Origin of the sequence: Marisediminicola sp. LYQ134 (assembly GCF_046599635.1) — a bacterium.
Taxonomy (GTDB): domain Bacteria; phylum Actinomycetota; class Actinomycetes; order Actinomycetales; family Microbacteriaceae; genus Marisediminicola.
The window spans coordinates 671,103-728,773 of the sequence record NZ_JBKIWP010000002.1 but is presented as its reverse complement, the minus strand read 5'-3'; the positions used below and the strand labels follow the sequence as shown (position 1 = coordinate 728,773).

The following is a 57,671-nucleotide window of genomic DNA, read 5'->3' as shown; positions in this document are numbered from 1 at the left end:
CGCCGACCTCCTCGGCAGGGTCATCGACGAACTGGGCCTCGTCGACCCCGTGATTGTCGGTCACTCGATGGGCACCCAGGTGGTGAGCGACCTCGTGGCGCGACGCGACGACATCACCACGCTCGTGCTCATCGGCCCTGTCGTCGACCCCGGCCACCGGCACATCCCGAGCATGGCCGTCCGCTTTCTCCGGTGCGCCCTCAAAGAGCCGTTCGCGGTCAAATTCCTCGCCGTGAGCGCCTACCTGCTGTGCGGGTTCAAGTGGTTTTCGCGCATCCTGCCGCGCATGATGCGCTACCCGATCGAAGACCGGTTCGCCGACATCCGCGCCCGCACCCTCGTGATCCGCGGCGAACACGACTACGTCTCCCCGCGCGACTGGGTCGAACGCATCGGCGACCTGCTGCCCGACTCGCACCTGTGGGAGATACCGGATGCCGCCCACTCCGTCATGCATGCCCACGCCGAAGAGGTGGCCGTGCTGTGCGTCGAACACGCCCGCGACACCCTCAAAAACCACGACCGGCCGGGCGTGAACGTGTATCCGGAACACGAACTCCTCGACAACGATCTCGAGCCGACCGCCGGCGACATCGTCGAGAGCATCAAGGGCCGGGTGACCGACACGATCGGCACCATCCGAGGCGACGACGAGATGATCGCCGAAGGCAAAACCCGTCACGCCCGCGCGATGGACGCCGCGGCGAAACGGGCGGACGCCGCGAGCGCCGCCGACGCCGAGGCCGCCGCGCAGAAGAGCGACGACGAACGCTGAGCTGCGAGACCCGCTACCCCTTCGACAGCCTGCGGCGGTTTCTGTTCTCCTTCTTCACGCGGTCACGCATGACCCCGTCGACACCGTGCGGCCCCGCGACCGGTTCGTGCACGTTGCCGGATGTCTGGCGCACGCGCACCGGCGACGAGTCGAGGTAGCTCTTCGACACGAGGGCCGTCGACCGCCTCGCCGTTCCGGGCAGCAGCCTCATGAGCACGGCGGCGCCCCGGGCCGGCCCGACGTCGACCGACGGGACAGGCTTGCGGAGGGTGCGCACGATCGCGTCGACGACGCGCCCGGTGTCGTCGGGTCGCGGCATCCGCAGCGTCTTGCCGGTGTAGTTGGCGGCGTTCTCGAAGAACGGGGTGTCGGTGACCCAGGGGTTGACGGTCGACACGGCGATGCCCGTGACCCCGCGCTGCTCGAGCTCTTGCAGAAGTGCTTGGCCGAGGCCCACGACCGCGAACTTGGATGCGGCGTAGGAGGAGAAGAACGGGAACGGCAGTTTGCCGCCCGCCGACCCGACGTTGAGCAGTCGTCCGCCGCCCACCTTCTCGAAGTGGCGCAGGGCGACGTGGCTCCCGTTGAGCACCCCGATCGCCCCCGTCTCGATCACTCGACGATGGACGTCGAGCGGCACGTCGGTGAAGGTGCCTGCCGCGCCCACGCTCGCGCAGTTGATCCACACGTCGAGTGAACCGAACCTGTTGAGCGCCGCCGCGGCGAGGCGACCGACCGCCTCGGGGTCGGTCACGTCGGTCGGCACCGCGATCGCGTTCGGGATGCTCCGCGCGAGTTCGGCGAGCACGTCGTCGCTGCGCGCGGCGAGCACGAGGTTCGCGCCGCGATCGGCGAGCGCGAGGGCCGTGCCGCGGCCGATGCCGCTCGACGCCCCCGTGATGACGACGGTCGCGCCCTTGATCGTCCATGTGCTCATGCCCGCGCTCCTGACGTCGATGTTCCCCCACGGTAGGTCGCGCGGCGACGGAGGGCGACGGGTTGTGTTCCGGGCGACGCGTGGGTAGGCGGGTGGCGTCACGCGTGGGGAGGAGGCGGGTGCTGCGGGGCCGCGCGACTCAGTGACCGCGGCGAGCTCCGCGACTGCAGAACCGAGCGAACCGGCGCGCCAACCCCGCCCTCAGCCCCAGAACTCCCGCACGCGCTGCGCGACCGCCGCCCCCTGCCGCCTGCCCGCCTCGACGGAGGGTGCCGTGGAGCTCGCGAGGAGCGAGTTGGGTCCGAAGGCACGCAGGCTGTCGGCATCCGCTTCGATCACGAGCACGTTGCGACTCGCGCCGAGCGCCTCGGCGACGACCGGCAGGGACGGGCCGAGCGGGCTGTCTGCCCACTCCGGCCCGCACGAGATCACGAGGATGCGCTCGCAATCGGAGGCGACGTCGGCGTTCGTCGACGAGCGCACTCCGCCGTCCATGTGCGGCCTGCCGTGCACATCGACCGTCGGGAACACCCCCGGCACTGCGCAACTCGCGGCGACCGCACGCACGAGCTCGGCATCGCTCGAGCGGTCGAACACCCGGAACGCGCCGTCGAGAGCGTCGACGGCCGTGATCCTCAGCTCGGCCGCGGGCCAGTCGGGCGACGAGAGGAGGGCGCCGAACCTCTCGAGGGCCGCGTCTTTAGCGCCGTCGCCCGCGCGCGACGGAACGGTGCGCGCGAGCTCACCGAGGCGAGCGCGCGACTCCTGCTCCCCGGCCCGGTTCGCGGATGCGGCAGCCATCGCCTCGACGAACGGGGCGATGTCGGGCACCGTGGGTTCGGTCGCGGTCGCCCGCGGGGCGGATGACTCGGGCGAATCGGAGGCAGTAGGCGCGGGTGCAGCAGACGGCGCGGGCGCAGCGGCGGCGGCATGCGAGCCGGCGCGGGCAGGCGCGAGGCGCGAGCGCAACCACCCCTCGAGGTCGCCCGACCGGAGCGCGGCTCCGACGACGGAGCCTGCCGAGGTGCCGACCACGACATCCGCGGAGGAGAGGTCGACTCCGCTGCCCATGATGGTCGTGAGGAGCGAGACTTCCCACGCGATTCCGGCCACTCCTCCCCCGCCGAGAACGATGCCGCGCCGCCCCGGTAGGGGCTCGGCACGGAGGAGGGTGGTGGTGAGGTCGCTGTCGTTCGTGGTCACCGCTCGAGTCTCGCAGGTGCGCCGTAACCGGTTGCTGAACCCGAGGCCTGAACCCGATGCCTGAACCCGATGCCTCGTCGCCGAGCAGGGCGCGCAACCGACCCGGGGGCTCAGTCCGCCGCGAGCACCTCGAGGATGCCCGCGCCGTACTTCTCGAGCTTGGACTCTCCGACGCCCGACATCGTTCCGAGTTGCGCGAGCGTGGTCGGCAGGCCGGTCGCAATCTCGCGCAGGGTCGCGTCGTGGAAGATGACGTAGGCCGGAACACCCTGCTCTTTGGCTTCGGTCGCCCGCCACGCGCGCAGCTTGTCGAACACGGGCAGTGCCGCCGGTGCGAGGTCGGCCCCCGCCTTCACCGCGCGTGACGACCGCCGCGCCTGCCGCTCGGGCTCACGCCGCAGCTTCACCGGGCGCTGGCCTGCGAGCACCGCGGCGCTGTCGTCAGTGATGACGAGGGTGCCGTAGCCGTCGCTGTTGACGGCGAGCAGCCCTTGCGCGAGCAGTTGGCGCACGACGCCGCGCCACTCCTGCTCGCTCAGCTCGGTGCCGATGCCGAACGTGCTGAGTTCGTCGTGCTTGTTCTGCACGACGCGGGGGGTGCTGTTGCCGAGGAGGATGTCGATGAGCTGACCCGCCCCGAACTTCTGGTTGCGTTCGCGCTGCAGTCGCACGATCGTCGAGAGGAGTTTCTGCGCGGGCACCGTGCCGTCGACCGATTCGGGCGGCGAGAGGCACGTGTCGCAGTTGCCGCACGGGGTCGATTTCTCGCCGAAGTAGGCGAGCAGCTGCATCCGCCTGCATTCGACCGTCTCGCACAGGGCGAGCATGGCGTCGAGGTGGGCGGAGAGTTTGCGGCGGTGGGCGTCGTCGCCCTCCGACTCGTTGATCATGCGGCGCTGCTGCATGACGTCTTGGAGTCCGTAGGCGAGCCACGCTGTGGAGGGCAGGCCGTCGCGGCCGGCACGCCCGGTCTCCTGGTAGTAGCCCTCGACGCTCTTCGGCAGGTCGAGGTGGGCGACGAACCTCACGTCGGGCTTGTCGATGCCCATGCCGAACGCGATCGTCGCGACCATCACGACGCCGTCTTCGCGCAGGAAGCGCGACTGATTCATCGCGCGCACGGGCGCCGGCAACCCCGCGTGGTACGGCAGCGCCGGCACCCCGTTGGCCACGAGGAACTCGGCGGTCTTCTCGACGGAGGCGCGCGACAAGCAGTAGACGATGCCCGCGTCGCCGTCGTGCTCGCTGCGGACGAGCTGCAGCAACTGCTGCTGGGGCGAGTTCTTGGGGGCGATGCGGTACTGGATGTTGGGGCGATCGAAGCTCGCCACGAAGTGCTGCGCGTCGCCGAGCTGCAGTCGCGACGCGATCTCTTTGTGGGTCTGCTCGGTGGCCGTCGCGGTGAGCGCGATGCGCGGCACCTCGGGCCAGCGCTCGTGCAGCATCGACAGTTGCAGGTAGTCGGGGCGGAAGTCGTGGCCCCACTGCGACACGCAGTGCGCTTCGTCGATCGCGAAGAGAGCGATGGTGCCGCGGTCGAGCAGGGCGGCCGTCGACTGCACTCGGAGGCGCTCGGGCGCGAGGTAGAGCATGTCGAGTTCGCCCGCGACATACGCCTGCTCCACGGCCGCGCGCGACTCGGGCGATTGCGTCGAGTTGAGAAACGCGGCGCGCACCCCCACGGCCGAGAGCGCGTCGACCTGGTCTTGCATGAGCGCGATGAGCGGCGAGATGACGACGCCGGTGCCCGGCCGCACGAGCGCGGGAATCTGGTAGCACAGCGACTTGCCGCCGCCCGTGGGCATGAGCACGAGGGCGTCGCCACCGGATGACACGTGACTGATGATCTCGGCCTGGTTGCCGCGGAACTCGTCGTAACCGAAGACCCGATGCAGCACCTCGGCGGCGTCGGGGCGCGCCGGACGAGTGTCGTGCAGAACGGTCATGTGCCGAGTGTAGGTGGGGCCGGTGACGTCGGCGGCCGAGGGGCGTCGGGGGCGGCATCCGCTCGCTCGGGTGACGCCTGGGGAGGGGTGGGGCCGTAGGCGGGCTGCGCGACACCGGCGCCCGTCCCCGGTCCGCCCGCATACGCGAACTGCTCGGGCTCCGGCGCAGCCTCGACAGTCCGCACGGTCTGCAGCCCCGTCTTCTTGGCCTGCCACAGCACGAGCGCGGAGTATCCGACCATCGTCACGAGCGTCATCCCGAGCCCGATCGGCGACCCGTCGGCGGCGTTGATGTCGATGAGGTCGAACGATCCGAGCGCGAAGAGCGCCGTGTTGTTGACCACGTGCGCGACGATCGCGGCCTCGAGCCCGCCGGTGCGCCACGTGAGCCAGCCGGCGAAGACGGCGAAGATCGAGACATCCAGAAGGCCCCAGATGTCGTAGTCGTGACCGATCGCGAAGAGCGGCACGGGCAGCAGAATGGCCCAGGCCGGATGCTTGAGCCATCCGCCGATCGTCTGCATGAGGTATCCGCGAAACACGTACTCCTCCGCCGTCGCCTGCAGGGGCACGAGCACGAGGGCGAGCACGAGAAGCAGCAGCCCGACAGACGTGACGCTCGCCGACACGGGAGCACCCCCGAGCAGCGGGTCGATCGCGAACGACGCACCGAAGACGACGCCGTAGACCGCGAGCGCGGGGAGGATGCAGCGCGCGAGCCAACCCCAGCGAAGCCGTCCGGCCACCGACGACACGAGCCCGATCGGTCGCGGCCCCATGATGAGCAGCGCGAAGATGAGGGCCGGGAGCATCACGGCGATCGACCCGATCGCGAACGTGAACGTGACGGGGTCGCTCAAGTCGAGGTCGAGGGTCGTCATCGACGAGGTGAACCCGTCGAAGGCGCTCGGGTTGACGAACGCGACGACAGCGAAACCGATGACGATGGCGAACGTCATGATCACGTAGAACGTGACCCCGATCACACCGGTGACGAGCGACTTCCACCAGCGGTACTTCGGCCAGGAGCGAGCGAGACGGTGATAGGCGTAATCCACGCATCGAGCCTACGGGTGCGGGCTGAGCGGGCGGTGGTGCGGATGTGTGCGGCAGCTGTGGTGGGGAGGCACAGGGTGCGCGCTCGCCCGCCCCCGCGACCGAACCTCAGATGTAGATCGCGGGGTCGACGAAGAAACCGTCGGGTGCGGCATCCGCTCCCGCTCGCGGCACCGCGCGGGCGGGAACCCCGGTGAGCGTAGAGTCGGCGGGGGCGTCCCGCACGACGACGGCACCGGCGCCCACGACCGATCGCGAACCGACCGTGATCGGACCGAGGATGGTCGCGCCCGCCCCCACGACCACGCCGTCGCCGAGGGTCGGGTGGCGTTTGACGTCGCGCATGCTCCGGCCGCCGAGGGTGACCCCGTGGTAGAACATCACGTCGTCACCGATCTCCGCGGTCGCGCCGATGACGACACCCATGCCGTGGTCGATGAAGAACCTCCGGCCGATGACCGCACCCGGGTGGATCTCGACGCCCGTCGCCCAGCGCGCGAGCTGCGACACGACGCGCGCGAGCAAGAACGCGCGCCGCTGCCAGAGCCTGTGTGACAGGCGGTACCACCACACCGCGTGCACACCCGAATAGGTAAGCGCGACCTCGAGGTTGCTGCGCGCCGCCGGATCGTGGATGCGCGCGGCCCGCAGGTCTTCGCGAGCGCGCGCGAACACGCTCACGACAGCCGGCGGCGGGGAGCAGACATCCGCCCCTCCCCCGCGAGGCTGCCGAGACCCGAACTCACGGAGGGGTCAGTCCTGCAGGTTCTCGAACAGCACGCTCGAGAGGTAGCGCTCACCGGTGTCGCAGATGATGGCGACGATCGTCTTGCCCTTGTTCTCGGGGCGCGCCGCGAGCTGCATGGCGGCCCAGATGATGGCGCCCGACGAGATTCCGGTGAGGATGCCCTCCTCGGTGGCGAGGCGGCGGGCGATGTCGAGCGAGTCGTCGAGGCTCACGTCGATGATCTCGTCGTAGGCCTCGCGGTCGAGGATGTCGGGAACGAAGTTCGCCCCGATACCCATGATCTTGTGCGGGCCGGCCTTGCCCTCGGTGAGCAGCGGGGAGTCGAGAGGCTCGACGCCGACGATGTGCACGTCGGGCTTGCGCTCCTTGAGCACCTGGCCGACGCCCGTGACCGTGCCGCCCGTGCCGATGCCGGCGACGAAGATGTCGACGTCGCCGTCGGTGTCGGCCCAGATCTCTTCGGCGGTGGTCTCGCGGTGGATCTGCGGGTTGGCCGCATTGGCGAACTGCTTCGCCCAGATCGAGTTGGGGGTGTTCGCGACGATCTCCTGCGCCTTCTCCACGGCACCGCGCATTCCGTCGCTTCCGGGGGTCAGCACGATCTCGGCACCGTAGGCGCGGAGGATCGTGCGGCGCTCCTTGTTCATCGTCTCGGGCATCGTCATCACGACCTTGTAGCCGCGGGCCGCACCCGCCATGGCGAGCGCGATGCCGGTGTTGCCGCTCGTGCCCTCCACGATGGTGCCGCCGGGCTTGAGCTCGCCCGACTTCTCGGCCGCGTCGATGATGGCCACGCCGATGCGGTCTTTCACGCTCGCGGCGGGGTTGTAGAACTCGAGCTTGCCCAGAATGGTGGCGTCGAGCCCCTCGGTGAGACGGTTGATACGCACGAGCGGAGTGTTTCCGACGAGCTCGGTCACGTTCGAGTAGATCCGTTTTGCCATGGGGTCGACTTCTTTCTGTGCTCTGCGCGAGAAATGTTTGTTCAGTTTAAAGGGCAGCGTTTCGATGTGAACGAATATTCCGAAGCCCAGTCGTTCGCCAGGGTGCGGTGGAGTGGGGTGTGGGGTTGGCGCGGTGGGTGCCGGGCACGCGCGCTGTCGCAGGAGTTTCTGTTGAACCCGCACCCTCTGCAGGACTTTTCAGGCCCCGGATGCCGCGAACTCCTGCATTTTCGCCGCACCCCGAGCACGACGAAGGGGACCCGCCCTCAGGCGAGTCCCCCAGTCGTTCTAGCGGTGCGTGTTACCCTGCTGCGACACCGTTGCGCAGGGCGCGGTGGCGGACGAAGAGCAGCAGGCTGCCCGAGCCGAGCAGGAGCGCGAGGAGAGCCCAGAGGCCGCTCGGCGTGCTCGCTCCGGTGTAGGCGAGGTCGCCGCCATCCGTGCCGGCTCCGGCGGTTCCGCCGTCGTCGTTGCTGTCGCTGCCCGCGCCGACGCCCGAACCGGGCTCACCCGGGGTGGGGTCGACCGGGGTCGTCGGGTCGGTCGGGTCCGTCGGGTCGACCGGGTCGGTCGGGTCGACCGGGTCGGTCGGGTCGACGGCGAGCGCCGCGAAGGTGAACGGGAAGTCGGTCGACGTTCCGTTGCTCTCGACGACTGCGGTGAGCACCTGGTCTCCGCCGACTCCGGCGGGAACCGTGAACTCGACCGTGGCGCGGCCGACCTCGTCGGTGCTGTCGACGATGGTCGCGTCGATCTCCGAGGTGCCGAGGAGCGTGTCACCGAGGAAGAGCTCGACGGTCTGACCGGCTTCGGCCTCCGCCGAGAACAGCAGCGACGACAGCGTGATGCTCGTCTCGTCGCCGATGGCAGGAGCCTCATCGGGTGCGACAACGCCCACCGCACGCTGCTCGAGCGGCGGGGCGACGGGCTCGCCCTCGAAGGAGGCGAAGTAGTTCACCGCGCCCTCGAGGTCGATCTGACCGGTGTCGACGCGGTTGGTCCCCTCGCCGAAGGCAGTGAAGTTGTCTCCACCGGGAGCGAGGAACGAGTTGACCGCGGTGCGGAACGTCTGCTCGGGCGTCACGAGCTCACCATCGACATAGATCGCGGTGATGCGCTCGCCCTGAGCAGCGGTCGGGTCGTAGGTGTAGCTGAGAGCCGAGGAGGTTCCGAGCTTGAGGAACGGACGCGACGCACCGGCCGGCTGCCACTGCTGCTCGAGAACGGCCTTGAGCTGCGCGCCCGTGAGGTCGACAGCGAAGAGGGAGTTCGCGAACGACTGCACGGCTGCGGCTTCGGCGTAGGTGACGACGCCGTCCGCGTCGCCCGTGCGGCCCTCGACGGCCTCGAAGTCGAGGTCGGCGCGAAGGCCACCCGGGTTCATGAGGCCGATGACCGTGGACTCGTTCTGCGTTGCGAACACCTGCGAGTCGGCAACGAAGTTGCCGATCGCCGACTCGCCACCGCGGTTCTCCGACCCGTTGGTCTGGATGGCGCGGTTGAAGTCCTGCGTGATGGTGCCGAGCTCGCGGCTTCCGGGTCCGTCTGCTGCCGCGACGGCTTCGCTGACGATGGAGGCGACCTCCGCGTTCGGGGCGAACGGCGTGAGACCGAGCCTCGTGCGCTCGGGCGTGGCGAGCACCTCACGCGTCGCGGTGATGGAGAGCAGCTCGTTCGTCGCGGAGTTGACGTTGATGTCGAGGGCGGCGAAGCCCTCGCTGTACTCGCCCGACTGCACGACGGGGCGGAGCTTGCCCGACTCCGAGGTGGGGATCAGGTGGTTGTACTCCGCGTGGGTGTGACCCGAGATGATCGCGTCGACGTTGTCGTTCGTGTCGGTCGCGATGACACCGAAGTTGGAGTCGTCGCTCGACGCGGTGATGTCGGCATTCGCTGCACCTTCGTGAACGAGGAGAACGATGACATCCGCTTCGCCGTTGCTGTTGTCGCCGTCGCTGAGCTCGTCGGCCACGCGGTTGACCGCGGGAACGATGGGGCCGAAGTCGAGTCCGGCGATGCCCGTGGGGGCCACGAGGCTGGGCATGTCGGTGGTGAGCGCGCCGATGAATCCGATGTCGACGCCGTCGACGGTGATGACCTCGTACTCCTGGTATGCGGGGGTCTCGGTTCCGGCGTAGTAGATGTTCGCTCCGAGAAGCGGTGCATCGAACCGGGGCTCGAGACGGGTGTCGACGTCTGCACGGCCCCGGTCGAACTCGTGGTTTCCGAGCGCGGAGACGTCGAGGCCGATCTCGTTGAGGACGTCGATGGTCGGCTCGTCATCCTGGATGAACGACACGAACGGGGTCGCGCCGACGTTGTCACCCGCTGAAGCGAAGAGGGTGTTCGGGTTCGCCGCCTCATAGGCGTCGACCATTCCCGCGAGAACAGCGGCACCAGCGGTGGTGCCATTCGCCTCGAGGCGGCCGTGGTAGTCGTTGATCGACACGATGTCGATGTTGGTCACCTCGGGGTCGGGCACCAGGGCGGTTGCGGAGCTGGCGCCGAAACCGGTGAAGGCGACGGCGGCGACGACGGTCGTGGCGACAGCTGTGCGCCCCCGCCTCTTTCGGAATGCTGACTGTTCGGGGGGCAAGCTGGAACGCATAGGTGTGGCCTCTTCATAGGGGTCGACATCGGTGTGCAACCCCAGAGCGGGGGCACCAGCCGACCCTAACCCGGTGCTCGCGCGACACACCAGGCGACGCCGCAACGTTTCACACACCGTTAACCCGGAGCGGTTGGGGGGCTCGAGAGCGGGGCCCGCCGGGCGTGGGCGGGCCGTTGGCCGGCCATTGGTCGGCGCGTTGCTGCGCAGGAATTCTTGTTGAAACCGCACCCGTCACAGGATTCTCGAAGCTACGGATGCCGCGATCTCCTGCAGTTCCGCTGACTCAGTCTTTCCCTCCCCCGTCATGTGTGCACGAGGGATGCCACAGCCCGATGGTGCGACGACGCTCGTCGCACTCATCCGGCGCACACTGTCGTCGTGACAGAGCCTGGCCGCGTGTATCCGATCGCTGACCCTCCAGGTGAAGTGCCCCGCCCGGGCGGGAGTGAGACTGCCGCAACGCGCGCTGCCGCAACGCGGGCTGCCGCAACGCGGGCTGCCGCGCGTGCTGCCGCGCGTGCTGCCCACGCGACACAGATGCGCCGCGAGGCGGAGGGCCATCGTCTCGACCGGGTGATGTTTACGCTCGGTCACCTCGCGCGCCGGGCGCAACTGGCGCAGCTCGGATGCGGTCGCGCCCTCGTCGATCGCGCCCTCCTCGACGGGCGTCTGAAGCGGGTGTCGCCCGGCTGGGTTGCGACGGGTGCGGCGAGCCAACTCGCCGTCATCGCGGTGCTGAACGGTGGACGACTCACGGGCGCCACGGCCTTGCGCACGTGGGGCGTGTGGGCGGGGATGGATCGGGAAATCCACGTGCAGGTGCCACCGAACTCGCGACGCGTCAAGCGTAGACCCGCCACCTCGATCACGTCGTTCGCGCCGACCGGTTTCGTCGTGCAGCGCGTTCAACGGCACTGGACCTGCGCCGCACCGAGTCGTATCGACCAGCCAGGGTGGCGGGTCGAAATCCGCGAGGCGTTGCGGGCGTTCGTGCTAGCTGCGCCTCCGGAGCACGGTGTCGCCGCGTGCGAAAGCGCTGTGCACCTCCGACTGCTGCCGCGCAGTGAGGTGGGCGAATTCGTCGACAGCCTCCCCCGAAGGCTCCGGTCGAGTCGCGCCCTCATGACCTTTCAGGCCGAGTCGGGCCTCGAATCGATCGCGGCGCTGCGGCTTCGCCAACTCGGGTTCACCGTCGCGCAGCAGGTGCAGATCGGCCGCGATCGCGTCGACCTGATGGTGGACGGATGGCTCGTGGTGGAGCTCGACGGCGACGCCCACCACGACCCGGTGGTCGACCGCATCCGCACCAACCGGCTGATCCGTGCGGGGGTCGGGGTGCTGCGGTTCGGCGCGGTCGAGCTGTTCGATCGATGGGACGAAACCCTCGCCACGATCGAGGCTGCGGGCGCGGAACGGATCGCCAGGGGTCAGGTCGGGCGGTAGGGGTGTGGTGGCGGGTGAAGGGGTTCGGGCGGGTTGGGCTTGGGGCAGGGCGGGTTGGTGGGACGGGTTGGTTGGTGGGCGGGTTGCGCTCGTCGCTCTGACCGCGATGCAGGAGATCGCGGCATCCGGAGCCCCGAAAGTCCTGCTGGGGGTGCGGGATCAACAGAAACTCCTGCACAAGCGCAGGGATGGTGGAGCAGCCGCAGCCGCGCACGAGGGGTGGGTGCGGCGGAAGGGGTGGGTGCGGCGGAAGGGGCGGATGCAGACCGCGCGGTGACCGATATGCAGGAGATCGCGGCATCCGGAGCCCCGAAAGTCCTGCTGGGGGTGCGGGATCAACAGAAACTCCTGCACAAGCGCAGGGATGGTGGAGCAGCCGCAGCCGCGCACGAGGGGTGGGTGCGGCGGAAGGGGTGGGTGCGGCGGAAGGGGCGGATGCAGACCGCGCGGTGACCGATATGCAGGAGATCGCGGCATCCGGAGCCCCGAAAGTCCTGCTGGGGGTGCGGGATCAACAGAAACTCCTGCACAAGCGCAGGGATGGTGGAGCAGCCGCAGCCGCGCACGAGGGGTGGGTGCGGCGGAAGGGGTGGGTGTGGTGGAAGGGGCGGATGCAGACCGCGCGGTGACCGATATGCAGGAGATCGCGGCATCCGGAGCCCCGAAAGTCCTGCTGGGGGTGCGGGATCAACAGAAACTCCTGCGATCCGGCCCGCAGCGGGCGCCCGGCACCGCGAACCACGGACCGCCCCCTCCCCCGCAAACGCCGACAGCCGCCCACCCCGAAGGGTGAGCGGCTGCCGAAACACGCCTGAGCGAAAACCGGCTACAGCGCCGCGAGCTCCTCGAGCACGCGGTCGCCGGGGCCGGCGGGCGCGAAGGAGGCGCGGATATCTGCGCGGTCGAGCAGCTCGTCCATGCGACGCTTGCGCGACTTGGAGACGAGGGTGACGACGGTTCCGACCTTGCCCGCGCGGCCGGTGCGACCGGCGCGGTGGAGGTAGGACTTGTACTCGTCGGGGGCGTCGGCCTGGATGACGAGCGAGATGTCGTCGACGTGGATGCCGCGGGCGGCGACATCCGTGGCGACGAGCACGTTGACGCGTCCCGACGTGAGCAGCTGCAGGTTGCGCGTGCGGCGCGACTGGTTGAGGTCACCGTGGAGCGAGGTGGCGGGCACCCCGGCGTCTTCGAGCTGGTCGGCGAGCTCCTCGGCGAACGCACGGGTGCGGGCGAAGATGAGCGTCTTGCCTTCGCCGCGCGCGAGCTCCTCGATGATCTGGCGCTTGTCGCGCTGCTCGATGAGCAGCACGCGGTGGTCGATGGTCGAGGAAGCCTGGTCTTCACCGGCGACCTCGTGAACCGACGGATTGACCAAGAACTGCTTGACGAGCGTCGCAACACCCTTGTCGAGGGTCGCCGAGAAGAGCAGCTTCTGGCCACCCGCCTGGGTCTCCTTCAAAATGCGCTGCACGGGCTCCAAGAACCCGAGGTCGCACATGTGGTCGGCTTCGTCGAGCACGGTGATCTTCACTTCGCTGAGGTCGAGGCGACCCTGCTCCACGAGGTCTTCCACGCGACCGGGCGTCGCGATGACGATGTCGACACCGCGCTGCAGGGTCGAAACCTGCTTGAACTGCGGCACGCCACCGACGATCGTCGTGGTGAAGAGGCCGACCGAACGCGCAATGGGCTCGACGGTGCGGTTGATCTGCATCGCGAGCTCGCGCGTCGGGGCGAGGATGAGCGCGCGCGGCTTGCGTGCCGGCTTGCGTCCCTTGCCACCGTTGTTCTCCATGAGGCGCTCCACGAGGGGCGCACCGAAGGCGATGGTCTTGCCCGAGCCGGTCTTTCCGCGACCCAGAACGTCTTTGCCCGACAGCACGTCGGGAATGGTCGCGGCCTGGATCGGGAACGGCGCCTCGGCACCCATCGACGCGAGCTGACGCTGGATGTTGTCACCCAAACCGAGGTCGGCGAAGGTCTTGCCCTCGGCCGTCTCAGCGGTGATCACTTGCGCTTCGAGGCGCTCGAGCACGACGTCTTCCTGCGGACCCGTGGTGGTGCGGGTCGGGTAGAGGTCGGATGAACGCCGCTGGCGGTCGTCGCCACCGCGGGGTGCGCGGTCGCTGTAGCTGGGGCGCTCGTTCCGTGCGGGGCGGTCGCTGTAGCTCGGGCGCGCACCGCGGTCGGGGCGGTCGCCGTAGGAGGGACGCGAGTCACGCTGCGGGCGGTCGGACGCGCCGTTGCGGTGGTCGCGCTCGCCGTACGAGCCGCGCTCGGGGCGGTCGCCGTAGGTGGCGCGGCCGGCGCGCTCCTGGCGGTCGGGCGACGCCGAGCCGGCACCGCGGTCGTTGCGGTCACCGTATGACGGACGCGAGTCACGCTGCGGGCGGTCGCCGTACGACGGGCGGCCTCCACGATCGTTCGAGCCGCCGCGGTCGTTGCGGTCACCGTACGACGGGCGCGAGTCACGCTGCGGGCGGTCACCATACGACGGGCGCGATGCACCACGGTCGTTCGACGCACCACGATCATTGCGGTCGCCGTATGACGGGCGGTCCGAGCGCTCGATGCGGTCACCGTAGGAGCCGCGGGTGGGGCGGTCGCCGGTCGAGGGGCGCGAGCCGCCACGGTCGTTGCGGTCACCGTATGACGGGCGCGAGTCGCGCTGCGGGCGGTCACCATATGACGGGCGCGACGCACCGCGATCGTTTGAAGCACCACGGTCGGGGCGGTCGCCATACGAGGGACGCCCTCCGCGGTCGTTGCGGTCACCGTAGCTGGGACGCGAGTCGCGCTGCGGGCGGTCGCCGTACGACGGGCGCGACGCGCCACGCTCGTTGCGGTCACCGTATGACGGGCGGTCGCCACCGCGGTCGGGGCGACCCGACGCAGCACCGCGTTCGTTGCGGTCGCCGTATCCGCGGTTCTGCTGGCGGTCCTGGTAGCTCGGGCGGTTTTCGCGCGGGCTCCAGTCGGGGCGGCGGTTGTCGCGGCTGCCGCCACCCGAGGGGGCGCGGCGGTCGTTCGTGGGCGGACGGTCGCCGGTGCGTGCGGCGCGGTCATCCGGGCTCCAGCGCTTCTTGGGTGCGTCTGAACCGCCGCGCGACTCGAATTTGTTGGTGTTGGGCTTCTTGAAGTTGGCCATGGTGAGTGTTTCTGGGTTGTTGTCTTTGCATGGCAACGCCGAACTCAAGTCGAGCTCGCATCGCTAGAACCCGCACAGTCATCTCGGATCAGGAATGAAACCTGAACAGAACCGATCGGGGCCGTTTCACACACATTGTGAATTCCTCCGCACGCCCTGCGATTACTCTCGCAGTTCGATCACACGGAGTCCATATCCGTGTGGTGAGGTCCGGCCCAGCTGACTTACAAACCCATCCGCACGATCGCGGTGTCAGAGCCGACCGCTCTACGTTACCGGATGCCGCGCCCGAACGCGAGCACCCGGTGAACGTCGAGCGCCCTACCGGGCAGCCTCGGGGCGCAGGTCCATCCTCCGCAGCAGTTGCGCGTTGAGCGCCACGACGACGGTGGATGCCGACATGAGCAGCGCCCCGATCTCCATCGGAAGGATGAACCCGATGGGCGCGAGCACTCCCGCCGCGAGGGGCACCGAGAGGAGGTTGTAGCCGGCCGCCCACCACAGGTTCTGTTTCATCTTGCGGTAGCTGCGGCGCGAGAGGTCGATGACCGAGAGCACGGTGCGCGGGTCGGAGCTCGCGAGGATGACGCCGGCCGACGCGATGGCCACGTCGGTTCCGGCGCCGATCGCGATGCCCACGTCGGCGGTCGCGAGGGCGGGGGCGTCGTTGACTCCGTCGCCGACCATCGCGACCGTCTTGCCTTCTCCCTGCAGTTCGGCCACGCGCGCGGCCTTGTCTTCGGGGCGCACGCCCGCATACACGCGGTCGATGCCGAGCTCGGCGCCGACAGCGTGCGCCACGGCTTCGGCGTCGCCCGTGATCATCACGACCTCGATGCCGCGCTCGTGCAGGGCGTCGACGGCCTGCCTCGACTCCTCCCGCACCGCGTCGGCGAGCGCGATCGCCCCGATCACGATGCTGCGGCCCGACTCGTCGTCGCGCACCACGTGCACGATGATGGCCCCGTCATCCGACCAGCTCGCGGTCTCGGGCAGAGGCTCGCCGCCGACATCCTTGAGCAGCGCGGGTCCGCCCACGCGCACCCGCCGGCCGTCGACGGTCGCGCTGACCCCCACGGCGGTCGACGCGGCAAAGTCGCTCGCGGTCGAGAGTTCGAGCCCGCGACGCTCGGCGGCCGCGACGATCGCCTTGGCGAGAGGGTGCTCGCTGTCTCGTTCGGCGGATGCCGCCCACGCGAGCACCTCGTCGTCACTCGGTCGCGCAGACGAACCCGCCGCTTTCTCCGCGACAGCCACGTGGGTCACGGTCGGCTCGCCCTTGGTGAGCGTGCCCGTCTTGTCGAAGATCACGGTCGTGACGCCGCGCATGCTCTCGAGCGCGAGCCGGTCTTTGACGAGCACCCCCGCCTTGGCGGCGCGCTCGGTGCTGATCGCGACCACGAGCGGAATAGCGAGACCGAGGGCGTGCGGGCACGCGATCACGAGCACGGTGATGGTGCGGATGACGGCGTCGGTAGGGCTGCCGACGATCGACCAGACCACGGCGGTGATCACGGCGGCACCGAGCGCGAACCAGAACAGCCAGGCCGCGGCCGTGTCGGCGAGGCGCTGCGCACGCGAGGTGGAGTTCTGCGCGTCGCTCACGAGTTTCTGGATGCCGGCGAGCGCCGTGTCGTCGCCGACCGCGCCCACGCGCACCCGCAGCGACGTGTCGGTCGCCACGGTCCCTGCGACGACCGCGGCTCCGGGCCCGCGGCTCACCGGCCTGCTCTCGCCCGTGATCATCGACTCGTCGACATCCGCCGTTCCTTCGGTGACGGTGCCGTCGGCGGGAACCCGGGCGCCGGGGCGCACGATCACGATGTCACCGACCGCGAGGTCGCTCGGCGAGACCGTGACGAACTCGTCACCCTCGAGCCGCTCGGCTTCGTCGGGCAGGAGCGCCGCGAGTGATTCGAGGGCCGTGGAGGTCTGCGCGAGCGACCGCATCTCGATCCAGTGCCCGAGCAGCATGATCACGATGAGGAGCGCGAGCTCCCACCAGAAGTCGAGTTCGGTGCTGAGCAGGCCGAGGCTCGCGCCCCAGGAGGAGATGAACGCCACGGTGATGGCGAGCGCGATGAGGAGCATCATCCCCGGCGCGCGCGAGCGGATCTCCGACACCGCGCCGGTCAAGAACGGGCGACCGCCCCACACGTACATGACGGTTCCGAGCACGGGTGAGATCCACGAGATCGGTCCGTCGTGGGGCAGCGGGTAGCCGAGCAGCATCGCGAACATGCCGTTGAAGGCGACGACGGGCACCGCCATGACGAGCATGACCCAGAACAGCCGCCGAAACTGCGCGACGTGATCGCCGTGGCCACCGTGCTCGTCGTGCCCGCCGTGGCCACCGCGCTCGTCGTGCCCACCGTGACCACCACCGTCATGCCCCGCACGAGCGTCCCGCTCCGCGTGCTCGTCGGTCGTCGCGTGCGTGTGCCGAGTCTCATCCATACCCGCCACCATATACCCCCCTAGGGTATAAAGACAGGCCCCGCGAAACATTCCCGAAGCCTCCGCGCACTACCGTGGTGCTCTATGTCTCGACGTGCGACCCGACCCGCGCTCGCCACCCCGGCGCGTCGGCGCATCGTCGGCGGCGCGGCTGTCGCGGGGGTCGCAACGCTTGTCGCGATCGGCGCCCTCGCGGGGTGCGCGGATGATGGCGTGCAGCGAGAGACCGCGCCCGACACGGCCTTTCCGGTCTTGCAGGACTACCCCGATGTGGAGGTCGTGGAGGATCTCGAGTTCGGCTCCCCCGACGCCGGCACGCGCCTCGACGTGTGCCTGCCCGACGAGGAGGCTCCCCCGGTGGCGGCGGGAACGACCGAGCCCGAGACCTCGCAACCGCGCGCCGCGGTGCTCATCGTGCACGGGGGCAGTTGGCGCCAGGGCGACAAAGCCGATGTCGCGTGGCGCAACGTGTGCGAGTGGCTCGCCGACGAGGGTTTCGTGGCCGTCAACACGAACTACCGCCTCGCCCCCGAGCATCCTTTTCCGGCGGGCATCGAAGATGTGCGCACCGCTGTGCACTGGATCCGCGACGACGATCAGGTGGAGCGCTTCGACATCGACCCCGACAGGGTCGCGGTGTTCGGCGGGTCGGCCGGCGGCAACCTCGCGTCACTCCTCGGCGTCGAGGGTGAGGGCGACCTCACGTCGGGCTCCCGCGTGAAGGGTGTCGTCAATCTGAGCGGCCCGGCCGATCTCACGACCGCGGGTTTCGCGCTCGGCGGCGTCGTGGCGTCGTTCCGCGACATCCAGCTCGACTATCTCGGGTGCGCCGACTACGAGTCGTGCGGAGTCGCCGAGGAGGCGTCCCCGATCTACAGCGTCGACCCGAGCGACCCGCCGTTCTTCGTGGGTCATTCGCACGACGAGCGCATCCCGATGCAGCAGTCGGATGCCCTCGTCGACGCGCTCGGCGACGCCGGCGTGGCGACGACCTACGTCACGGTGCCCGGCACGATGCACTCGATCGCGATGCTCAACGAGGAGATGCGCGACCGCATCACCGAGTGGTTGCGCGTGACGCTCGCGCCCTGATCGGCTCGTCGTCACCGCGCCGACAACGAAGAAAGCCCCCGAGCTGGTCGGGGGCTTTCTGCCGTTCTCGAGCGGCGGGGTGTCCGCTGCGGAGTGGTGTTAGCTGTTGGCGCGCTGGCGGCGAACCGTGGTCATGACGACGACGAGTGCTCCACCGAGGAGGAGTGCTCCGGCGCCGGCCCACACGAGAAGCATGGTGGCGTCGCCCGCACCGGTGTAGGCGAGGTCGTCGGAGTCGGCGTCGGTCGAGCCACTGCCCGCGCCGGCACCCGAGTCAGCGTCGGCAACCGTGATGGCTGCGACTGCGACGTTGCCCGACTCGAGACCAGTTGCGGTGATCGTGTAGGTGCCGGTGGCGTTCGTCGGGAGAGTGACATCGACGGTTGCACCACCCTCTGCATCAGCCTGCTTGACGAGAGTGGTGGTCACCTCGCCCGCACTCGCCAGCGTGACCGCAGTTGCGCCGGTCACAGCAAACGAGACATCTTCACCGGCGATGAACGCACCGGCGTCGATAACGACCACAACGGTTTCGCCGGGAGCCGGGTCACCGATCACAGCAATGTCGCCCGGACCCACGTAAGGGTCACTCGCGGCATTTGCGGCCGCAGGGCCCATGAAGATTGCTGCCGCAGCTATTGCCACAACCGAAAGAGTTTTGAGTTTACGCATTGGATGTCCCCCGAAAGAAGTTGTCATGCACCGCAGAAACTGGTGAGCCCCACGCCGATTACGAGCAATGCTAAAGCAATTAACAGCTGAAGGTGAGCCTCGATGTTTCGGGCTGATGAATAAGCGGTGTGATTTCGATTACGGTTTCGCCTTCGAAGGGAGCTGCTCCGAGCCAATCGAACTGTAAAACTGTCGATTCACCCGGCGCGAGTTCGACGGGAATCAGACTCACGGGGTAGCCCATATTGATCGCAGGTTGGTACGGGATGGTCTCGCCATCACGTGCGAATCCGTTGTTCTCCATGTCGGGTGGCGCGTAGACAGAGACCACCGTTCGGTTGTTCCCCGGGGCCACTCCATAGACACCCCCGCCGGTGACGTAGGAGGGGAGCGACGTTGCAGCGTCCGCCGGAGCGGTGTTGGTGAGCGTCATTTGCACACGGTGCACCGGCCGCTCATCCGCACGACACGTTGCCTGGCCTTCTGCCAGAGCCACGTCGAGGTAAGCGCCCATTTTCGAACCCGTGCCGTCATTCAGGTAGGCGCCGAATCGGAGGGTGTCGTCTGTGCTTACTGGAAGAGTGCCCTGCAGAGTCGAGCCCGACAGAACGTCCTGCTCAGCCTCGTTCGAACTCCAAATATAGATCCGGCGTTCGTCACCTGCTTGACCAAGTGCAGTCACGAGTGCGGCGGGGTCAAAATCACCGCTCGCGACAGTGTTGAACACTGTCGCTGCCGCTCCCGCAAAGAAGGCGTCTTGGTCAGCCGGCGCGGGGTACCTCGCGTAGGCGTCGACCAGCAGTGTCTGAACCACGTTCTCCGACGTCAGCACGTCACCGGTGGGTAGCGTTACCGGCCCGGTTGCGGTCAACAAGTAGCTCAGAGTCACGGGGTCTATGGAGATGACTCCCTCAACCTCCGTACCGAACTCGAGACGCCACATCTCCTGTGCGAGCTGGCCGGTGAGAGGAAAGTAGGGGGTCAGGTTGACGCTCTGCATGAATCGCCCCGTGGCGTCGCCGTACAGTCCCAGGGTTTCCGTCGGAAGGGGCAAGACGGGGTCTGGGTACGTCGGAAAGTCTGATGACGAGGCCTGCTGTGCCAACTGAATTCTTCCGTTGTCAGTTGCGAGCAGCGCGAGCGCGCCCGGGTTTCCGCCCGTCGTGCGTGTTTCAGCCGAGTTGGCAAAAAGGAGCAGATAGTTTCGTGGCCCCTCGGCGCCGAGAACAGCGGGGAGCAACTGCACGGCTCGGTCGAGCACATCGATCGTCTCCGCGGCTTCCGCAACCACGCCTCGCAATTCGCTCGTGGCGCCGGTGACAGCACCGATCGTCGCGGAACTGTCGATCGACTCGACGCGAGTCTGTGCCGCCTGCAAGGCCGCGTTCGCCTCCGCAACTGCAGGGCGCGCCTCGATCAGAGGCTGCACATCTACGGCGCCATCGGTCGGCTTGAAATCCTCGACATCGATGCGCCCGGCTACATCGATGAGTGGCGCGATGGCATCGCGCGACACGTCATCGACCACGCCGGCGATCTCTCGCACTGCTGTGAGGTTCGGCCCGAGCCACGGCAGCAGCTCGAATCCGCGCCAGATCGGGTCGCTCGTGAGTGATGCGGAAGTCGCCGCGCGGTCGGAGAATTCGGTGAAAGTCTGTTGAGCCTCGTCGGTCGCGCCGGCGACGATCTGCCCCTGCATCGCGTCGACGAGAGTCACGGCCCGCTCGAGCTCGTCCCGCGCCATGAGGGCCCTAATCCCCACCCACGCCGTCGCAGCGATGAGAAGAACGAGAATGCCGGCTACCCACCAGAGCACCGTCCGGCGCCGTCGACGAGGGGGTCTTCTCGGCGAATGAGCCTGAACCATTGGGCCATTCAAGCAGAACTCGCCAGCCCGCCCCGCGACCCCATCGTCTACTTTGGGCACCGTGACAGACACCGCACCGCCACGCGCCATCTCGCGCGCTCCCTCTGGCGCGGTCGCGCTCGCTGCCCTCGCTGCTGTCGTGTTTCTACTCGCCAGCACGGGCCTCGCATCGTCACGGTTTGTGTTTCGAGAGCCTGCCGTTGCCCAGCTGGCCGGCTTCCTCGCGGTGTGGGTTCCGCTCACGATCGCCATTCTCGTCGTGTCTCGCCGGTTCGGTTCTGGCTCGCTTCGCCTAGATTTCGGTTGGCGCTTCCGGCCCATCGACCTGCTGTGGGGCGTGGGTGCCGGACTGCTGTGCCGAGCGGTGGCGACCGGTCTCGAAATCGCGGTCTACGGCGGCGCCGCAACGGGGGCGGTGCAGTTGGGTGGCCCGATCACCCCTGATCGACTTACTCTCTGGTTGGTCGTTGCCGTTTTGGCGCCGCTGCTCTACGCGCCGATGATCGAAGAACTCTTTTTTCGCGGCCTCGTCGTGCGCTCGATTGCCGGGGGCGTCGACAACCCCATACCTGTCGGCGTTGCTGCACTCGCGATCGCCGCGAGCAGCGTCGGTTTTGCTCTCATCCACTTGATCGGCGTGACGTCTGTCACGACGATCATGGTGCTCGGCGGATCGACTCTCGTGTTCGGCTTCGCTAGCGGACTGCTCGCGATTCTCACAAAGAGATTAGGCGCGAGCATTACCGCTCACGTGACGTTCAACGCACTCGTGACGGTTCCGATGCTGCTCGCCTGAGAAAGCTGGTCGCGCTCGAGCCCAAGGGATTCTCTCGGTGAACCCGCTGTGACGACATCCGTGCAAAAATACCTCGCGGGGGCACGATTTCGGCCCGTGTGCACACGACGAGAGGCCGCCGCGTGGAACTTCGCGATTACATCACCATCCTTCGCAAGAGTTGGGTGATGATCGTGCTGCTCACTCTCGCGGGGGTCGGTGCAGCGTCGGCATACTCGCTTCTGCAGACGCCGACGTATAGCGCCACCTCGAAAGTGTTCGTTTCGACCCCGTCGACCGGAACCACGTCTGAACTGGCTCAGGGCAACAGCTTCACCGTGCAGCGGGTGGTGACCTACTCGGATCTTGCGACGACCCCGATTGTTCTGCTGCCCGTGATCGCATCGCTCGAGCTCAATATTCCTGCGGACACTCTCGCTGGGCGGATTACCGCCTCAGCCCCGCTCGACACGTCGATCATCGACATCACCGTGACCGACACTGATCCCGTTCGAGCGGCCGAGATCGCGAACGCGACGTCGCAAAGTCTCACCCGGGTAGTCGAAAACATCGAAACGCCTGACGCTGTCGACGCGGTGACGCCGGTCAAGCTCACGCGAGCACAGGAAGCCACCGTGCCCTCGACTCCCGTGGCGCCGAACGTGCCCGTCAATATCGCTCTTGGCTTCTTGGTCGGCCTTGCGCTGGGAGTCGGCGCTGCCGTGTTGCGCGAGACCCTCGAGACTCGCGTGCGCAACGAGCGCGATGTCGAGCAGATCACCGACGTGCCGATTCTGGGCGGCATCGTCTTCGACTCGAAGGCGCAAGAGAGACCGCTCATCGTGCACGTTGACCCGCGCAGCCCGCGCGCCGAGTCGTTTCGCACGCTGCGCACCAACCTGCAGTTTCTCGATGTGGGCCGCACCGACCGGAGCTTCGTCATCACATCGTCGATCGAGAGCGAGGGCAAGAGCACTACTGGCGCGAACCTCGCTATCGCACTTGCAGACACTGGCTCGCGGGTGCTTCTCGTCGACTCCGACCTCCGTCGACCGAAGGTGGCCGACTACATGTCGGTCGATGGCACGGTCGGGCTCACCGATGTGCTCATCGGGCGCGCCGATTTGCAAGACGTGATTCAGCCGTGGGGCCGCGCGAAGCTCTTCGTTCTTCCCGCCGGTCAGGTGCCACCGAATCCGAGCGAACTTCTCGGGTCGTCGGCCATGAGCAAACTCATCGCCGAGTTCAATCGGGCTTTCGACGTGGTTATCTACGACACTCCGCCACTTCTGCCGGTGACAGATGCCGCGATTCTCGCGAAGAACGTCGGCGGAGCAATCGTGGTGGTTGCCGCCGGTCGCACGCACAAGAATCACCTCAAGGGGGCAATCTCGGCGCTCGACAATGTGGGCGCGGCGATTTCAGGCATCGTTGTCACGATGCTGCCGACTAAGGGACCAGACGCCTACGGCTACGGCCGCTACGGCTACGGATACGAATACGGAGCAGAAGAAGAAAAACCAGCCATCTCGAAGACGAGCAAACGCGAGCGCAAAAAGCAGCTCAAGCGCACTGTTCGGACCGAGTAGTGACTAGCGAGCGCTTCTCCGTGCTCGTCGTCTGCACGGGCAACATCTGCCGCTCGCCCGTGGCCGAAATACTGTTGCATCAACGGCTCACCGCATCTGGCTTGGACGTCGCTGTCTCGAGCGCTGGAACACATGCCCTCGTTGACCATCCGATCACCGACCAGTCGTTGCGGTTGCTCGACAAGTACGGAGAACACAACTTCCCCGACTCTCTGACGCATCGGGCCCGTCAGCTGACCGCACCGATGGTGCAATCTGCAGACCTCGTGCTCACGGCCACGAGAGGTCAACGCCATGAGGTCGTGGCCATGCAGCCTCGTGCCTCTCGACGCGCGTTCACTCTCACTCAGTTCGCGCGACTTCTCGAGTCCGTCGATCTTGATGCAGCAGAGGTCGACGACCTACCGAGTCTGCTCACTGAGGTGGCAGCGATTCGCGGAATGGTCGCACCCCCCAGCACCCCCGAGCAGGATGACATCGTCGATCCTTTTCGCCGGGATCAAGCCGTATACGACGAGGCCGGGCACGCTATCGATGCTGCGATTTCGACGATTGTCTCGGTGTTCGTCGCAGCGCAGAATCAGCCGGAGAGACCCTGATGGCACGTTCGTCAAGGAGACAACCCCGAGACCTCTCGCGTCGACGCGGCTGGGTCTATGTCGCGATAGTCGCGTTCGTGATCGTCGACCTGGTTCTCGTAGCGTGGGCGATCAGCACGGTCGCCGCGCGCGACAACGCCGCCGGCGAACCTCGCACCGTCGCGATCGACCCGTTGTCGCCCACCCCATCTGCAACGCCGACCCCCGAGGTCTCCCCCGATACGGCCTCCGAGAGCTCCGCCCCGGCCGCGGTCGCGCCGACTAAGCTGCTCGCGGCGGTCGACCTCAACACGGCCTGGCGTGCAACGACGAGCGAATGCCCCGCAGCTGCGTCGCCGGAGGTGACGACTGACGGTGGCGCGACTTGGGTCACGACCGATGCGACCGCGGCGACCGGAATCACTGCTCTTCGTAGTATCGAAGCGTCTAGTGCGGCTGTCGCGTCGATGGTGGGGTTCGCTCAGTCTGATTGCACACCGCTCGCCGTGCGCACGTTCGTGGGCGGCAATGATTATGCGGTAAGCGATGAGCAGCTGTCGAACGCGTGGATCATCGACCCCGCCGACCCCTCGAGCATCGGCTCTCCCGCGGGCACCACCGCCGCACCGTGCCCGCAGGTCGTCGATGTCGAGGGTCGCGATGCGTCGAGCGTTGCAGCGCTGTGTGCAGACGGTTCTGTTTTGATCACGTCAGATGCCGCCAGCACGTGGTCGGCGGCCGCGGTTCCCCCCGGCACCATCGAGATCACAGCATCTCCCGACGGGTGGATGCTTGGCATAGCCGGTGATCCCGAGTGCCTGGGAGTGAGAACCGGCCTTCTCGGCGTCGATCTCGAGTGGACCACACTCGGGTGTGCTCCACTCGACCAGCGGACCGATGCGCTGCCCGGCACGGTAGCGATGTCGGTGGCTGACGGCGTGTTGTGGTTGTGGGCCGACAGCGGGCTATCGCGCAGCAGCGATGGCGGCGTGACGTGGTTGTAAATGGCCGTTCTCGCTGCGCTAATCTCTGACACAAGGTCACCGTCGACCGGTTGACTGACCGGGGGAAGAATGACCGCTCGTATGTTTACTTCAGAGTCGACAACCACCTCGTCGCGACATGAGGGAGATTGGCGCGAGCTCTACGCTCGACGCCTCGCTCTCTCTGATTTTCTCGTGCTCGCGTGGGTTGTCATCGGCGTCCAAATCGCGTGGTTCGGGCTCGACTCCGCGCAGCTCGCTATCTCAGGTGACACATGGTTCCTGGTCGTCAATTACACCGCGATATCGATTGCCATTATCGGAGCCTGGATGATGGTTCTGTCGTTCTTCGGAACCCGAGGCTACAAAGTGCTCGGCACCGGGCCGGAGGAATACAAGCTCATCATCGATGCCTCGATTCGTCTGTTCGGGCTCATCGCGATAATCGCGTACCTTTTTCAGGCGCAAATCGCTCGCGGCTACGTGCTCATTGCCTTCCCGCTCGGTGTTGCAGTGCTCGTGCTCTCCCGCTGGATCTGGCGTCAGTGGCTCTGCATGGAACGACGCCTCGGGCGGCGAGTGTCGAAGGTGATGCTTGTGGGATCGCTCACGTCTGCAGCACACATAGCGCGCGAGCTCGCCCGCGCTCCAGAAGCGGGTTATCAGGTGGTGGGTGCCTGCGTCGGCACGGGGGAGATCGGTGGCACGCTGCTCGATACTGGGGTGCCCATCATGGGCCGCCTCGACCAGGTACTCGCCTCGCTCGACGCGAGCGGGGCTGACACGGTGATCGTCACGAGTTCGGAGCAGCTGCCTCCCGACAAGATGCGCGAATTGAGTTGGAGCCTCGAACCCGGTCGCCGGCACCTCATCGTCGCACCGAGCCTCACCGACATTGGCGGGCCTCGAATCCACACGAGACCTGTCGCAGGCTTGCCCCTCATTCATGTTGAAACGCCTCGCTTCGAGGGCCGCAAGAGCCGAACAAAGCGTTCATTCGACATCATCGTCTCGGCGATGATCATCACACTGATCTCTCCCCTTCTCGCCATCATCGCTATCGGCGTTCGGCTCTCCGACTCCGGCCCGGTGCTGTTCCGGCAGCAACGGATCGGCATCGGGGGCCGGCCTTTCGTCATGCTGAAGTTCAGGTCGATGCGGCCCGATGCCGAGGCGCTTCTCGGCGAGCTGCTTGAGAGTGGAGCGTCGGAAGGTAACTCGGTGATGTTCAAGATGAAGAACGACCCGCGGGTCACCCCGCTCGGTCGATTCATGCGCCGATTCAGCCTCGACGAGCTCCCCCAGCTGTTCAACGTGTTCGGGGGCAGCATGTCTCTGGTCGGCCCTCGCCCGCCGCTCGAAAGTGAGGTGTCAGCATACGAAACGCATGTGCATCGCCGGTTCCTCGTCAAGCCGGGCATCACCGGGCTCTGGCAGGTCAGCGGACGCTCGCGCTTGTCGTGGGAGGACACCGTACGACTCGATCTTTACTACGTCGAGAACTGGTCGACAACAGGTGATCTCGTGATTCTATGGCGCACAGTCAAGGCGGTTCTCGGGCGCGATGGCGCTTACTAATCTGAGGCATCGACCACGCTTGCCTCGTGAAGTTCTCGTTAACCGGCACGGGGTTGGCAGCACATCAGATAGCGTCATACTCACTCCTCCGCGTCGGATCGGCACTGCTCTCTGCCGAGTTTCGCCGCGCAGGAGCGAGTGCAATCACGGCCGGGTGGTGGCCGAAGGGGGAACGACTGCGATGACTATGAGTGACGAGACGTGACCCTATCTACGTCCATCGATGAGGTCGTGGCGAACGGCGCCTGCATCGGGTGCGGCGGTTGCTCGACGGCGACCGACGGACGCATTCCAGTAGTGCTCGGCACACGCGGCCAGTATGTCGCCGATCTGACAGGGGTCTCCGACGCCGACCGAGCGATCGGCTCCAGGGTGTGCCCTTTCGCCGACGAGTCGCAGAACGAAGATGAGATCTCGACCGATCTCTATCCCGAACTCCCGCATGACGGTCGCATCGGGCGCCACGATACGTCGTTCGCCGGTCGGGTTCTCAATGATGGCGCGGTGGAAAAGAGCAGCTCGGGTGGTCTCACGACGTGGTTGCTCACCAAGCTGCTCGAATCCGATTCGGTCGACGGTGTGATCCACGTGGGCGACACCGACAACCCCCTTTTCGGCTACGTCGTCTCACGATCCGTTGACGACCTTCGTGCGGCGCGCAAATCGAAGTACTACCCGGCGAGCTTCGCTGAGGCTGTACGCAGCGTTAAGGGCGACGGCTTGCGATACGCCTTCGTCGGTATCCCGTGTGCCGTGCGCAGCATCCGTCTCGTCATGAAAGACGACGCCGAGCTCGCCGGTCAAGTGCGATACGCGATCGGTATTCTCTGCGGGCACCTCAAGTCGACTGCCTACGCGGAGTCTTTTGCATGGCAGCTCGGTGTCGAGCCAGCGAACATCGAAACGGTCGATTTCCGCATCAAGAACCGCGAGCTGACTTCTCGTCAATACGAGTTCGGCGTGCAAGACAAACGCGACCACCAGTGGCGCGCGACTCAGACCCTCGACCTTGTCGGTGGAAGCTGGGGGCACGCAGTCTTTCAGCCTGAGGCCTGCAACTACTGCGACGACGTCTTCGCTGAGACTGCTGACGTCGTGATCGGCGATGCGTGGTTGTCGAAGTATGAGATCGATTGGCGCGGCACGAACGTCGTGGTCACCCGCACCCCTGAGCTGAGCGCGATCTTCGCACGGGGCCACGGCGATGGCGAGATCATGCACGACGACCTCGACGTCGAGTCGACGGCGCGCACACAGGCGGGCAACTTCCGTCACCGTCGCGACGGACTCGCCGTGCGCCTCGCCGATGACGACGCGGCGGGACGCTGGCACCCCAAGAAAAGAGTGCAGCCCGGATACCCGGTGCCGCCCGAGCGGGTCGAGCTGATTCGCGAACGCCGAGCTCTTTCGGCGATGAGCCACGACGCTTTCGCTCGCGCGAAGGCGGCAGGCGACCTCTCGGTGTATCTCGATGCGGTCCTGCCGCTGATCGACAAATACCAATCGGGCACGAGGATGAGCTTCGTCGTGAGGGTGCGCAACAAGCTCAAGCGGGAGTCATGGAAGTTGCTCGGCAGGGCGCGAGCCCTGGTGCAGCGACGCAGCAGAGGGGCAGAATGACCAAGTCGAAGCAGATCGATGTCTATGTGATTTTGACGGGCGTCAGCGGCAATCTGGGCGATGCGGTGATTCGCCGTCGCGTGTTGAAATGGTGTCGAGGCTTGGGCCGAATTCACGCCTACATCGGCAAGACGACGCCCGGTTGGCTCGACCAGCTCGCACTCACTGCCGACGAAAAGGCCTACCCGGCTCGCGACCGTCGACAGTGGCTCAAAGGGCTTCTCTCAGGCGGCAGCAAGAAGGTTTTGGTGTTCGACCCCGGAGAGGTTCCCCTGGGTCGCGAGCACCTCAAATCCGAGATCATGTTTCTCGCCATCGTGCTTGCCGTGAGGCTGCGCGGGGGCATCGTGTTCCGCCCGCCCCGTGCTGTGGGCGAAGTGGACCGCCTCGTGGGGTTGCTCTACCGAATCTCGAGCAAACTCTCGAATGTCGTGCTCTGGAGAGAGCGCTCGTCACTCTCGCAAATGCGAGTGGGGCGTCTCGTGCCCGACACCGCGTTCGCCGAACCACGCGAAGAGGGTATGCCGTGGCCGGAACGCCGCGAGATCGTGGTGAGCATGCGGGGCAAGCGCGCTTTTCCTTCCGACGAGTGGTTCGCGGGAATCACCCGCTACGCCGTCGACAACGGTATGCGCATCGTGGCACTCAGCCAGGTTGATGAAGATGAGGTGCGCACAAAGCAGATCGCCGATCGCTTTGGTGACCTCGCCGAGTATGTCGCGTGGGGTACGCGCGGCGATCTCGACCACGAGAGGCTCGTGCGTCAGCGATACCTATCGAGTGCTATCGCCATCAGTGACAGGCTTCATGTTCTGATCCTCGCGGCTCAGGCCGGCGCGATGCCGGTCGAGATCGCGCACAGCCCCAAGCCAAAGGTCGAACAGCACTTCGCGACGATCGGCATGACGGGTCTGTCGCTGCGAAGCGACGGCAAGTCTGCTGACGAAATCACCGCCTTTCTCGCTAGTCAGCATGCGCGCCGGGCAGACCTCTCCACAAAGATGGCTGCGGCGGCAACCGCTCTGGCAGATGAGATCGCGTCGTTCAGGTCGACTGTCTCTTCTGGGCGCACGGGGTGACTCGCCCGATGTCCCTGGTGAGCGTGGTGCTCCCTCTGCACAACGCCGAGGGGTATCTCGATCGTGCAATCTCGCAGCTCGAAGCTCTCGACGCCAGCATCCCCTATGAGTTCATCGTCATCGACGATCACTCCACCGACGGCACGGCTGCTCGAGTTAAGCAGTGGGTCGACTCGTCCAGCTCGCGCGTGACGATCCATCACGCCACCGGCGCGGGTGTTGCGAATGCGCGCAACGAAGCGATGCGGCTGTGTTCGGGGGAGTTCGTGTGGTTCGTCGACGCCGACGACAGTTGGGATTCACGGATTGTCACCGAGATGGCAGCTGCGATCGGCAGTGCCGATATCGCCGCATGCAATGCGCGCAAAGTAAACGACACGGGTGACGAGGTGGGGCTAATCGACGATGCGCCCCGTCTCGAGTCGATCTCGGGCGAAGAGGCGTTTCTGCGCATGCTCGAGGGCACACTTCAAGGTCACCTCTGGAACAAACTCTTTCGCCGAGAGTCGCTGCCATTCGACATGTTCCCTTCAACGAGAGCGCACTCCGACATGGGTGCGTTGCTCGCCCTCCTGCCACGCCTCGCTTCAGTGCAACTCGTGCCCGCGTCGCTCTATGCCTACGCACTTCACGCCGGCTCGATACTCAACAGCAGAAAATACAACTGGGATGATCTCGAGCGGTGTTACGAGATCGCTGCGGCAGGCGCAGCCACCCTGCACGATGCCGGTCGCACGCGCCGAGCTCTCGTTTCTTTCAAATACCGCAACGTAGTGATACCTACAGCCAACGAGATCGCGAGGCGGAGGACGCACTACGACTCGTCGGAGGCGAGAAGGCTGCGTCGTCGAAACCGCGACCGTATGTCCTTCTCAGAAGTGTTCGAGCTGCGCGGATCGACCGGCTCGATGGCTCGCTCCGTTTTGCTTGCTGCGTCACCGACTCTGTACGACCTTGCCTACCGAGCAACTAAGTCACGACGGTGGACCGCGATCGTATGAAGCAATCACTTACGCAGACAGCTCATGTCGCAACCGTCACCTCGCCCGGCGAGGCTGGCCCCTCGTCTGAAAAGCAGACGGCATCGTTCGCGCGCCAGCCGTTCCGCCCCGACATTCAGGGGCTGCGCGGATTAGCTGTCGCCCTTGTAGTTCTCTATCACGGCGGTCTTCCGTTCCTCCCCGGCGGGTACATCGGTGTCGATGTCTTTTTCGTGATCTCAGGATTCTTGATCACGAATCACCTGCTTGCAAGTCTCGACCGCGACGGCCGCATCTCATTCGCGCAGTTCTACGCCAAGCGAGCACGCCGCATTCTGCCGGCATCGTTCGCTGTGCTCATCGCTTCTATGGTCGCGGGCTTTATGTTCTTGCCGCCCCTCGCTCGAGAGCGCATATTTGAAGGGGCAATCGCAACCGCGCTGTATGTGCCGAACTTGTTCTTCGCGAGAACTGGAACTGACTATTTGGCGGAGACAACTCCGTCGCTATTTCAGCATTATTGGTCCCTTGGAGTGGAAGAGCAGTTCTACCTGATTTGGCCCGCGATGCTCGCGCTCGGCTTCTTGATCGCCCGAAGATCGAAGCGTGGCCTCTTTGCCATGGTGGTCGCCTTCGCAGCGGTGTCGTTTGCTGCCTGCTTGGTTCTCACCACGATCTCGCAACCGTGGGCTTTCTTCTCACTTCCCACCCGGGCGTGGGAGCTTGCGGCGGGCGGGATTCTCGCCTTTCTCATCAACCGCGCGGCGTCGTTGAACCCTTCGGTGTCGGCGATTATGGGATGGGTTGGGCTCGGTGGGCTCATTGTGGTCGGCAGCACTTTCTCCTCCGCCACCCCGTACCCGAGCGTAATGACAGCCATTCCCGTCGCCCTTACGATGCTCGTGCTGATCGCAGGAGCGGCTCCCGCGAGGTTCGGCCCGGGTGTCGTGCTTAGAACCCGCGGCATAGTCTTCGTCGGTACTATCTCCTACTCGCTCTACCTCGTCCATTGGCCTCTCTTGGTGATCTTCGAGCAGCACGATGGGCTCGGGAGGGAACTGCCCCTCGTCATGAGCCTCGGACTTTCCCTACTCGCTGTGCCACTCGCCTACTGCTGCTACCGGTGGATCGAGCTTCCGGGGATACGAGGCTGGCGCCTAGCTGGCGCGCGACCTAGATTTACAGCTTTTGCTGCGGGCGCCCTCACAACCGCGGTGGTTGCTTCATCGCTGTTCGCTCTTCGCGCCACCGAAAGCATAGATATTGAATCCGATCGGGCAGCGACAACGTTGACGACCACGGAGACCCCCGTGTTCACGGACTTTGTCCCCACGAATCTCAGCCCGACACTTCGAGCCGCCTCCGGCGACAATCCAATAATTTACGCGGATGGCTGTCACGCGGACGATGCGCAGACCGAGCCACTTGGTTGTCGATACGGAACTGGTACAGCGCCCGTCAAGGTTGCTCTTTTTGGTGATTCACACTCGGCCCAGTGGTTTCCCGCGCTCGAACGGCTCGCCGCCGAGGGGCTGATCGATCTCAGAGTGGACACCAAGAGTTCATGCCCCTCTGTAGACGTAGAGAAGTTGTACCTGGGCAATCCATACGTTGAGTGCGACAAGTGGAGGTGGGCAGTAATAGAGGAACTAAACGAAGAAGCGCCCGACGTCGTGATCCTCTCCAGCTACTCTCGAAGTGACGGTTTTGAGAATCTCACAGCGTCGAGATGGGCGAACGGGCTTGATTTAACCCTGGGGGCTCTTACAAATGTCGGCGAAGTTGCAGTGATACGCGACACGCCACTTCTTGGTGTTCAGCCCGCGACCTGTTTGTCGGCGCAAATCAACGATGCTTTCGCCTGCGGCACGACAAGGGAGGAAGGTCTGAGCGGGCAATACTCAGATGAAGAAGCCGCAATCGTCCGACAGCGTGGTGGGAAATACATCGACCTCACGGATCAAATCTGCGGCGACCGTTGCGAGCTAATCACCGGGTCCACACTGATTTACAGAGACTCGAATCACCTCACCGCGACGTTCGTCGCTGGTCTGTCCGATGAGCTAGGTTCTCAGATCCTCAACTAGCGGAGAAGCACAGCAGTTGTCGCTCAAGAAGTGCGCGATCCGTATGCCGACTGCTGGTGCAAGGAAGCGCGCCAAGCCAGATCGACGAGCGATCGAGCTCGCGATAGCGCTAGCTAGGTGAGTTCAAGACGGTGTTGACATTGCGATGGGAGTCTGACGCAGCGCGGCAGCCTAGGTCCTTGCCAGCACTCGCCGAACCCCATCGACAAGGCTCAAGAGGTCATTGCGCGCTCGCACTCCCTCAGTCCTTAATTGTCTGCGCAGATCTTCGAAGCCGATCTCATCAATGCGCGAAACCGAACTGGGGTTGTCTCGATCGACCTGAACAAATGGGAGTACCCCTTCGAACGCAGCACTGATCTTACTTGGCTCACCCGCAGAGGTGAACGCAATTGGGACTGCGCCGCCCACAACACCGAATAGGGCGACATGGAGGCGATCCGTTACCACGAAGGCGCTTGCTTCGTAGACGCGACGGACTGCCAATAATTGCTCGGCATGTGTGCGAGCTCCCCATTCGAAAGCCTGGGCTCCGAGGCGGCTGGCCAGCAAGCGATGTTGCGCGTCATCCCGTTGCACCTGTGACACGAAGACTGGCTCGAGGCCCTCGGTCCGCGCCCACTTGATGAGGGCACCCAACACGTCGTCGCTAACTTTGCGATCGTAGCGAATCGAAATTGTGAAATAGCGCGGTTCCAGCGCGACCCTGGGTGCCTCCAAGAGCGCAATGTCCGGAGAGTTCCTGATTGGAAGGCCGAGCGCATCGGCAGTTCGGAGATCTCTCGCGACATAAATCGCCGAGGCCTTTGCTACCGATCTTTCTGCTGCAATGGCAAGACGATGAGTCCCACGCACGGACTTGCCCACTGTGATTGATGGGCCGCCGCGCAGCCCCGCGACCCGAATGGCGACCAGGCTCGCGAACGACCGAACGGCGGAGCGAAAGGTATTGGCTGGATAAGGGCCGGGCGGAAAAATAAGCGCGGAGCGTCCACGAAGACTCTCGACAAGAAATCTGAGACCGAGGCGGACCGACGATCGATAGAGGCGTGTGCCTGGCGGGAAGGTGAACGCGTCGACGTAGTCGCTACTCATGGCCCCTAGGCTCACGTGGAGGCGAGTTGAAGGGCCGGAAACCATATTCAGCATCTGCTGGCGTATCTCAATATCTCCGAGATTGTCTTCCTGGGCGGCGACGGTGCAGAACACCTCACGCACTTTGCTGATCAAGGGTTTTCCTGCCTGTTTCGGTCGACAAAAAAGTAGTAGCCGATGACGGTCGCAACCGCCTGAAGCATGAAGGTCATGCTCAGCGCTCCCGCCGCGCCGATTGCACCCCACGCTGCCGATGCGATGGCAACCGCTGTCAAGCAGATGATCGCAGACGACGTGGAGACCGTAGCGACGAAGTGTTTGCGCCCGGCACCCTGAAGGAGTGCAGAAAAGAGCGAGATCGCAGCCGCGAATGGCAGTCCTGCCACAACGATCATCACTGCGGGTACCGAGTTCGCATAGTCGGCCCCGAGCAGCAATGGCACGCCCCACGGGGTAAGGAGAAACACCACTGCGTAGAGGGCAGTAGAAATCAGAAGCGCAACAACACTGAGCTTCGCCAACGATCTCATGTCGCGACGCGAACCACTTAGTCGTGACGCATTCGGCAGAAGAACGTTGCCAAGCGTCGTCGGGAGGATCCGCAATGGGCTCGTCAGCCGACTTGCAACCGAGAAGTATCCCGCTTGCGTCGGGCCGGCGAAGCCGGCGGTGACAGCCGCGTCGAGATTTCGCGCTTGAGTGGCTAATGAGTGGAGCCAGTAAGGCCAGCTCGCCTTCAGAAGTTCCGAGTACCGGATGCTGGCGGGCACTGTCACCCGGCGTCGAACGTATGCGTTGGCGAAGACCGCAGATCCGACGGCTGCAACCGCCGTCGATATGGCGAAAGCGAGCATGGCATCGATCACTGGAGCAAGCGCCACAAAGAGGATGATCGCGACGCTTCGCCGAGCAATGAGGTTGATTGAGTTGACCTTCACGTCGCCATCAGCGAAAGCGATCGCCAGCCGAACGTCTGCAGTCCGCTCCATGCTTATCCACACGGCCAGAGGAAGAAGCAGAAGGAACCTGGGGTCTACCAGCCACCCGACCAGCGCCAGAACGAGAGCACTGATCACGGCCATCAAAGCAGAAGTAAGAGTGTTGAATCGAAGAGCGGTTCGAATTGATCCGCTCTCGGGGTTGGTTGCGCGTTCGCGCGTAATGAACGTCGACACCCCGAAATCAAGCCCGGTCTGAACGACCGTTGCGATGCCGAGCACACTTGCCAGGAGGCCGAACTCAGCCGGTACTACCGCGCGCGCTGCAAGCACCAGAAGTCCCGCCTGAAGAAGCGCAGCGACGATCCTGCCACCTGAAGCCCAAGCGAATTGGCCCGCAAGACGCCGTCCTCGCTGCACCACTACTCGGTCTTCCGAGAAAGCGGCATCGAATGACTCACCGGGTAAGCCCCGCCACAACACCATCAACGAAACGGCTCGCGCTTTGCTCGACCGAGAAGGCCCGGCCTTTCGCTGCGGCGGCGTCGGACATGCGGCCTCGGCGCTCTGTGTCGGCGATCAGCCCCGAAACGCCGTCGGCAAATGAGCGCGGGTCGAAGTCGGTCCAGATCGAATCGATTCCGTCCGTGAGGTAGTCGGCTTCGGGTGCGTGAAAGGGGTAGCGAGTCGTCGCTATCGGTAGCCCGAGCGCGAGCGCGTCGACCGCCACGAGTCCGATTCTCCCAGGCATCAGCACAAGATCGACGGCGAGGGAGAGCTGAGCAAGAGCCGAGGCATCAACACTGCCGATCATCCGCACATACTCGCGCGCCGAGGCCATCGAGCGAACAGACGATTCATCGGGCCCGGCGCCGGCTATCACGAGAACGAATTCGGGGTGGCTGGCGTGGATGAGATCCGCTGCCTCGAAGAGCATCGGCAATTGTTTGGGTGCGTCGAGGGCACCGACGAACAGTCCGACAAAGGCGCCATGCAAGCCATGTGCCTGGCGTACTTCGGCTTCCGCGTTCGGGCCCAGATTCGCGAGCGCAGCAAGGAGGCGCTTCGTATCGGTGCTGTTCTGCACAACAGTGACGTCAGAGCCCGGTGTGCCGCGTGCGACGAGGTGCTCCTTTCCCCCGTCCGTATAGGCGAACACGTGGGCACTTCGACGGCACAACCACGACTCGATTGCTCCGTCGAGCTTGAAGTTCGATGCCGTGTAATTGCGCCCGTGCCCCCAGAGCATGAGGTGCACCCGCGGATCAAGCGCGAGTGCGTAGGTCTCGAGGTTAGTGCTCGCGAGACCCGCCACGACGGCACGCGCACTTCGTGCCCGGTGAGCGATGTTGCGAAAGGTCAGGTTGCGGCGACCCAGTGAAAGTCGGTGTTGATCGATGGCGACAGACCACGGCCCAGACGATGCATTACCTCGCGCGGCAACGCGACCGGTCGGTTGCGCGTGCCACACCTCAAGCGTCAGGTCGTGCTGAGCGAGACCCGCCGCGACAGCATCGAAGAAACCGCGGCGATAGCTCGGGACGAAAGGTTGCACAATCCCGATTACGTTGCTTTCTTGTACGCCGCGACTCATGTTCGCCCCGGTGTCGCAGAGCGGTAGGTCGTCTCAAGTGACGTGGCTACCGCGCTTATATCGAGCTGCTCTCGGAGGTATCGGTAGGCGCCTTTGCGAAGTGATTCAGCCAACGCTGGACTGCGCAGAACTTCGCGAACTGCGTCGGCGAGTTGTTGCGGCGAACCGTCGGTCACTATCGCCGCGCCATACCTCTTGCAGTCCTCTGCAATGCCGAGTGAGTCTGTGCACACAGTCGGGGTTCCCGATGCGAAGGCCTCGAGCATCGTCATCGGAAAGACCTCACCTGTTGATGGGAGCACGAAGACTCGTGCTCTGCGGAGTCGGTCGGATGTCTGCGATGGGGCGAGAGCCCCCTCCAGGTGCACTTTCCAGGTGAGGCCGGAATCCGTGATTTTCTTTGCGACCGCTGCTTGGTCGCCCTCATCGGGCCCGACAATCGAGAACCGCGTCGCCGGGTGATCATCGACCAGCAGCGCCGCCATCGCGACGAACGCTGTCGCTCGTTTGCGTGGGTGCAGCCGCGCGAGAAAAAGCACATCCTCGGGCCTCCCGTCGAGCGACGGCAGCTCGAGCACGGCCACTCCATTCGACACGCGCGACACGGTCGAGCCGGGTGCGACCAGGTGCAGCTCAATATCCTCTGCGCCGGTGAGGCTCAACACGGTCGAGGCTCGACTCAACGTGCGCTTTGTGGCGAAGAGATCAAGCACTCGCGCAAGCGGTTTGCTCGAGCGGTCGATCATTCCATGAGGCTGAATGACCGTCGGCACCCCCCGACGTTGCAGCGCCATCGCGGCAGGCAGCGTTACCAGATCGCGGGCCATGTGGACGTGGGCGATATCGAACTGGGTCGCGTGTCGGCTTAGATACCGGGTCAAGCCCCGCGCATGCATGCTCGCGAACCCAAGGGGCGACGCGATCATACGCGCCGGAAATAATTTCTGGACAAACCCGTGCAGAGTCGACTCGACTACCTCGTCATCGGGCGACCCAGCAAACACGGTCACGTCGTGGCCGAGCTTTGCAAGGGCGGCGCTCTGGGCGAGCGCGACAGTAACCGGGCCACCGAATGCGCCGTCGGGCGAGATGTAGGTGACCACTTGCGCAATTCTCATGAATGACCGTCCCCGCCGGAGGCACATAACCCGTATTCGACGGCACAAACCGTCTCGCCGCTTGATTCAAACCAGATCAAGCCAGTCCCTCCGTGTAGCGCGTCGCGCCATGCCCGGCCACCGTAGCGACATGTTGTGAACACACTGTTACGACGCTCGCTCGCCCGCGGCGCGAACAGTGGCGCGAGGCGCGAGGACGCGCGCACCCTGCGGCACCGACTGGGTGACCAAAGCGGTTGCCCCGATCACTGCGCCCGATCCGATCGTCACCCCTCGCAGCACTGTCGCACGAGCAGCGATCCAGACGCCGTCGCGCACGTCGATGGGCGCGTTATCGAATTCAAAGGTCGCCGAATCAAACCGGTGACTGCCGGTGCAGAGAAGGGCGCTCTGAGAGATGCACACGTCAGAACCCAGGCTGATCGGCTCGAGGTTGAGCAACCATGCATCGACACCGATCCACACGTTGTCGCCAATGGTGAGCTTCCACGGCCAGTGAACCTTGACGTGCCGGCGAATCAGAACACCGTGGCCAATCGACGCCCCGAAGAATCGCAGCACGGTAACGCGAAGAGTGGATGGCGACCACATCCGTTCGACAATGAGGGATGACGCGATCACCCACGCGAGCTGCCACGCGAAGCCACGCCCCTTGTCGTAACCCGACCCGGTGAATCCACCCAGACTGATCATGTCCACCCTCCGTATTGCGCGACTGCGCGGACGCACTATTGCCGAAACTCGCCGGGCGCAACCCCGTGTGCGCAGCGCTGGTCGCAAACACCCCCGCCAGTAGAAAGGCTAGCTCTACTGAGCCGGGACACGAGCCGGAGCGCCGTGTTAATCCGCGCGCAACACCGGGCGGCTATGCTCAAGACCGCATCAGTGCCGCCGAGGGTCAACGGCATATGTGGTGAACGAAACGGGGGATGTTTTTTTGAGCAAGCGCGCGTTCATCACCGGGATCACGGGGCAAGACGGGTCCTACCTAGCTGAGTTGCTCCTTTCGAAGGGGTACGAGGTTCACGGCCTCATCCGTAGGGCGTCGACGTTCAACACGTCGCGCATCGACCATCTCTATGTCGACCCGCACGAGCCTTCGGCCAAGCTGTTTCTGCACTACGGCGACCTGAGCGACGGTGGACGGATGGCCACTCTCCTCGCGAGCATCAACCCTGACGAGGTTTACAACCTCGCCGCCCAGTCGCACGTGCGGGTGTCGTTCGATGAGCCCGAGCACACCGCCGACACCACTGGAACCGGAACGATCCGGTTACTCGAGGCCGTGCGCATGGCCGCCATCGACACGCGGTTCTACCAGGCCTCGAGCTCGGAGATGTTCGGCGCCACTCCGCCGCCGCAGAACGAAGACACGCCGTTCTACCCTCGCTCGCCCTACGGCGTTGCCAAGGTCTACAGCTACTGGATCACCAAGAACTACCGCGAGGCCTACGACATGTTCGCGGTGAACGGCATTCTCTTCAACCACGAGTCACCTCGCCGTGGTGAGACGTTCGTGACACGCAAAATCACTCGTGCCGTCGCCGCCATTCAGGCGGGGGGGCAAGACCATGTCTATCTCGGCAACCTCGACTCGGTGCGCGACTGGGGCTATGCCGCGGAGTACGTCGAGGGAATGTGGCGCATGCTCCAGGCCGATGAACCCGAGGATTTCGTTCTCGCGACCGGTGGCAGCTTCACCGTGCGCGACTTCGTCGAAGCGTCGTTCAGCCGCGCCGGGCTCGACTGGGAGAAGCACGTCAAATTCGACGAGCGCTACCTCCGACCCACCGAGGTCGACGCCCTCGTCGGTGACGCATCGAAAGCGAAAGACAAGCTCGGTTGGACGCCCGAGGTCGACACCGCAGAGCTCGCCCGCATCATGGTCGATGCCGACATCGAAGCACTTAGGCACGAGGGCGGCGCGTGGGTGGACAAGCCCAGGTTGGCGTCGTGGGGAACCAAGTGACGGTGGGCGACTCCCCCGCCTACCTCCCCGCGAGTCTTGACCGCTCTGAGCCGTTCTACGTCGCCGGGCACCGCGGGCTCGCTGGCTCAGCGATCTGGCGTCTGCTCGAAGCCGGAGGTTTCACCAACCTCCTCGGTCGCACCTCGAGTGAACTCGACCTCAAGAACCGCGACGCGGTCTTCGCCTTCTTCGAAGCGACGAAGCCGCGATACGTCGTGCTCGCTGCGGCCAAGGTGGGCGGGATTCTCGCGAACAGCACCTACCCGGCCGACTTTCTCAGCGAGAACCTGCAGATTCAGGTCAACGTGCTCGATGCGGCCCTCCAGGCCGACGTCGAACGCCTGCTGTTTCTCGGGTCGTCGTGCATCTACCCGCGACTAGCCCCTCAGCCGATCACCGAGGACTCCCTTCTCAGCGGGCACCTCGAACCGACCAACGATGCATACGCCATCGCCAAGATCGCTGGCATCTACCAAGTGCAGGCGGCGCGCCGCCAACATGGCAAACACTGGATCTCGGCCATGCCGACCAACCTCTACGGGCCGGGTGACAACTTTTCGCCGCAGGGCTCGCACGTGTTGCCCGCCCTCATCCGGCGATATGACGAGGCCGCGTCGACCGGTGCGAGCAGTGTGACGAACTGGGGAACCGGGTCGCCTCGCCGCGAGTTCATGCACGTCGACGACATGGCCGCCGCGTGCCTGCACCTCTTGGAGCACTACGACGGCCCCGAGCAAGTGAACGTGGGCACGGGCACCGACGTCACCATTCGCGAGATCGCGGAAGCCATCGGCGAGGTCGTCGGCTACACGGGTGCAACCGAGTGGGACACCTCGAAGCCCGACGGCACCCCGCAGAAACTGCTGGATGTATCGAAGCTCGCGGCGTCCGGCTGGACAGCACAAATCTCCCTGTCGGAGGGCCTCGACTCGACGGTTCGTTGGTATCGGCAACATTTGCAATCACTCCGGGGATGAGTAGCATTTGAGTCAGCGCCGTCATCTCCCGAATGCACCCGCACTGATCGCTTATCTCACGGCAATATCGACGGAATGGGAGACTGAGTTGAAACGTTCCGACTCATCGGTGCGACAACACACGGTTATCGTGCAGCGGCCGTCGCCACACGAATGTCGGCGGTGACTGCGCCAGCTGAAGCCCGAGCAGCGTCGCTCGACAAGCCTCTCAACGCTCTCGTAGTCGGGCTCAACTACGCGCCCGAATCGACAGGAATCGCTCCCTACACGACCGGACTCGCCCGAGGGTTGAGTCGTCGCGGCCATCGAGTTCGCGCGATCGTTGCGCACCCCCACTACCCCGCCTGGAAGGTGCACGACGGTTACGGCGGGTGGACCACACGCGAAGCCCTCGACGGCGTCGACGTCACGCGAGTGCGCCACTACATTCCGACGAAGCCGAGCGGGATTCGCCGTCTTGTATCGGAGATCAGCTTCGGCCTACGGGTGAGCTTCACGCGTTGGGGCAACCCCGACGTGATCGTGTCTGTCTCCCCCGCGCTCTTCGCCACCGCCATAGCCGTCGTGCGCGCCAAACTGAGCCGGGCCGCGCCCGCGGTGCACGTGTGGGTGCAAGACATCTACGGGCTCGGGATGACCGAGACGGGTTCGGGAGGGCGGATGGCCGCGAAGATCGCCACCCTCGTGGAGAAGCACACCCTTCGAGCCGCCACGGGTGTTGTGGTCATCCATCCCCGATTTCGCGACCACCTCGTGTCATCACTCGGCGTAGACCCTGCCCGAGTGCGCGTGATTCGCAACTGGACGCACCTCGAACACCATTCTGAAACAGACCCGGCAGGCTTTCGCGCAGCCCAAGGGTGGGCTGCGGATGAAACCATCGTGCTGCACGCGGGCAACATGGGCGTAAAGCAGGGGCTGGCCAACGTGGTCGACGCGGCTCGGTTAGCCGATCGCTCGGGGCACAGGGTGCGATTCGTGTTGCTAGGCCGGGGAACCCAGAAAGACGACCTCAAAGCGCTTGGCGCTGATGTGACGCGGCTGCAGTTTCTGGACTCCCTCGACGACGCGGACTTTCAAGCCGCACTGCGCGCGGCAGACATCTTGCTCGTGAATGAGCTTCCCGGAGTCTCGGAGATGGCTGTGCCGAGCAAATTGACGTCGTACTTCGACGCCGGGCGGCCGGTGATTGCCGCAACGGACCCCGCGGGCGTCACGGCTGGCGAAATTTACGCGTCGAAAGGTGGGCGCGTGGTGAAAGCGGGCGAGCCACAAGCGCTACTCGACGAGGCACTCGCACTGGGCGCCGACCCCGCTCGGGCAGATGAACTCGGGGCGGCTGGGCACAAGTACCGGGTCGACGTTCTCGGTGAAGACGGCGCGCTCGCCAGTTTCACATCGTACTTTCGCCAAGTAGAAGTCGACGCTGGTGTTCGCACAGAGACAGTCGCGGTTGAAGCCAACCGGGTCGAAGCCTAGGTCGCGAGTTCGCCAGACGACCCCTGCTGCGACGCCAGACCCCGGAGCTACATCACTGAGTGCTGGTGCCACTCCATCGCGTGATTGCGCGAGCAGAATCGGTAGCTTCCGTAGGACTCTGTAGGCGCACTGACGCCTGTGCCGCAGAGCGCGCATCGACGCGCCCGCTCGGCTCGCCCCTGAACCATCTTTCGAATGACCCGAATTGGATCTTTCATAACTCCCCACCCCCGTGCGCTGCAGTTATGGGGTGAAGCATAGCGGGCGTGAGTGTCGTGCGAGTACGCCGGGAAGGGGCTTCGTCTTCCAATCAACTGCGGCCGACCTGCGTCCAGCTGCACACGCGGTTGCCTCAGGGTCGACGAGCACCGCGAACGACGGGGCCGGTTCGTCCTCGACGACGGTTGCGCCCGCCGCTACCGCAGCGGGGATGCGCGAGTCGACGAGCTCCGCCGGCAGCCACAGGTCGAAGTGCCAGCGCTGCCGGGAAGTCTCGTGCGGCTCGGTCTCTTGAAATCACAGCGAAGATCGACGGCGGGGCCCGTGGTACGCACGCCCAGAACCTGGCCTGAATCGATGGCGATGTCGTCGATGCGGGTCAGAAGCTGAGCCGCCTGACGATACCCGTCGGCGAGAAAGCGAGCGTTGAGAGCCTGCGCGAGCCGTCACCAATCAGTGAGGCCGGCGGCGGTGATGGCAGGCGTTGTCGAGGTGGTCCATCGACCCATCGTGCACCGGCAGTCGCTCAAACGGAAGGCACCTACCTGTCGAAAGCGGCGATGGCCGACGGTGCTTGCGCTGAGGCATGAGGCTCGTTCGCCCGAGACCCTCGTCGACCGATGACCACCGCGGCAGCCCCCAGGAGTGCGCCGATCGAGTTGGAGGCCACATCGGAGAGGGTCGAGAACCTCTGCTCGATGAACAGCAACTGCGTGAGCTCGACGGCAGCCGACAGCTCGAGGCATGCAACCGGCACCACCCACCACGGAATGCGTGGAAACGACAGCACCCCGAGCGCGCCGAGTGGAACGAACATGAGCACGTTCGCAGTCATCTCGATGCGGGTGTAGGTAACGACGGTGAGGCCTGCGTTGTTGAGAACACCGATGAGCTGGTGGAGATCACCGGCAACCGACCGATCGACCGGGGTGGGCCACAGAACCACGGCCAGACATGCCACCACGTAGAGCACCAACAGCGGGCGGGCGGCGTACACCATGCTCTACCTGCTCTCGGTCGTGACGATGCGAGCAGCGGCGACGGAACTCGGCGGGAATAGCGATCGATTGTACGCCGGGGGTAGACCCTGCTGTAGGCATTAGGTCCACAGCCACGCGTTTTGACACGCGCGCCAGCGAGCGCTCAACGTGGCTGGCTGAGTTAGATAGCAACAGGTCGGCGAGAACGCGGCAGCTTGCCGCATCTTCATTACATGACGTTGAACGAAGACGAGATCGTCCGACACCCAACAGATCTACTTACTGCCTTTTCCCGCAGCCGCCTTCGATGCCGATTCCGTTATCTAGGGCAAGCGCCTGGCAGTCACCCTCCGCGTTCTGGCACATCAGACCTCCGAATCCCACGCGCTGCCTGGTCGATTCCTCAACCTCGACGCACCAGTTTTTCCACGTGTGAACGAAGCTACGCTCAAGCCGAATGTCATCTGGGACACAGGAGGGATGAATAAGACGGGCAGTGCTGGCCTGTTCGCAAGAATCGAGATGAGTGAACGGTTGGCGCCATTCGCGGAGTAGTGGGATGAGACCGTCGTCAAGATCGGGGACGTGAGACCCCAGCAGCGCGGTTCGCTCCCTTGCGAACCAAGGCTGGGTCCTCGCCGTTAATCGAAACCAGAGGGACTCTGATCAATCACTTCAACGCCCCCTTCCATATCTTGCGAAGGCTGCCGCGACCGAGGTGCTGCAGTTCCTTGAAATGGTGGTGTTCGCCGCGCGTGATGCCTCAGCCCGGCGGTAGGATCGCGAGCATGTCTCGGGGGAAGAACGGCAACCGGTCGCGCCGGTTTAGTTGGGTCGACGAGAAGCTGCAGATCGCCTTGGTAGGTCTGGCTGCTGTCGCCGTCGGCGCGCTGTCCGTCGTCGCATTGACGTCGACGCGGCAGGTGGTCGCGACCGCCGAGCCGCGGACGGTCGACATCGGCAATCTTCGAGACTCGCGCCCACTCATCGCCTTTGTCGGTGACTCCTACACGAGCGGGTCGCAAATGGACAGTGGAGAGGAATTTCGGTGGCCGGCTCGCCTCAGTCGCGAGCTCAACCTTCGCGCCCAGCTCTTGACCTCTGCGGGCCGCGGCTATGACCTGGCCGACGAAGTGAACTTCTCCACCGTCATCGGCCCACTGTCGGCCGAAGCAGACACGGTCGTCCTGTTTGGGAGCCGCAATGACGACGGAGGCTATGAGGCGACTGCCGCTGGCGTGGAAGCTGTATTCGACGTCATTCAGGAGCGTGCGCCAGACGCGACCGTTGTCGTTGTCGGACCCCCGTGGGTAAACGGTCGCCCGCCGGAGTGGGTGCCGACCGCCCGCGATGCGGTGCGGGATGTTGCAGCGCAGAGCGGTGCGCGGTTTGTCGATCCGTTGGAGGAACGATGGTTTGCGGACACCCTTGGTCTGATCGGCGAAGATACTGTGCACCCGAACGATGACGGTCACACCTACCTGCTGGGCAAAATGCGCCCTCTGGTGATTGAGGCGCTCGGGGGTTAGGTGGGGGTGGCCCCGTGCTGTCCAGACAGTTAGTCCGTCGAGCGGCGGATGTCGGATTGGGACAAGCGCCCGGAGCAAGACGCGTCCCGGTAGATGTTCTTCTCGCCGCCGACCGGGCCGCCCGTGAAGCGGCCGAGCGTCTTGCCGTTAAGCCCATAAGCCCGCCGACTCGCGACCATTGTTTGCGGAGATGCCTTCGAGCTGAAGTACGCTGTCGTTGTCGGTCCTTCGAACGCGACACGTACGACGACCCGGTGCGGTTGTGGCGGGCGGCTGCACGATGAGCCGGTCTGCGCTGTTGAGGCTGTGTAGGAGTTGCCACATTCCGAGGGACTCCCAGAGGACGATCGACAGCACCGAAGTGTCTGCCGCAGCCGGTGCCGTGAGCGCCTTCGCGTGTCATCCGCTGTCGACCTTGTTCGCCGCTTCCACTTGCGCGAGTGCTGCTGCGATCGACCCGCCGAAGGACGAACGGGACCGCCACATCTGTTGGGACCTCGTCAGGCTGTGATGCGTCCCGAGCGCTTGCCGACGGAGTTGCGGATGGTGATGAGCAATAGTCCAGCCCCCTGCGCCATAAGCGCGAGGTAGACGTAGCGGACATCAGAGCGCAAGTTGTACTGGGCTGACTGAATGACGAAGATAAAGATCAGGCCGAGGGCGAGGATCACAATGAACCGGCCAAGGGTGTCGCCCAGGAGGCGGTCGTTTATTCGCTGGATAAGCCCTAGGACGGCACCCAAGGCGGCGAATACGGCAGTGAACACGACGGGTCCGTAGTTGATCAGCTCGCCAATCGCCGAGTAGGGCGTGAACTGGTTCAGTCGCAAGGAACGGGACACGTCGTACCACCCCGCCAGGTCGCCCGTAATTGGGTTGAGGGAAATCCAGAGAACCTCAATCGGGATTGGCGGTTGCGCAAAACCAGTCATCGCCGTGATCTTGAAGCCAGCTAGGAAGTTGTTGAAACTCGTCGCAATTACATCGAGCGACAGATCAAAGGCGGCCAAGCTGCCGATGTGGGGGATGATGCCGTGCAACTCTTGTCCCCGGAAATGCAGCGGCAAAGCGAGCGAGAGCAATGCCGTAATTCCCGCGAGGATCGCGGGGACGAGTGGGATCCTTCCCTTATTCGCCATGGCGTAGGCGAGGATCAGCAGGATTGGCAGCAACGCGAGGCGGCGGGTGCCAAGGGACACAAAGTAGCCCACGAAGCCAAGCATCAACATGAGCGCGTACAGCTTTACTGGTCCGCGGCGGGTGAAAAAAGCGATGCTGACGACGAGGAATGCCGCGATAGCAGCCATTGCGATTACTGCTTCGAAGCTCGAGCCACGACCGACAAGCCTGTTGACGCGGCTCATGAGGTCACTGAATCCCAGGAACGAAATGACGGCGAAAAGCTCGAGTGTCCCGAATACGAGGAACCATCCGGCGTACTTTGAGAGCGACCCGAGGTCAAAGATGTTCTGCGCGCCGCCACCACCGACACCCCCGCGCACGAACGCCGCAGCAGCGAGGGTCAGCGCACCCGCCAGCAGCATGGCGCTGGCTGTGGCGACTGCCATCTCGGCTGGAATGGCGACATCGATACCGCCGGTCCCACCTGCACCAACGAGCGCGTTGGTCAGAAGCAATCCGAGGATAGCCACGACTGCGAGGTATGCAGCGAAGTAGAACGACGGCGATAAGGCGATGGGGCTGAGCCGACGCCACGTCAGGCCAAGAGTGACGATGAATACCAGCAGTGCCGGCAGAAGTCCCGCGAAGTCAGGGTTAGCGAAGCTGACGACTGCGGCAAGGAGGACAGCGAGGATGCTCAGTGCGATCGTCGGGCCCAGAGCAGACCGCGACCCGAAACTCGTTCGCACCGATCTGACCCGCCCGATGCTAGTGGTCATAATTCACGAAGGCTACTTGGCAGACCATCGCGGGTCAAACGCCCAGATACGGTGTGGTGATCAAGCGAGTGGATGACGCGACAGAGAGAGCACGACCCCCCACCGCGATCGGCTATGGACTTATGCTCTTCCCCTGATCTATGCAGTCGGAGCATGGCTTGCAAATGGCACCCTTTTCTGTCTTTGGGCTGCCCTCGCACTAGCGGGCGGGATTGCCTCGATCGTCGTCGGGCATGTGTTCCGCCGAGCCCAACGCCAGGGCCAGCTGGGCGGGTCGCTAAAGGGTCGCGAAGCTGACGCCCTCCAAGCTTGCGGGATCGGAATTCACCGCCTGGAATGCGATCTTCACAGCTGTCAGGTGGCTCGTAACCGTCTGAATGATGGCTGTCGTCGCGGGGATAGTGTCTCGATGACTTCAATTACCGGTCAGAGGTGAAGGTCGCCGATTTGCCACGCTCGTCGGGCCGACGCGCCGGGGATGGCCTCCAGCAGCTCGCGCGTGTAGTCGGCGGCGGGCGCAGCCATCACTTGGGCGCTCGGCCCGGACTCGACCACGCGACCCAGGCACATCACGGCAACGTGGTCGGAGATTTGCCTGGATGACCCCGAGGTCGTGGGAGATGAACAGGTAGGTGAGGCTGAACTCGTGCTGCAGGTCGTTGAGCAGCGGCAGAATCTGCTCTTGCACTGAAACGTCGAGAGCCGACACCGGTTCGTCGAGCACGATCAGCTCCGGGCCGAGGGCGAGGGCTCGCGCTATCACCACCCGTTGGCGTTGCCCGCCCGACAGTTGGGCGGGCTTGCGCGGCCAGCGCGGGGTCGAGTCGCACGGCATCGAGCAGCGCCCTCGCCGTGTCGCGCCGCTGCGCTTTCGAGCCGAGGCGAAAAGTGCTCAGGGGCTCGGGGACTCGGGGACTCGGGGACTCGGGGACTCGGGGACGATGGTCTCGACCGTCATGGTGGGGTCGAGCGATTCGAGCAAGAGCCGGTTGATCGCGAGACTTCGCGAGGTGGCCTGGCTGTCGGACCTCGCGAGCGCCGAGTCGACGTAAAGCGTCACCGACTTGATCGAGACGTCTTCGCGCAGGGTCAGCAGGACGATGCCGAACCCGCGGCAGATCGACACAGGATAGTCGGGGATGTCGCCGAGCACGATGGGCCCCACCAGCAACAGAAGAGTGAGGTGTTGGCGGAGGGTGGAGCCGACTATGGGCAGTTCAATTGTGGCGACGACACTTATTGAGTCGGTGTGGTCGCATTTGTCGACGGTCACCGGCATGCTTGCGGCCGAGGGGGCCCAGGAAGAGCCACGACACCGGTGCACGGTGGGCGTAGTTCGCGATGATCGGCAAAGGGGGCCCGGTAGAACACGACCAAGCATCTTGTAGCCCCACGCGATCGCGCGCACCGCGGACACCTGCTTCACGTAATAGACAGAGCGCGCTTGAAAAGACTTCCTACCGGCGAAAACGAGCAGACAATCGCTTTCAGGGACTGATCGCGTTTGCTGCGTCACGAAGCGCATCGGCCGACGCGTGCAATTGCTCGAGCTCGCCGTCATCCATCGGCACATCGAGCACGCGCTCCACACCGGAGGCACCCACGATCGAGGGCACGCTCAGAGCGACGCCGTCGACACCGCGGTAGTTCTCGAGCACCGAACTCACCTGCATGATGGCGCGCTCGTCGCGCAGCACCGCCTCGACGATGCGCGCCCCCGAGAGTCCGATGGCGTAGTTGGTGGCGCCCTTGCCCGCTCTCACGCGCTCGGCGGCGTTCACGACGTCGTGGTGGATCTGCTCGAGCACGGGCTCGGTGAACACGACCTCGCCCTCGCTGTCGGTCCACTCGCGAATCGGGGTCGGTCCGATGCGGGCCCCCGACCAGAGAGCGAACTCGCTGTCGCCGTGCTCCCCCACGATGTGGGCGTGCACGCTGCTCGCCGCGATGCCGGCGCGCTCGGCGATGAGCCAGCGCAAGCGCGACGAATCGAGCGCCGTGCCCGACGAGAACACCCGGCCGGGCGGCAACTGCGCGATCTGCTGGGCGACGACGGTGAGCACATCGCACGGGTTGGTCACGAGCAAGAACACGGCGTCGGGCGCGCGCTCGAGCAACTGCGGCATGAGCGACTCGAGGATGCCCGCGTTCGTCGCCGCGAGGTCTAGCCGCGTCTGGCCCGGCTTCTGCTTCGCGCCCGCCGTGATCACCACCATGTCGGCTCCGGCCAGTGCGTCGATGTCACCGCCGCCCGTGATGTGCGACGAGCCGATGAACGGGGTGCCGTGAGCGAGGTCGAGCACCTCGGCATCCGCCTTCTCGCCGTTCACATCGAACAGGGCGACCTCGCGGGCAGACCCGCGGATGAGAGCGGCGTAGGCGAGCGACGAACCCACGCTGCCCGCGCCGACGATGGCCAGTTTGGTGGTGCCGGTGACAGTCATGGGGCCAGTGTGTCAGCGCGCGGGAGCCCGCAACAGGGACCTTCGGCCCTGCCCCGAAGGTGCGACAATGCGCGCGCGGCGGCCCACTAGCATTCGACCATGCCCACCCTGCTCTACGACGGCGACTGCGCGTTCTGCACGGCCACCGCGCGCCGGCTCCACGCCCGCGGGGGCTTCGACATCCGGGCCTGGCAGAGCGTCGACGACCTCGCCCGATGGGGCCTCACGCACGAGGAGGTGTCGAACGCCGCACACTGGATCGACGACGACGGAGTCGTGCACGGCGGCCCCGACGCGATCGCCCACGCGATGGTCGCCCGGGGCGGCGCCGCCAGAGTGGCCGGGCGCCTCATCGTGAAGCAACCCGTGCGGTTCTTCGCGCAGATCGTCTACCGCTGGGTCGCGAAGAACCGCCACCGCCTGCCGGGCTGAGCGGTCGCTGCCCGCGCCGACGCAGCGGGCCCGGTGAGGCGACAGAGGCTTACGACCTGGGCTCGGTTCGGCTCTGGTGCTCGCCGTCATACCGCTCCACCTCGGTCGACGTCGACAGGCTCCTCGCTACCCGACGCTCCCGCGCAAAGTGCACGACGTAGGCCCCGAGAACACCGCCGACGAGGTTGGCGACGACATGCAGCCATGAAGCGAAACTGCGGTCGAGGAAGAAGAACTGCGCGAGCTCGATGAGAACCGAAAACTGGAAGCAGTGGATCGGTGTCACGAGCCAGAAACGGGCTGTCGAGCATAGAGCCAGCAGAAACCCCAGCACCGCGAACATCAGCACGTTCGTCAGCAGGTCGAACCGCGCCGCCATCATCGCGTAGGCCACCAATTGCTGCACCCTCGCCCACCCCGACAGGTCGTCGGCCATCAGCAGGTCGAGAGGCACCGGCACCAGAATCGCCAAGACGCACGCGATCGCCCAGAGCACGAGCAGGGCGCGCAGCACTCCAGTCATCATCCTGGTGCGTCTCCTTCGGGCGCTGTCTTCTAGAACGTGGCCGTGGTCGACGCCTTCGCGGTATCGGCGTTCTCGGCCTCAGCCTTCGCTGCGCGGCGGTCTTCGCGCCGCTCCTTCGCCCCCTCCACGAGGTAGTAGAGGGTCGGCAACACCACGAGGGTGAGGATCGTCGACGACACGAGGCCACCGATCACGATGATCGCGAGAGGCTGCGAGATGAACCCGCCGCTGCCCGTGATGCCCGACGCGAGCGGCAGAAGCGCGAAGATCGTCGCCGCCGACGTCATCAGAATGGGCCGCAGACGACGCGACGCCCCCTCGATCACCGCTTGACCGGTCTTCAGACCACGCTCGCGGTACTGGTTGATGAGGTCGACGAGCACGATCGCGTTCGTCACCACGATTCCGATGAGCATGATCACACCGATGATCGACGGCACCCCGAGCGGAATGCCGGTCGCCACCTGCAAAATGATCGCGCCCGTCGCCGCGAACGGAATCGACACGAGCAACAGCAGCGGCTGGCGCAAGCTCTTGAAGGTGGCCACCATCACGACGTAGACGATGAGAATCGCCACGAGCAGCGCGAGACCGAGCTGCTGGAACGCGTCGTCTTGCTCGGCCGTGACCCCGCCGACCTCGGCGTTCGCACTCGCGGGCAGGTCGACGCCGTCGAGCGCCTCCGTGACCGCGGTGGATGCCGCACCCACGTCGTCGCCGTTCGGCGTGATGCTGATCGTCGCCGCGCGCACGCCCTGGATGGTCGTGATGCTCGCGGGCCCGTTGACCTCCTCGACCGTCGCGACATCCGACAGCGCGATCGGACCGGTCGCGCTCGGGATCACGAAGTCGCGCAGCTCCTCCACGGTCGTAGGGGCGTCTTCGTTGTCGATGTAGATCGAGAGGGTCGTCTCGTCGATCACGACACTGCCCACCGCGGCGGGCAGCTTCGCCTCGGCGACGATGCCTCCGACGGCGATCTCGCTCAGACCCGCGGCCGCGGCATCCGCGCGGTCCACGTCGACGGCGATGTAGGGCTGCTCGGCCGCGAGGTCGCTCGTCGCCTCGGCGGTGACGTCGAGGTCGCGCATGACGGCGAGCACCTCGTCCGACGCCGCGTTGAGGTCATCCGATCCCGTCGCCGTGATGAGAATCTCGATGTCGGATGACGCGAACCCGCTCGCCGCGGCCTCGAGCGACACTTCGCCCGCACCATCCACCTCGGCGATCCTGTCGCGCACGTCGGCCTGCAACTGCTCCTGGTCGACATCGGGGTCGGTCGTGATCGAGTAGCTGATGTCGCCGCCTCCACCGAACTGCGAGAGCAACCCGCTGCTCTGGCCGAGCGAGAGCTGCACGACATCCACACCGTCGATGTCGAGAAGCACGTCTTCGACCTGGCTCGCCGCGGCGTCTTGCTCGTCGAGACTCGTGCCGTCGGGGAGCGTCTGCGTGACGGTGAGAGTGTTCTGGCCGCTGTCGCCGATGAAGTTGGTTTTGAGGAACGGCGCGAGCGCGGCCGTGCCCCCGAGCACGAGCAGGGCGATGAGCAGGGTCGCGACGGGGCGCGCGAGAGTCCAGCGGATGACGGGCAGGTAACCCTTCTGCAGTCGCGTGACCTCCTCCTCGTGGTGCACGACCGCCTCGCCGTCGGCGGCCTCGCCTGCCCCCGCAGCCTCGACGACGGGCTTGTCGGCGTGCTTGGCGAGCTTCGGCGTGCGCAAGAACCAGTAGGCGAGCACAGGCACGATCGTGAGCGACACGAAAAGCGACGCCGCGAGCGCGATGCTCACCGTGAGGGCGAACGGACGGAAGAGCTCGCCCGTGATGTCTCCGACGAGCGCGAGCGGGAGGAACACGGCGATCGTCGTGACCGTCGACGCGGTGATCGCCGACGCGACCTCCTTGACGCCCGACGTGATCGCCACCATCTTCGACTCACCCAGAGTCAGGTGCCTCTTGATGTTCTCGATCACGACGATCGAGTCGTCGACGACGCGACCGATCGAAATCGTGAGCGCGCCGAGCGTGATGATGTTGAGCGTGTAGCCCGACGCCTGCATGCCGATGAAGGTGATGAGGATCGAGGCCGGGATCGAGATCGCGGTGACAAGCGTCGACCGCACCGACAGCAGGAACACGAGAATCACGAGGATCGCGAACACGAGCCCGAGCGCACCCTCCGTCGCGAGCGACTCGATGGACTGCTCGATGAACGGTGCCTGGTCGAACACGACCGTGAACTGGGTGTTGCTGCCGAGCGACTCCTCGAGCTCCGGAACGAGCTCCGACACCGCCTCCGACACCTGTACGGTGTTGCCCGCGGGCGTCTTCGTGACCGCGATCGTGAGCGACGGTTCACCGTTGACGCGCGAGATGCCGGTGACGGGGTCGTCGACGATGTCGACGGTCGCGACATCCGCAATCGTCACGGCGGCACCGCCCGGCGTCGTCACACCCACGAGGGGCAGAGCGCGCAGCTCGTCGGCGGAAGCGAGCCGGGTTCCCGTCTGCACGGTGAGAGTCGACCCGTCTTCGGTGATCTCGCCGGCAGGCAGAAGGGTGCCGTTGTTGTCGAGGGCGTCACGGATGTCTTGATTCGAGGCCCCCACCGCGGTGATCTCCGCGACATCGGGGGTGATCGTGACGCGCTGCGTCGCCGCGCCCAGCAGGTCGGCCTCACGAACGCCGTCGATGCCCTGGATGTCGGTGATCGTCGAACTCTCGAGCAGATTCGCGAGCTCCTCGCCCGGGAGGTCGCTCGTGACCGCGAGCTGGATCACCGGCAGGTCGTCGATGCTGCCGCTGAGAGCCTGCGGGTCGACGTCGTCGGGAAGCTGCGACGAAATGCGGTTGATCGCCTGCGTCACCCGCTGCTCGGCGATCACGATGTCAGTGCCGTACTCGAACGACGCCGACACCGTCGAGATGTTCGTGTTGGATGTCGCGGTGGTGTCTTCGAGCCCCGCAACACCCTGAATCGCCGTCTCGATCGGGATGCTCACATCCGTGTTCACCACATCGGGTGACGCACCCGGGTATGACGTGACCACCACGAGCTGCGGGAACGACACCGACGGGATGAGCTCCTGCCTCAGGTTGGTGAGGGCGAGCGAACCGAAAATGCCGACCACGATCGTGACGAGCGCGATCAGCGCGCGGTTGCGCAGGCTGAACACAGAAAGAAGATGCACCGTGAGGCTCCCGGAGGCGACGGTACGCCGCGGGTGCGGCGCACGAGCGAGAGAGCACAGCACAGTGCCCCGCGGCAAGTGTGGCACCTCGGCCTGGGAGGGGGCATCCGTCTGGAGGGGGATGTGTGCTGTGCGGGGGCGTGCGGGTGTGGGGGCGGGAATGTGCGGGTGTGCGGGCTCGCGCCGGAATGCAGGAGATCGCGAAGGGCGGGTGGAAAAACCTCCTGCAGACAGCGCGGGGACGACAAAAAGTCCTGCAGAACCGCGGCGCGGGTGGCTCGCATCCGCGTCACTGAGGCCGGCTGCGGCCCGCCTCCTCCGCCGGGATGCAGGAGTTTCCGGGGTCCAGACTGCGGTTTTCTCCTGCGAGGGGCGTTCGGGGCGCAGAAACTCCTGCACAAGCGGCGGGGATGTATTGGCGAGTAGGGGTGGCGGATGCTCGCGGAGGTTCGATTCAGCGCCGAGACGTCATTCGCGGCAAGGGGAGCTCGCGGCCCACATCCGCTGTCCTGAGCACCCTCGGCTCGCCGCTGTCGAACCTACTGAGGCAGCTTCCCGTCTGACACTTGACCTTGGAGAAGCGCCAGAGTTTTCTCCGTCGCATCACGGATGCGGTGCAGCGCACCGACGATGCTGATGCTCGCGAAAAGCACCACGAGCAGGATGGCCACGAGAAAGAAGTTGGGATCCATGCGTCCAGTCTTGCGCGTCTGACAAGCTCCGACTGCGGGGCGGTCGTTGCTACGCGATTGGTGGCCTGTCGGTTGAGCGGGCGGGAACGCAGGAGTCTGGGGGGTGCGGGGGTGCCGTTTCTCCTGCGAGGGGCGTTCGGGGCGCAGAAACTCCTGCACAACCGCGGGGACGGATGCCGCGGGGCGGGCGCTTCGGCGGGCTCCGCGACCCGGGGCGACTCAACGGCCGGCGGGGCGGGCCCTCATGTGGATGCGCTTGCCCTCCTTGCTGAAGATCGAGAGCAGCTCGACGGGCTGGTTGCCGACCGCGGTGTGCCAGTGCGGAACGCGCGTGTCGAACTCGGCGGCCTCGCCCGCACCGAGGGTCACCTCCTGCTCGCCGAGCACGAGCCGCAGACGCCCCGACAGCACGTAGACCCACTCCTGCCCGTCGTGCACCTGCGGGTGGGGAACCTCCGTGGCGCCCCCGGGGTTCGCGGGCAACGCCATCTTGTAGGTCTGCACGGGGCTCGACTCGGGCGACAGCGACTCGTAGGTCGCGCCACCCATCTTCTTGGTCACGCGCTTGACGCGCGGGTCGGGTGCCACGCGCGGCACGATGTCGTCGAGTTCGAGGCGCAGCGCCCGGGCGATCGGCACCACGAGCTCGAGGTTCGGCGCGCGCTTTCCGGCCTCAAGACGCGAGAGGGTGCTCGACGAGATCCCCGTGGTCTCCGACAGCTCGGCGAGGGTCATGCTGCGTTTCTCGCGCCAGCTCTTGAGACGGGGACCGATGAGAGAGACAACGGGGTCGGGCATGGGCGTTCCGTTCTTGCCGTTTCGGCACCGATAGTTGCTGAGAGTGTAGCGCAGGGGCACGCTGAAGGCATGACGAACGACGACCTCTCCTCCGCAGCATCCGCCCCCATCTCCGCCGAGCACTGGGACGTGATCATCATCGGCGGCGGCACCGCGGGCTTGAGTGCCGCGCTGATCCTCGCGCGGGCGCGCCGCCGCGTGCTCGTGCTCGACGCGCAGCAGCCGCGCAACCGGTTCGCCCCGCACATGCACGGCGTGCTGAGCCGCGACGGATACTCCCCCCTCGACCTCGTCGCCGACGGCTACCGCGAGGTGCGCGCGGTCGACGGCGTGATCGTGAACGCGAGCGTCACCGAGACCCGCGTTATCGACGACGGCTTCGAGGTCGTGACCGACGGCGGAGACCGCGCGACCGGCCGCCGCCTCATCGTGGCGACCGGCATCCGCGACGTCATGCCCGACGTGCCCGGGCTCGCCGAGCAGTGGGGTCGAGGCGTGGTCGCGTGCCCCTATTGCGACGGATACGAGGCGCGCGATCGCGCGATCGGGGTGCTCGCGTCATCCGTCGCCGGGCTGCACAAGGCGCACATGCTGCGGTCGTATTCGAGCACCGTGACGGCGTTCACGGCGTTGGCCGGGCCGGTTCCCGAGACCGATCGCCTGATTCTCGAGGAGCGCGGCATCGTTCTGGATGACCGCGCCGTCACGCGCGTGGTCACCGACGGCGACACGATCACCGGGCTTGAACTCGCCGACGGCACGGTCGCGCCGGTCGACGTCGTCTTCGCCGAACCCAGCCCCGTCGCGCTCGACGAACCGCTGCGGCAGCTCGGCGCAGACCGCACCGACGGCTCCTTCGGCCCGTGGACGACCGTCGACGCCTTCGGGCGCACGAGCGTCACCGGCGTCTGGGCGGTCGGCAACGCGGGCAACCCCGGGGCGCTCGTTCCCATCGCGGCGGGGTCGGGGGCCATGGCGGCGCTCGCGATCAACGGGGAGTTCATCGCCGAGGATGTCGCGGCCGCGACCGAGAGGGTCGCCGCGGCATCCGCGGGCGTCGGCACTCCTGCCGCGGTGGGACACTGACGACCATGGATCAGACGCATGAACACGACGAGCACGATCGCTCGCACGGCCAGGCGCACGGGCAGCAGTCGCACGGCCACGCGAACGGCCACGCGCACGGCCAGGCGAACGGTCACGGCGACCCGACCGGCATGAACCCGGAGGGCGTCACCGATCCCGCCGAGTTCTGGGAGGCCCGCTACGTCGCCAACCGCGGCGAGCGCGGGCAGGTGTGGAGCGGACGCGTGAACGCGGCGGTCGAGCGCGAGGTTGCGGAGCTCACCCCCGGTTCGGCCCTCGAACTCGGCAGCGGGGAGGGCGGCGACGCCCTATGGCTGGCCGCCCACGGGTGGACGGTCACGGCCCTCGACATCTCGGCGACCGCCCTCGCGGTGGGAGCAGCGAAGGCCACGCATGACGGACTCGGCGACCGCATCACCTGGGTGCAGGCAGACCTCGCGGCGTGGCATCCGACGGGCGAGTTCGACCTCGTGACGGCGGCGTTTCTGCACTCCCCCGTCGAGTTGCCCCGCGACGACATTCTGCGCCGGGCGGCGTCGGCGGTCGCCCCGGGCGGGCGGTTGCTCGTGGTCGGGCACGGGGCGTTTCCGCCGTGGTCGAGCCACCGCGAGCACGATCACGACGCGCTCCCGCTGCCCACGGCAGACGACGTGCTCGCGTCGCTCACGCTCCCCGACGGGTGGACCGTCGAGACGTGCGCGCAGGTCGACCGCGAGGTCACCGGGCCGGACGGCGAGCGCGTGACCCTCGTCGACGCGGTGCTTCGGGTGCGGCGCGGGGTGTAGCGGGGCGGGGTCTAGCGGGGCGGGGTGCGGCAGGGCGGCGGGATTGCAGGAGAAACGGGGTCCGAGCACGAAGTGCAGGACAAATAGTCACCCTCGGACCGGAAACTCCTGCCTTCGCGACAGGCTCGCCCGCAGCATCCCGCACCTACAGCCGCTGCAACCGCCGCCACAGCCGCAGCCGCAGCCGCAGCCGCAGCCGCAGCCCTACCTCAGGGCCCGAACGTGATGTTCGTGAACGCGGCCGCCATCGCGCCGACCGTCACCCACATCGACACGATCGTGCCGAGCACGGTGACCAGGATCGCGACCCACATCGGCGCAAACCCGGTGCCGGAGCGGCGGTGGACGATGATCGAGCGTCCGATCACGTAGACGAGGCCTCCGAGGAAGGTCCACGCCCAGTGGAACGGGCGGTCGACGTCGCGACGCTTGAGCTCGCGCCAGTCGAAGAACGCGAGCAGCACCGAGCCGAGCCACACCACGAGGCTCACCCCCTGCAGGGCGAGGTAGCCGGGGTCGAAGAGGTAGGTCGGCATGGCCGTCGTCGACATCGACGAGTCGATGACCTCGGTCATGTAGCCCTCCACATCCCACAGCAGCAGGGGGAGCAGCACGAGCAGCGGCGCGAAGACGATGGCCCAGATGTAGGGCGTCGAGACCGAGGTTCCCTCCGGCACCGGCCGAGGGCCGGGAGGGGTGTTGCGGTAGACGTTGGGGTCGGTCACGAGGTCTCCTCAGGGGTCGCGGGCGCGTCGAGCCTAGCGGTCAGCGGTGTCGGGCGATCACACGACGTCGGCGAGCAGCGCGTCGCGCTGAGGGAACGGATGTCTGCCGAGACCCGTCCACGCCCGCGAAAGCGCAGCGACCGCGGCATCCGTCTCGCCCTCGGAGTAGCAGAAAGGTACGCGCAAGAACCTCTCGAACGCGCCGTCGATGCCGAACCGGGGGCCGGATGCGAGCAGCAGACCCTCAGAGCGGGCCGCGATGGTGAGCTGCGAACTGACCGCCGCACCGAGCCCCACCCACGTGGTGAGACCGCCGGTGACGTGTGGCACGGTCCACTCGGGAAACGCGTCGCCGAGCGCACGCTCGAGCCGCGTGCGCCCCGCCGCGAGGTGGTCGCGCCGCACCGCGAGGATCTCGTCGTACTCCCCGAGCATCTCGGCCGCGATGAGCTGCTCGAGCACGGGGGTGCCGAGGTCGCCCGCGGACCGCGCCCGCACGAGGCGGTCGATGAGGTCGGGTTCGGCGCGGATCCAGCCGATGCGCACCCCGCCCCACACGGTCTTGCCGAGCGAACCGACGAGCACCGCGGGGCCGTAGGCGGCGAGCGGCAGCGGCTGGTCGACCTCGTCGATCGCGAGCTCGGCCATGGTCTCGTCGGCGACGACGACCGTTCCGTTGCGGGAGGCGAGCGCGAGCATCCGTTCGCGTTGGTCGGCGGGCATCACGCGCCCGGTCGGGTTGTGGAAGTCGGGCATGACGTAGGCGAGCGCCGGGCTCGAGCGGTTGAGCGCTTGCTCGAGGCCGTCGACATCCCACCCCGCGTCGCTCGTGACCCCGACCGGAACGAGCCGCGCCCCCGCACCGCGCAGGGCGTCGAACGCGTGGGGGTAGCTCGGCGACTCCACGAGGGCGCGGTCGCCGCGGCCCAGGATCACGCGACTCAGGAGGGCGATCGCGTGTTGAGCGCCGATCGTGACCATGATCTGGTCGGCGTCTGTCGGCAGTCCACGCGCGGCGA

At 65.8% G+C, this 57,671-nt stretch carries 47 protein-coding genes (2 of these 47 cut by a window edge); 19 read left to right on the top strand and 28 right to left on the bottom strand.

The window, feature by feature from the left end; genetic code table 11:
* On the top strand, nt 1-775 hold the 3' portion of the coding sequence (locus tag ACLHIH_RS12030) for an alpha/beta fold hydrolase (protein WP_411317059.1). The gene continues 263 nt to the left of window position 1, outside the view; only the last 775 of its 1,038 coding nucleotides appear in the window; its start codon lies beyond the left edge, outside the window; it ends in the stop codon at nt 773-775.
* A 13-nt stretch (nt 776-788) separates the two neighbouring features.
* Here the strand turns inward: ACLHIH_RS12030 and ACLHIH_RS12025 are convergent, their stop codons facing one another.
* The 7 genes from ACLHIH_RS12025 to ACLHIH_RS11995 form a co-directional block, all read right to left on the bottom strand.
* Nucleotides 789-1,712 (bottom strand): SDR family NAD(P)-dependent oxidoreductase, encoded by a 924-nt coding sequence (locus ACLHIH_RS12025; RefSeq protein ID WP_411317058.1) that lies wholly within the window; start codon nt 1,710-1,712, stop codon nt 789-791.
* Nucleotides 1,713-1,913: 201 nt separating this feature from the next.
* Nucleotides 1,914-2,915, bottom strand: a complete 1,002-nt coding sequence (locus ACLHIH_RS12020) for a patatin-like phospholipase family protein (RefSeq protein ID WP_411317057.1) — start codon at nt 2,913-2,915, stop codon at nt 1,914-1,916.
* Between the two features lie 110 nt (nt 2,916-3,025).
* The gene (gene recQ, locus ACLHIH_RS12015; protein ID WP_411317056.1) at nt 3,026-4,861 is read right to left on the bottom strand and encodes a DNA helicase RecQ; all 1,836 of its coding nucleotides are present in this window, start codon (nt 4,859-4,861) and stop codon (nt 3,026-3,028) included.
* The gene (locus tag ACLHIH_RS12010) at nt 4,858-5,919 is read right to left on the bottom strand and encodes a CPBP family intramembrane glutamic endopeptidase (RefSeq protein WP_411317055.1); all 1,062 of its coding nucleotides are present in this window, start codon (nt 5,917-5,919) and stop codon (nt 4,858-4,860) included. The genes recQ and ACLHIH_RS12010 overlap by 4 nt, the downstream gene beginning before the upstream one ends.
* 106 nt (nt 5,920-6,025) lie before the next feature.
* Nucleotides 6,026-6,598 (bottom strand): serine O-acetyltransferase EpsC, encoded by a 573-nt coding sequence (gene epsC, locus ACLHIH_RS12005; protein WP_411317054.1) that lies wholly within the window; start codon nt 6,596-6,598, stop codon nt 6,026-6,028.
* Between the two features lie 72 nt (nt 6,599-6,670).
* Nucleotides 6,671-7,609: a cysteine synthase A gene (gene cysK, locus ACLHIH_RS12000; RefSeq protein ID WP_411317053.1), complete on the bottom strand. Its 939-nt coding sequence runs from the start codon at nt 7,607-7,609 to the stop codon at nt 6,671-6,673.
* A gap of 301 nt (nt 7,610-7,910) precedes the next feature.
* Nucleotides 7,911-10,217 carry a bifunctional metallophosphatase/5'-nucleotidase gene (locus ACLHIH_RS11995; protein WP_411317052.1) on the bottom strand — a complete coding sequence of 769 codons (2,307 nt, stop codon included), beginning with the start codon at nt 10,215-10,217 and terminating at the stop codon, nt 7,911-7,913.
* A 579-nt stretch (nt 10,218-10,796) separates the two neighbouring features.
* Between ACLHIH_RS11995 and ACLHIH_RS11990 the strand changes: the two genes are divergently transcribed.
* Complete coding sequence (locus ACLHIH_RS11990; protein WP_411317289.1) at nt 10,797-11,663, top strand: endonuclease domain-containing protein; 867 nt, start codon at nt 10,797-10,799, stop codon at nt 11,661-11,663.
* Nucleotides 11,664-12,489: 826 nt separating this feature from the next.
* Here ACLHIH_RS11990 and ACLHIH_RS11985 read toward each other — a convergent pair.
* Together ACLHIH_RS11985 and ACLHIH_RS11980 are read right to left on the bottom strand one after the other, a co-directional pair.
* Nucleotides 12,490-14,814, bottom strand: coding sequence for a DEAD/DEAH box helicase (locus ACLHIH_RS11985; RefSeq protein ID WP_411317051.1), 2,325 nt, complete (start codon nt 14,812-14,814; stop codon nt 12,490-12,492).
* A gap of 321 nt (nt 14,815-15,135) precedes the next feature.
* Nucleotides 15,136-17,271: a heavy metal translocating P-type ATPase gene (locus ACLHIH_RS11980; RefSeq protein WP_411317050.1), complete on the bottom strand. Its 2,136-nt coding sequence runs from the start codon at nt 17,269-17,271 to the stop codon at nt 15,136-15,138.
* 84 nt (nt 17,272-17,355) lie between these two features.
* Between ACLHIH_RS11980 and ACLHIH_RS11975 the strand changes: the two genes are divergently transcribed.
* Nucleotides 17,356-18,363 carry an alpha/beta hydrolase gene (locus ACLHIH_RS11975; RefSeq protein ID WP_411317049.1) on the top strand — a complete coding sequence of 336 codons (1,008 nt, stop codon included), beginning with the start codon at nt 17,356-17,358 and terminating at the stop codon, nt 18,361-18,363.
* A 99-nt stretch (nt 18,364-18,462) separates the two neighbouring features.
* Here ACLHIH_RS11975 and ACLHIH_RS11970 read toward each other — a convergent pair whose 3' ends face one another.
* Both ACLHIH_RS11970 and ACLHIH_RS11965 read right to left on the bottom strand, forming a co-directional pair.
* Nucleotides 18,463-18,834, bottom strand: a complete 372-nt coding sequence (locus ACLHIH_RS11970; protein ID WP_411317048.1) for a hypothetical protein — start codon at nt 18,832-18,834, stop codon at nt 18,463-18,465.
* 280 nt (nt 18,835-19,114) lie between these two features.
* Nucleotides 19,115-20,779: a DUF4012 domain-containing protein gene (locus tag ACLHIH_RS11965; RefSeq protein WP_411317047.1), complete on the bottom strand. Its 1,665-nt coding sequence runs from the start codon at nt 20,777-20,779 to the stop codon at nt 19,115-19,117.
* Between the two features lie 487 nt (nt 20,780-21,266).
* Between ACLHIH_RS11965 and ACLHIH_RS11960 the strand changes: the two genes are divergently transcribed.
* From ACLHIH_RS11960 to ACLHIH_RS11920, 9 genes are all read left to right on the top strand, one after another.
* Entirely contained in the window at nt 21,267-21,698 is a 432-nt protein-coding gene (locus ACLHIH_RS11960) for a CPBP family intramembrane glutamic endopeptidase (protein WP_411317046.1), read from the top strand.
* Nucleotides 21,699-21,820: 122 nt separating this feature from the next.
* Complete coding sequence (locus ACLHIH_RS11955) at nt 21,821-23,266, top strand: polysaccharide biosynthesis tyrosine autokinase (RefSeq protein ID WP_411317045.1); 1,446 nt, start codon at nt 21,821-21,823, stop codon at nt 23,264-23,266.
* Nucleotides 23,266-23,865: a low molecular weight phosphatase family protein gene (locus tag ACLHIH_RS11950; protein ID WP_411317044.1), complete on the top strand. Its 600-nt coding sequence runs from the start codon at nt 23,266-23,268 to the stop codon at nt 23,863-23,865. Before ACLHIH_RS11955 ends, ACLHIH_RS11950 begins: the two co-directional genes overlap by 1 nt.
* A 77-nt stretch (nt 23,866-23,942) precedes the next feature.
* On the top strand, nt 23,943-24,848 hold the full coding sequence (locus ACLHIH_RS11945) for a hypothetical protein (protein ID WP_411317043.1): 906 nt from the start codon (nt 23,943-23,945) through the stop codon (nt 24,846-24,848).
* A gap of 174 nt (nt 24,849-25,022) precedes the next feature.
* Entirely contained in the window at nt 25,023-26,405 is a 1,383-nt protein-coding gene (locus ACLHIH_RS11940) for a sugar transferase (protein ID WP_411317042.1), read from the top strand.
* A gap of 201 nt (nt 26,406-26,606) precedes the next feature.
* Entirely contained in the window at nt 26,607-28,025 is a 1,419-nt protein-coding gene (locus tag ACLHIH_RS11935) for a Coenzyme F420 hydrogenase/dehydrogenase, beta subunit C-terminal domain (RefSeq protein WP_411317041.1), read from the top strand.
* Nucleotides 28,022-29,104 (top strand): polysaccharide pyruvyl transferase family protein, encoded by a 1,083-nt coding sequence (locus ACLHIH_RS11930; protein WP_411317040.1) that lies wholly within the window; start codon nt 28,022-28,024, stop codon nt 29,102-29,104. The genes ACLHIH_RS11935 and ACLHIH_RS11930 overlap by 4 nt, the downstream gene beginning before the upstream one ends.
* Before the next feature lie 8 nt (nt 29,105-29,112).
* On the top strand, nt 29,113-30,105 hold the full coding sequence (locus ACLHIH_RS11925; protein WP_411317039.1) for a glycosyltransferase family 2 protein: 993 nt from the start codon (nt 29,113-29,115) through the stop codon (nt 30,103-30,105).
* A complete protein-coding gene (locus ACLHIH_RS11920; RefSeq protein ID WP_411317038.1) occupies nt 30,102-32,171 on the top strand; it encodes an acyltransferase family protein in 2,070 nt (689 codons plus the stop codon). The genes ACLHIH_RS11925 and ACLHIH_RS11920 overlap by 4 nt, the downstream gene beginning before the upstream one ends.
* Nucleotides 32,172-32,342: 171 nt before the next feature.
* On the opposite strand, the gene ACLHIH_RS11915 is transcribed toward ACLHIH_RS11920, so the two are convergent.
* The 5 genes from ACLHIH_RS11915 to ACLHIH_RS11895 form a co-directional block, all read right to left on the bottom strand.
* Complete coding sequence (locus tag ACLHIH_RS11915; protein WP_411317037.1) at nt 32,343-33,401, bottom strand: polysaccharide pyruvyl transferase family protein; 1,059 nt, start codon at nt 33,399-33,401, stop codon at nt 32,343-32,345.
* On the bottom strand, nt 33,398-34,690 hold the full coding sequence (locus ACLHIH_RS11910) for a lipopolysaccharide biosynthesis protein (protein ID WP_411317036.1): 1,293 nt from the start codon (nt 34,688-34,690) through the stop codon (nt 33,398-33,400). The genes ACLHIH_RS11915 and ACLHIH_RS11910 overlap by 4 nt, the downstream gene beginning before the upstream one ends.
* A complete protein-coding gene (locus ACLHIH_RS11905) occupies nt 34,662-35,798 on the bottom strand; it encodes a glycosyltransferase family 4 protein (protein ID WP_411317035.1) in 1,137 nt (378 codons plus the stop codon). The genes ACLHIH_RS11910 and ACLHIH_RS11905 overlap by 29 nt, the downstream gene beginning before the upstream one ends.
* Entirely contained in the window at nt 35,795-36,901 is a 1,107-nt protein-coding gene (locus ACLHIH_RS11900) for a glycosyltransferase (RefSeq protein ID WP_411317034.1), read from the bottom strand. Before ACLHIH_RS11900 ends, ACLHIH_RS11905 begins: the two co-directional genes overlap by 4 nt.
* A 162-nt stretch (nt 36,902-37,063) precedes the next feature.
* Complete coding sequence (locus ACLHIH_RS11895) at nt 37,064-37,609, bottom strand: DapH/DapD/GlmU-related protein (protein WP_411317033.1); 546 nt, start codon at nt 37,607-37,609, stop codon at nt 37,064-37,066.
* A 244-nt stretch (nt 37,610-37,853) separates the two neighbouring features.
* Here ACLHIH_RS11895 and gmd point away from each other — a divergent pair, with 244 nt between their 5' ends.
* From gmd to ACLHIH_RS11880, 3 genes are all read left to right on the top strand, one after another.
* On the top strand, nt 37,854-38,885 hold the full coding sequence (gmd, locus tag ACLHIH_RS11890; protein WP_411317032.1) for a GDP-mannose 4,6-dehydratase: 1,032 nt from the start codon (nt 37,854-37,856) through the stop codon (nt 38,883-38,885).
* Entirely contained in the window at nt 38,870-39,862 is a 993-nt protein-coding gene (locus ACLHIH_RS11885; protein WP_411317031.1) for a GDP-L-fucose synthase family protein, read from the top strand. The genes gmd and ACLHIH_RS11885 overlap by 16 nt, the downstream gene beginning before the upstream one ends.
* A gap of 153 nt (nt 39,863-40,015) precedes the next feature.
* Nucleotides 40,016-41,341 carry a glycosyltransferase gene (locus tag ACLHIH_RS11880; protein ID WP_411317030.1) on the top strand — a complete coding sequence of 442 codons (1,326 nt, stop codon included), beginning with the start codon at nt 40,016-40,018 and terminating at the stop codon, nt 41,339-41,341.
* Nucleotides 41,342-41,584: 243 nt separating this feature from the next.
* On the opposite strand, the gene ACLHIH_RS11875 is transcribed toward ACLHIH_RS11880, so the two are convergent.
* Both ACLHIH_RS11875 and ACLHIH_RS11870 read right to left on the bottom strand, forming a co-directional pair.
* On the bottom strand, nt 41,585-41,800 hold the full coding sequence (locus ACLHIH_RS11875; RefSeq protein ID WP_411317288.1) for a hypothetical protein: 216 nt from the start codon (nt 41,798-41,800) through the stop codon (nt 41,585-41,587).
* 301 nt (nt 41,801-42,101) lie between these two features.
* Entirely contained in the window at nt 42,102-42,560 is a 459-nt protein-coding gene (locus ACLHIH_RS11870) for a VanZ family protein (protein WP_411317029.1), read from the bottom strand.
* A gap of 768 nt (nt 42,561-43,328) precedes the next feature.
* Between ACLHIH_RS11870 and ACLHIH_RS11865 the strand changes: the two genes are divergently transcribed.
* On the top strand, nt 43,329-44,069 hold the full coding sequence (locus ACLHIH_RS11865; RefSeq protein ID WP_411317028.1) for an SGNH/GDSL hydrolase family protein: 741 nt from the start codon (nt 43,329-43,331) through the stop codon (nt 44,067-44,069).
* A gap of 500 nt (nt 44,070-44,569) precedes the next feature.
* On the opposite strand, the gene ACLHIH_RS11860 is transcribed toward ACLHIH_RS11865, so the two are convergent.
* The 4 genes from ACLHIH_RS11860 to ACLHIH_RS11845 form a co-directional block, all read right to left on the bottom strand.
* The gene (locus ACLHIH_RS11860) at nt 44,570-45,970 is read right to left on the bottom strand and encodes a hypothetical protein (RefSeq protein WP_411317027.1); all 1,401 of its coding nucleotides are present in this window, start codon (nt 45,968-45,970) and stop codon (nt 44,570-44,572) included.
* Nucleotides 45,971-46,385: 415 nt separating this feature from the next.
* Nucleotides 46,386-46,805 carry an ATP-binding cassette domain-containing protein gene (locus tag ACLHIH_RS11855; protein WP_411317026.1) on the bottom strand — a complete coding sequence of 140 codons (420 nt, stop codon included), beginning with the start codon at nt 46,803-46,805 and terminating at the stop codon, nt 46,386-46,388.
* A gap of 57 nt (nt 46,806-46,862) precedes the next feature.
* Complete coding sequence (locus ACLHIH_RS11850; protein ID WP_411317025.1) at nt 46,863-47,243, bottom strand: hypothetical protein; 381 nt, start codon at nt 47,241-47,243, stop codon at nt 46,863-46,865.
* Between the two features lie 214 nt (nt 47,244-47,457).
* The gene (locus tag ACLHIH_RS11845) at nt 47,458-48,414 is read right to left on the bottom strand and encodes an L-lactate dehydrogenase (RefSeq protein WP_411317024.1); all 957 of its coding nucleotides are present in this window, start codon (nt 48,412-48,414) and stop codon (nt 47,458-47,460) included.
* 99 nt (nt 48,415-48,513) lie between these two features.
* On the opposite strand from ACLHIH_RS11845, the gene ACLHIH_RS11840 reads away from it, so the two are divergent.
* The gene (locus ACLHIH_RS11840) at nt 48,514-48,846 is read left to right on the top strand and encodes a thiol-disulfide oxidoreductase DCC family protein (protein ID WP_411317023.1); all 333 of its coding nucleotides are present in this window, start codon (nt 48,514-48,516) and stop codon (nt 48,844-48,846) included.
* Between the two features lie 49 nt (nt 48,847-48,895).
* Here ACLHIH_RS11840 and ACLHIH_RS11835 read toward each other — a convergent pair whose 3' ends face one another.
* The 4 genes from ACLHIH_RS11835 to ACLHIH_RS11820 all read right to left on the bottom strand — a co-directional run bounded on the left by ACLHIH_RS11835 (nt 48,896) and on the right by ACLHIH_RS11820 (nt 54,056).
* A complete protein-coding gene (locus ACLHIH_RS11835; RefSeq protein ID WP_411317022.1) occupies nt 48,896-49,372 on the bottom strand; it encodes a VanZ family protein in 477 nt (158 codons plus the stop codon).
* Nucleotides 49,373-49,401: 29 nt separating this feature from the next.
* Nucleotides 49,402-52,566: an efflux RND transporter permease subunit gene (locus ACLHIH_RS11830; protein WP_411317021.1), complete on the bottom strand. Its 3,165-nt coding sequence runs from the start codon at nt 52,564-52,566 to the stop codon at nt 49,402-49,404.
* Between the two features lie 539 nt (nt 52,567-53,105).
* Nucleotides 53,106-53,258 (bottom strand): hypothetical protein, encoded by a 153-nt coding sequence (locus ACLHIH_RS11825; RefSeq protein ID WP_411317020.1) that lies wholly within the window; start codon nt 53,256-53,258, stop codon nt 53,106-53,108.
* Nucleotides 53,259-53,477: 219 nt separating this feature from the next.
* Nucleotides 53,478-54,056: a helix-turn-helix domain-containing protein gene (locus ACLHIH_RS11820; protein ID WP_411317019.1), complete on the bottom strand. Its 579-nt coding sequence runs from the start codon at nt 54,054-54,056 to the stop codon at nt 53,478-53,480.
* 69 nt (nt 54,057-54,125) lie between these two features.
* Between ACLHIH_RS11820 and ACLHIH_RS11815 the strand changes: the two genes are divergently transcribed.
* Entirely contained in the window at nt 54,126-55,142 is a 1,017-nt protein-coding gene (locus ACLHIH_RS11815) for an NAD(P)/FAD-dependent oxidoreductase (protein WP_411317018.1), read from the top strand.
* Nucleotides 55,143-55,147: 5 nt separating this feature from the next.
* The gene (locus ACLHIH_RS11810) at nt 55,148-55,927 is read left to right on the top strand and encodes an SAM-dependent methyltransferase (RefSeq protein ID WP_411317017.1); all 780 of its coding nucleotides are present in this window, start codon (nt 55,148-55,150) and stop codon (nt 55,925-55,927) included.
* Between the two features lie 209 nt (nt 55,928-56,136).
* On the opposite strand, the gene ACLHIH_RS11805 is transcribed toward ACLHIH_RS11810, so the two are convergent.
* Together ACLHIH_RS11805 and ACLHIH_RS11800 are read right to left on the bottom strand one after the other, a co-directional pair.
* Complete coding sequence (locus tag ACLHIH_RS11805) at nt 56,137-56,652, bottom strand: hypothetical protein (protein ID WP_411317016.1); 516 nt, start codon at nt 56,650-56,652, stop codon at nt 56,137-56,139.
* 57 nt (nt 56,653-56,709) lie between these two features.
* Nucleotides 56,710-57,671 carry the 3' portion of a PLP-dependent aminotransferase family protein gene (locus ACLHIH_RS11800; RefSeq protein WP_411317015.1) on the bottom strand. 466 nt of this gene lie beyond the right edge of the window, so the window shows 962 of its 1,428 coding nt (coding positions 467-1,428); the start codon falls outside the window, past its right edge — the gene reads right to left on this strand; it ends in the stop codon at nt 56,710-56,712.

Coding starts and splice junctions, on each gene's coding strand:
- ACLHIH_RS12025 (WP_411317058.1), bottom strand. CDS start 1,712: ATGAGCACATGGACGATCAAGGGCGCGACCGTCGTCATCACGGGGGCG.
- recQ (WP_411317056.1), bottom strand. CDS start 4,861: ATGACCGTTCTGCACGACACTCGTCCGGCGCGCCCCGACGCCGCCGAG.
- cysK (WP_411317053.1), bottom strand. CDS start 7,609: ATGGCAAAACGGATCTACTCGAACGTGACCGAGCTCGTCGGAAACACT.
- ACLHIH_RS11995 (WP_411317052.1), bottom strand. CDS start 10,217: ATGCGTTCCAGCTTGCCCCCCGAACAGTCAGCATTCCGAAAGAGGCGG.
- ACLHIH_RS11990 (WP_411317289.1), top strand. CDS start 10,797: ATGTTTACGCTCGGTCACCTCGCGCGCCGGGCGCAACTGGCGCAGCTC.
- ACLHIH_RS11985 (WP_411317051.1), bottom strand. CDS start 14,814: ATGGCCAACTTCAAGAAGCCCAACACCAACAAATTCGAGTCGCGCGGC.
- ACLHIH_RS11980 (WP_411317050.1), bottom strand. CDS start 17,271: ATGGATGAGACTCGGCACACGCACGCGACGACCGACGAGCACGCGGAG.
- ACLHIH_RS11975 (WP_411317049.1), top strand. CDS start 17,356: ATGTCTCGACGTGCGACCCGACCCGCGCTCGCCACCCCGGCGCGTCGG.
- ACLHIH_RS11965 (WP_411317047.1), bottom strand. CDS start 20,779: ATGGCGCGGGACGAGCTCGAGCGGGCCGTGACTCTCGTCGACGCGATG.
- ACLHIH_RS11930 (WP_411317040.1), top strand. CDS start 28,022: ATGACCAAGTCGAAGCAGATCGATGTCTATGTGATTTTGACGGGCGTC.
- ACLHIH_RS11925 (WP_411317039.1), top strand. CDS start 29,113: ATGTCCCTGGTGAGCGTGGTGCTCCCTCTGCACAACGCCGAGGGGTAT.
- ACLHIH_RS11920 (WP_411317038.1), top strand. CDS start 30,102: ATGAAGCAATCACTTACGCAGACAGCTCATGTCGCAACCGTCACCTCG.
- ACLHIH_RS11910 (WP_411317036.1), bottom strand. CDS start 34,690: ATGGTGTTGTGGCGGGGCTTACCCGGTGAGTCATTCGATGCCGCTTTC.
- ACLHIH_RS11905 (WP_411317035.1), bottom strand. CDS start 35,798: ATGAGTCGCGGCGTACAAGAAAGCAACGTAATCGGGATTGTGCAACCT.
- ACLHIH_RS11895 (WP_411317033.1), bottom strand. CDS start 37,609: ATGATCAGTCTGGGTGGATTCACCGGGTCGGGTTACGACAAGGGGCGT.
- ACLHIH_RS11880 (WP_411317030.1), top strand. CDS start 40,016: ATGTCGGCGGTGACTGCGCCAGCTGAAGCCCGAGCAGCGTCGCTCGAC.
- ACLHIH_RS11870 (WP_411317029.1), bottom strand. CDS start 42,560: ATGGTGTACGCCGCCCGCCCGCTGTTGGTGCTCTACGTGGTGGCATGT.
- ACLHIH_RS11865 (WP_411317028.1), top strand. CDS start 43,329: ATGTCTCGGGGGAAGAACGGCAACCGGTCGCGCCGGTTTAGTTGGGTC.
- ACLHIH_RS11860 (WP_411317027.1), bottom strand. CDS start 45,970: ATGACCACTAGCATCGGGCGGGTCAGATCGGTGCGAACGAGTTTCGGG.
- ACLHIH_RS11855 (WP_411317026.1), bottom strand. CDS start 46,805: ATGCCGTGCGACTCGACCCCGCGCTGGCCGCGCAAGCCCGCCCAACTG.
- ACLHIH_RS11845 (WP_411317024.1), bottom strand. CDS start 48,414: ATGACTGTCACCGGCACCACCAAACTGGCCATCGTCGGCGCGGGCAGC.
- ACLHIH_RS11840 (WP_411317023.1), top strand. CDS start 48,514: ATGCCCACCCTGCTCTACGACGGCGACTGCGCGTTCTGCACGGCCACC.
- ACLHIH_RS11835 (WP_411317022.1), bottom strand. CDS start 49,372: ATGATGACTGGAGTGCTGCGCGCCCTGCTCGTGCTCTGGGCGATCGCG.
- ACLHIH_RS11825 (WP_411317020.1), bottom strand. CDS start 53,258: ATGGATCCCAACTTCTTTCTCGTGGCCATCCTGCTCGTGGTGCTTTTC.
- ACLHIH_RS11820 (WP_411317019.1), bottom strand. CDS start 54,056: ATGCCCGACCCCGTTGTCTCTCTCATCGGTCCCCGTCTCAAGAGCTGG.
- ACLHIH_RS11815 (WP_411317018.1), top strand. CDS start 54,126: ATGACGAACGACGACCTCTCCTCCGCAGCATCCGCCCCCATCTCCGCC.
- ACLHIH_RS11810 (WP_411317017.1), top strand. CDS start 55,148: ATGGATCAGACGCATGAACACGACGAGCACGATCGCTCGCACGGCCAG.